Raw genomic sequence first — 51,717 nt, forward strand, 5'->3', positions numbered from 1 at the left:
TGAGCGATCATGAACGGCTTGAGTAGAATGCCCCATCGGATAAGGGGTTAGCATCGCTGCACGGTAATGAGCGATCATGAACGGCTTGAGTAGAATGCCCCATCGGATAAGGGGTTAGCATCACTGCACGGTAATGAGCTAACAATTTCTATTTCATCTAATGAACCCGCGAACGATTGATTTCAATACTGGGTTGTATTTATACGACTTAGGTGATTTGTCCGGATTTTATACCGGTTATATATTGGTCAGTCGTAAATATTTCAATGGCTTATGTATCGCTGTTTTTCCTGACCATCGCCCTCAACATTCTGAACTTGATATGACTGCACAGGCTGACTGTATTGAGTCCGTATTTGAAAATGATATGACTGTACGGCGTGATTATACCGTGTCAGTTTTTGAAAGTTACATGACTGCACGGCGTGACTATACCGTGTCAGTTTTTGAAAGTGACATGACTGCACGGCGTGACTATACCGAGTCAGTTTTTGAAAGTGACATGACTGCACGGCGTGACTATACCGAGTCAGTTTTTGAAACTGACATGACTGCACGGCGTGACTATACAATGTCATCATTTGAAAATGACATGACTGCACAGCGTGACTATATGGTGTCTCGATTTGAAATTAATATGACTGTACAGCGTGACTATACGAAGTCTTCAGTTGATACAGATATGAATCGTACTCAACTTAAATCTGATATCCATACCGATATAAGCGTCTCCCCCTTTCTTTTCAGTTAGATAGAAGCATGTGTTCAACAGTTTTGTGTTTACCAGTTGTTCTTTTGTGGTTCAACCATCTATGACTGTTCGCCCTGACTGCAAGGTCAACCAAAATGAAATTGATATGACTGTTCGCCTTGACTATTAGGTCAACCAAAATGAAATTGATATGACTGTTCGCCTTGACTATTAGGTCAACCAAATTGAAATTGATATGACTGTTTGCCTTGACTATTAGGTCAACCAAATTGAAATTGATCGAATCTTCACCACTTTAATTTTGTACTCCGATGTACATCGCTAAACAAAAAAAACTAACAGTCGTTACCGCCTCAAAGAAGCCATTACTTGCTGGCGTCAGCGGCACTCGATACCGAGTAGTGATCGGCCAAAAGAAATTGACGCCTGATTTGGTACAAGCATCCCCCACCAGGTGACCTATATAGCCAAATGTCAGCGAGTATGCCCAAGGAAACTCATACGTCGCACATAAGAACCAAAGCCCGAACGCGGCAAGTAAACTATGTAGCGCTCCTCGATGCCCGAGAATGCCTTCAATCGGTATACTCAAAAACGGAACAATGCGCCCTACCCTGCGATGTCTGGTGTCAATGTCAGGCAGTAATGCTCCTAACATCGCGAAACCCATACCTGCAAATGACATCCAATAGAATGTGTCTTGCATGGTATTCATGCAGATGTAATAGGCGCTTGCTGTTGTTATTTGATGATTGATGGCCTTCACACGGCACCACCCTACTCAACAGCGTTGCCGTTTGTTGCCTTATCTACACGACGCTCTAAGTCTTTAAAGGCAATGTCGCTTGCTGCTCGAACGTCACGGAATAAGTCATCATTGCCATCATTGTTCGAATCGTATGGCATGAATGACAATAAGTAGACGCGGTACTGAGTACCTTCACGGATAATTTCTGTATCCGTTACGTCATAGTCAGAGAGCTGTGCGTTCGCCACCAGCTTATCGATTGTCTTTTCGGTCAACGATACGACTTTGCTTTCCGTTGTTGCTGAATTGGTTGTTTCTGATGTGTACGCACGTTCACTGCCCGATACGATTTGGCGATATTTCTTGGCCAATTCGAACTCAGCGTTAATCTTCGCTTTGGTTACCGCCATGTCTAAGTCAGAACTCATTCCTGTTCCGGCTGCAAAAAAGCCTTCACCGTTAGACTTCGGTGGTTTCATGTACCAAGATGGAATGTTACTCAGTGTCTCATCCACACGGTCAACCGTTGCGTCATGCTTCGCCTTTTCTACTTCCAATTTGGTCATGTCGTTAGATGCACAACCGACTGCCATGATTGAAATCATGAACGCAGCTAATGTTTTCTTTTGAGTCATTTTCATTGGTCTAGTCTCTTTTTAATGAATTAACGCTTTTGTTATACATACGCGAACTCATCGTTGAGAAAATAAATTGAAGTAGCGTTATAGCGACTGGGACCGTTGCGATGATTGCCCCAACACTCATCAAACCTGCCATTTCTTCCAGATAGATATTGACGCTGCTTAGAACGGTTGTGGTGTGTGAAGCTGCGTAGATTAAGCCGACATAAGTAAACACCCCAATCCACAGTGAGCCAGCCATTGCGATTTTGATGTCAGTGAGAGATGGAAGCATGTGCAGTGTTACTGAAGATAAAACCCAGATGAGAAACCACTGTTGCCACCCTGCTTTATTCATGAACAACGTTAGGTCAATTGTGTTGTTATTAAAAAGATATGGTGTCACTTGTGGTGAGAGGAAATACAGTGCGACGATGCTTGTGAAAATTGGGCCAATACTGACTATTACTTTTCGAATTGAACCGGAGATGGTCATTGGGTATTCGTAATTTACGTAGCCGAGCACGGGATTATCTTGAGTCGGCATTTGAAACAGTTTCACTTCGGTTACCTTAAACCCAACCAATTTGCACATCAGGTAATGTCCGAGTTCATGTAAAGGTACACCAACTATTCCCGTGATAAACACGAGTACTCTGCTCTTTTGGAAGCGCTCCATCAGATACTTAAGTACCCAAATGGCGGCAGCAATAGTTAGGAAGTGGATCATAGAGTTACCAATAAACGTAAAGACGGTAATAAGGTAACGTTTCCCTCAAACGATGTTTTCAATTAAAGAGCCAATTTTCGGGCGTTAATTGGCAATATTTATTGTTGACCGTGCCGTGCGTCTATCTTTCGGACCTTTATTTGATACAACTCACACCAATGGAGAACTTGTTGAAGTCTTTCTGGTTTCGTAGATTCATCGATCAAAAGCGCAGCCGCATTAGAAAGCTGTAGCTGTTCAAAATTCAATAGCCGCCCAGCTACACGGCCATCATTGTCATAATCCGCGTTCAGCATCTTGGCTTGATATTGGCACTTTGGAAAGGTCGTATAAGGGGAGTCTGACAGTATCGCGACTTCTCCGGATACATTGCCCAGCAGCAGGCTGACTTTTTCCGTCACGGATAATTCACACTTCTGGCCACGAAGGTCGATAACAGAAAGTACAAACGGCGACTCGGGGGTAAGCGTTCTTGCCCAAACACCATTGAGCTTCACATTTGAGGGCAGAGGATGTCTCGCAAAGATATTGAGAAACAACTCATCAGGAACAGCCTTTGGTCCTAAGTTCAACCGGGTGATTATAAATTTCTTCGGTATCTTACCGAGCTCCACCAGCGTGCTCGTGAGCATTGATTCCATTTCGGCTTCTTTCAACCACACCCCGCCTTGCTTTATCGGCAAGTTAAAGCAATCACCATAAAGTCCTTCACCATTTGCGAGCCCTTTCGATTTCAATATCAACGGCACACCTGCGCCACTGCCAGTATTTGTTCTGTGTTTGGCGTATGGAATTACATAGTTCATACCTAGCATATTCGATGTCCATTTTTGATTCTGTCATCATTGGTTATACACCGATTTTGGACTGGTTTAGACAGTTAGGATTTCTTTCAAAGACATTGATATATAAGGGCTCAAGGAGAATTCGCTAATTTTCAAAGTGGGGGGAGATTACTACTAAAAAATGGATTTCGTGATGTATATTCATAACATCACAAACAAGTTTAAGAAGGCATATTATGATTACTGAAATGATTAGCTCGCTAAGAGATTCGGTTACTCCATTCAAATTTGATGGTAGTACTTGTGATGTGCTTAAGGCATACAACAAAGATGGGTCCCCGAGCTGGCTCGATGAAAAAGGTGAGCTCATCGAGGGGATTTACATTGGTATGGAGAACGAGGTTTACCATGCCCTACCCGCGTATTCATCATCTCAGTTGAAACTGCTTGTAAAGAAATCCCCTGCCCACTTTTACAGAAAATACATAAGCGATATTGACCGTGGTAGAACCGTGTCGAAGTCGCTGCAACGCACCTTTGATGCAGGCACTTATGGTCATGAGTTGGTCCTAGAGCCTCATGGGTTCTATGACCGCTATTACCGCGATATTGTGCCAGCTGATTACCCAAATGCCCTTAGAACGGTCGCAGAAATGCAAGCGCTTGTTGAGAAGCTTAACATCCCTAATGTGCCAAAAAGCGCCAATAAAGAGCGTTTGATGAAAGAGTTATTGGCAGTAGAACCGACCCTGCAATTTTGGGATACGGTTTTAGAAGAGCACAACAATAAGGCTATCCATAAAGGTAAAAAAGCGATTGATGCCATTGTCTGGGACGATGCACACCGCGTACACGAAACATGTCGAGATAATGTTGATGCAGATGCATTGATTCAAGATGGGTTACCAGAGATCTCCTTTATCGCTCACTGCCCAGAAACTGGCTTGTGGCTCAAGTGTCGCTTTGACTGGCTACGCTTCGACTGTATTGCTGTTGATGTAAAAACAACTGCGAGTACGGACCCTGATGCGTTTGCCAAGCAAGCGGGTAACTTGGGATATCACATTCAAGAAGCGTTCTATACCTACGTAGCAAGCTTGCTTGAGGTGAACTTGGGTGCCTTCTTGTTTGCATGCATTGAGTATGTCGATGCTGATTTATGTGAAGTCTATGACTTACAAAGAAAGGAAGAATCGATGATTAAGTTCAAAGATGGGCTACATACATTGGCGACTTGCCTTTCTACAGGCGTATGGACAAAACGCGTGAATCTATCAGGAATCACTTCTATCACTATTCCGAAGTACTGCCGTTAATTGGAGGGCGCTATCATGACTAATCAATCACTAGTATTACAAGCAGTCGAGGCTGCACGTCCTCATTTTTCGACTATCGTTGCTGAGAACCAATCGGGTCTTGATACAGACTTAGAGCTGGAATATGTGGCATACATTCTGGAAAGCTTTGGTGAGTCGATTACCTCTAATATGGATGCGAACTCAGTGTATTGGAGCATACTGAACCAAGCGACCATTGGTTTGTCTGTTGAGGAAGGCTTGAATCACGGCACCTTTTTGTATCGTCACGATTATGTATCGAATTTCTTCGTGTTGGAATTTATGCCGACATACCACGGACTGATTCACTTAGCGTTCGAGTCAGGTGAAATGGCGCAAGTTACAGCGGATCAAGTTTTTAGCAATGACCAATTTGTCTATCATGGCTCTCGTTCACTGCCTGAGCATACTTCTCAAGGTGCCTATGCCAGTGGGGACTTACTATGTGCTTATGCTGTTGGGGAGACACTGGGAGGGCATGTTTATTGTGAAGCACTATCCCGTGAAGAGTTGGATGAGATCGAGCTTATGGCGGCTATGAGTTTCAGTTCTAACCAGTCGGTTTGGAATACTGCATTTGTTGGTCAGATGCGTAAGAAATCTGCAATTCGTAGAATGATGCGCTTGTTGTTCAATCAACTCGGTTTCGATAAGCCTCATTACCGCAGTCGTATTAAAACGCTCATGAGCGTAGAAGATAATATGTGGACGAACATGAAATCCACCATGGACCACGAGATCGCTCGTGGAAAGAAAGAGAAGCAATTATTAAGTTCAAACCAAAACAACGTTCCTGTTAACACCTTTGGACAGCCAATCAAGAACACCAATACTGTGTGTACTTCGAAGGTAGTTACACACACAGGTGAGTCTGCTGCTGATTTGATTAAGCGTGCAGGTTCCACTGATGGACCAAAAATGGAATTTATTCCTCCGGTTCAAGATGCAACAGAACAACCGTCAACTGATAACCCATCGCCAACCACTCTTGGTTCTGATGGCTTTATGGGCGGGTGGGGGTACTAATGACGAACACTGAAACTTACAACGAACCTGAGCGACTGCCTACTGCGAATATCATCACGCAAGGGAAGAAGAATGTATTCCTCACTCATTCTGTAGTGAGTGGTCGCTCCAAAAAACTGATCTACAAAACTAAGCGCAGCGATACCGGCTCTGTCAAAGAAGTTGAGTGTACTCAAGAGCAGGCCGATGTGTATATCCACCAGCAAGTCGTGAAGAGTTTGCGAACACATCCTGATGACATTAACTTGCCACATATGTCTATGTTATGTCTTCCCAAGGAATATAAGGCAGTGCGTGAAAGAGATGTTCTGGTCCGTTTTCGAGTTCCCGAGGCGTCAATGTCTTGGATAGATAACGACATCCTCTCCGTTGACTCGACGACATGTTTCAATTCAGATTCCAGTTTTTTTCCTACTTCTGGCACAAGTAATTTTACCCTTGCTGTTCTGACAATTTACCCTGTGGATTCTGGATATTTTGCAACGTTGAAAACTGAACAAGGGTATACCGGTCTTCCTATGAGCCATTGGATGTCGTTAGTACCGATATGGCGAAAAACGGTGGTGAAGACAGAAATTGCGATTCTGATTGACAGTGAAGCTCAATCTGATTTACCTGGTCTTGCAAAGATGGCGAATAAACGCGGGTATACTTTCCTCGGAGCGATATCTGGTTTCTTCAATAAAGTAGAAGGCAGTTCTGAAGCTCTCCTTAGTCAGCTATCTGCCTGTAAGCTGTTTGCTGATGCTCGTGTCCCGGCTGAACCTACTATGGACGATGAATTTGGGTTTGCCTTTTCCATGGCCACCAATTCTGTGTATCGATTCGATGCAAGACGCTCAATTCTACTGACCATCATTGATTTCGATTCAAGCACCAATACATGGGTACTTGGCTTTACTGATACCGGTGAGCGATTAACACAGATCCCTTATTCTTATGACGACTTCTTTACGATGGGTTACCAAATTGCTGTTGTGGCGAGTTTTCGTGAGCAAGAATTAGTGAAAGTCTTTAGCTATCAATTCCACTCTAGTTGTCTCGATGAAGAGTCCTCTTCAAGCCAGCTAGAGACGAAAATTTAATATTCGGTGCTGCACCTCAAAGCCAATCTCCCCCCGTTTTCTATTCTCGGCCCCTGTTTATGCTTCCCTAACGCCAATATGGGGGGAGGGGGTGTTTTGTTGATTTAGTATCTACTCATCAAAGACAAGAAGGTGATAGATACATGAATACAACTAAAGTGCCGAGCACTCACTCTGATCACGACACACAACCTGTACCCAGTCAGTTAATTGAATCGATGGAACGCTTTGAATTTGATTCGATGACAGAAGCACAGGTAGAAACCGCTTTTGAATACCTAATGGAGCAAGTGTCGTAGAGTATATCTCCGGCATTTTACCCGTGTTCCAATCTGTCATCATGACAGAATAGTAAGAGATTTTGATTGTTTAGTGTGACTAGCTTCATTCTGGTTTGCTTTCATCTTGTTGGCATTTCCACATTCTCATCACACCTGTTTGGTCACTACTACAACAAAATTTCTTTCTCATACATTGAAGCCTAACATTCAGTCAGTTCCCGCGTTTATGTATCGCAGAGCTGACTTTTCGTATGTTAGTGGTGGCTTCAAACCCATTACTCCTTACTCACGTTCGTTTATGAATTGCACAACATGGCCGATAAGTACAATAGTAGGACGCGTCCTACTATTTTAAGTTGTTGTTTTTGTTGTGTTTTGTTTTTTCCTCTATCGTTCCCCTATCTTTTGCAGAAAAGTACATCATTAGTTTAAAACTTTATCGTAAGTCGAATTTCAATGAATTTATCCAAAATTGACTTATTATATCTTTTCTTACCTTTAATATTGGTTCATACTAGCTTTCAAACAGGCCACTGGTGGATATTGCTATGGGAACAATGACAGAGAAACAGCTCAAGACGCTTGAATTAGTTGACGAACTTGGGGACGGAGGTGCTAAATTCTTGGAATTGCGCCGCGAAACAAATGAAAAGCAACCTCGTTCTTTCACACAAGCTGAGGCATTGAAGTACCTCGAATGTTCTCAAAAGGTATTGACCGATTTAACGAAAGCGTTAGGTATCGATCCTAAACGCTATGCTGAGGTTGGTATTCAGTACTACCTGACTCTTGAAGAGCTGTACTTGATCCGCGATAACATGCCGAATACCACCGTTCTTAAGAAAAGACACAAACCATTCCAAAGAACAGCGAAACAAAAGACGCAGATTATTGCCGTTCAAAACCAAAAGGGCGGGGTATCTAAAACGTCACTGTCCAATACAATAGCAACAGGTTTGGCGATTAACTATCATGTTGGTTACAAGATCTGTCTTATTGACATGGATGGCCAGTCAACTCTGACAAGTTTCTACCCTCCAGTGCATAAACACGAAACCAAACACATTGAGCGAAATGGAGCTAAGTATATTTCTGACGCTCGCACCAGCATTGGCGACTTGATGACTATTGATCCTAATACAGAGACGTTTCAAGACGATGTGCGCAACGCCGTTTCAGATACGCTCATCCCCAATCTGAAAATTATCCCTGCGTCCCAGTCTGATAGAGACACGGAATCTTTGAGTACCAGCGACGATTTGAAGAAGCAGAATGTTGACCCTACAACGCGTTTGAAAAATATCTTAGATGCACTCGATGGTGAGTTTGACATCATATTGATTGATACTCCGCCTTCATTGGGTTTTGCAACGTTGAACAGTTACTTCGCTGCGACTAGCGTGCTGATTCCGTGTAAGGCGGAACATAATGATACCGATGCGACCTGCGCCTACTTTCAATATCTGGATAGCATCATTGGTAACTTCATTGCTAAAGGTCATCAAGGCTACGACTTTGCGAAGATTGTCATTTCCAATTGGAAGGGCAGTGACTCGGAACTGGACATTTTCAATGCTCTAGTCAGTCAGTTTGGTGATGCAGTGTTGTCGACCAAAATGAAACACAGTGAAGCTGTAAAACGTTGTGCGTCTGAGCATAGCAGTGTTTTCGAATTCTCTAGGTCAATGGACAGTAAGAAAGGCAAAGCGTTAGAAGCGGCACAGGCGAACTGTAAAGAAGTCGTGGCCGACATTCATAAGCTGATAACGGACGTTTGGAAACAACAGGACAAAGGTGAGGAGCAATAATCATGGCCAATAACCGTCTAAAGAAAATCGCTGCTGCCAACGCTGCTAAGGCCGCACAAGAATCACCTTCAATCACTGAACCTGAAGTGGAGAGTGTGTCGAGCTCACAACGCAAGCCCCAAGCCTTCATGGGTGGTAATGAGCGCGAAACCACTATGACCTTAGCACAGGGGAAGTTGGCTTCCATTGAAGCTTCACTAAAGGAGGGCGGCATTAGTCTCCAAGAGTTTTTAACTGAGACTAAGAAGCTGGACTTTGCGCAAACAGGTCGTGAGATTAAGTCCATTGATGGTACAAGCTACCGTGCTATCCAACGTACCTTGTCATACGATGAGATTATGACTTTGGTTAGGATTGACGTGGACAACGTTCGTGAACAGTCGAGCCGCAATACGATTCAACTCAACAAGATGAGTGATGAAATCGAGTTCGGTATGCAAATTTCACCTGTACTTGCTTACCAAGGTGAAGATGGCCTGATCTATGTCGTGGATGGCTCATGTCGTACTGATATTGCCATGGATAAAAAAGTGGGGCTGGACTTTGAAATATTAGATCAAATCCCAACACCTGAAACCATTACCTGGCTGGTGGCGTCGTCTGACATCAAAACGTCTTTCAATTACTACGAAAAGGGCAAGCTCTATTCTCGTTTGATGGAAGTGAATGATTGGTCGGCGTACAAATTAGAGAAAGAACGTCTATACGAAAAATCAGACATCTCACTCTCCCTCGCTATCTACTCGATGCCTGACAGTCTGAAGAGCCTGTTTTCAAACTATGCCTTTAGTAGCCGAGATGCCAAGTTCCTTCGTAAATTGATCGGCACGGTTTCAGAGAGTGAAGATAAGCAAAGTGCCTTCACGAAATGGATTGACGAAAACCGCTCAGAATTCGAAGCCATGAATGCAGAGGAAGTGAACAAAGAGCTTATTGCACGGTTGAAAGATTGGAGTCCTGTTTCTCCTAAATTGGGGGGCATTAATAAGGAACCTCAATCGTGGGCAAAGAATGGGAAGGTATCGGTATCATTCCAAGTCGTGAGTAAAACAAAGTCGAAAATTGAACTGAACAATGCAACGCCTGAGCAGATTGCTCAATTGGAAGAGTTCAGCAAAACTTTGTTTGGTTAGGGCGGTTTTTGGGTAGTAGGACGCGTCCTACTATAAACTCAGTGGCATAATTACCTCTTGATGCTGGTGGTCAAGCAGCCATGTAATGAAAGGGCTGTGCCATAACACGATACGAACTCGACTCTGCGGTCTATTGTGGATTCAAAAAAAAAGCTCCCATATGATGGGAGCTTCCGATAACGATAAGTTATTGATTAAGAGCGTCTTGTAACTGCCCTAATACAAATGCCTTATCTTCTTCACTCTTTAAGTCTAGGGCTTCAATAAACCCTACACTGTTAATGAGTTCCTGCAATTTAACTTTATCCAAAGTTGGGCCAATTAACTCAAGGATATTGTGTAACATATCGACTTGAGCGTAAGGACCATATCCCCGACCCAATTCATGAGAATGGTCGATGAGGGAGTCAGTAAATGAGTTCATAGTAACTCCATACTTGGTGTTCTACCGTACAAAGACAGGTAGGTTGGCGGGTTAGTGTGGTTACTTAGTTTCGGTAACTACAATGTCAGTTCCTGAAAACGAAATACTAAATTTCAGGTTATTGAGTGTGTTTTTCAATCCAGATCCCATGAACGCATCATCGAGAACTCTTTGGATCAGAACTTCAGGACTTTCCGCCCTTAATTTCATATACAATTTCTCAAGCAGATAAATGTCGCGGTCCATATCGCTTTCACAATAGCAATTCCACTCATCTTCGTAACTTCCATAAATACGCAAAGCCATTGACAGATCTTCTTTGGCGGGTATCACCAATGTTTGATCTGAGGCTACAGCTGCATCATCATTAATGATGACATCACCGTATTCGCCGGACAGCGTGTATTCATCACATAGAACGATAGAGATGGAGTAAAACCCATTTAGTATCTCTGTTGGGCTAGGGTTAGACAATTGGATATCGACCTTCAAATCTTCAACGTAACGGATAGTACAGTTGTGGATCCAATGGTCTTTATGCAATTTCTGAGTATCAACAAATACCACGTTGTCCAAACCCATTAGGTAGTTGATGTTGATGGTTTCATATTCTTCTTCACGTTCTGGAAATGCAAAGAGTAATGATGATTCCACATCAGTGCGAGAAATCGGCTGTTCAAGTTGGCTATGTGTTACGGCATCATGTCCAGCGAGTGCGAGCTCGTAAGTTGTGCTTTCTTCGATCTCAGACTCAGTTAAAAAATCAATATCGTTAAGAAGCTCAGGCGCATAATTTATCGCGCATTTCCAGAGTGTGGAATTTGCCGCGAATGCTTCAGAACCTAGCTCATTAAGCTTTTGTTGAAGTGAATTTTGCATTAGCTTTTTCATTTCAACGTGAATCGACTTTTTAATTTCTTCGGAGTCCAATAACTCAGCACGATCCGGCATTCTTGCCCTAACGCTATCATCCAAATGAACGATGTGATCTGGTTGTAAGGTGCGTGATTGCACAGAGTTATAGTTATTCGCTATAAAAGCACCTTGCAGATAAGCGATCCAACTCAGTTTGTCGATTTCGGGATTAAAATAAATAGTGCCGAAGCTGAACTTCGATTTAACTAAGTTACCTATGTCATCCAGAACGACTCTTGAGTGTGTTTTAGCGAGTATTTTCCCGTTGAGTACCACATCTATGTCATAACCTGCACCAACTTGGTCGATTTCTCGGTTATAAGCAGTCGATGTGAGATAGTTAAACAAAGCGTCAGTAACGCCTTCCATTTCAATTAATGTACCGTTACCGTGCAGGCTGTCTTCTATCTCGATAGATTCACCTGAAACGATGTCTTCAGTACTTGATGAAAGCATTTGATTCTGACTTTGGATTTTGATGTGTTCGCACGCGAAGAGAGTGCTTAAAAATCCCATTCCGTATGGATTACATTTGTCTACATCGCTTGACCAGCCTGACTCCGCGATAGAAAGAAGCTTTTGCATGTCTGCGATACCCGAACCATCGTCCAGAATCGTTAAGCAGGCACGGCCATTTTCGACTGATGTGGTAAACGATATGGTTGTAGCATTGGCGCGGGAAGCGTTTTGAATCAATTCATTGATCACTTTTCCGGTATTGGAAAAAATCGCACCAAGGTTCGAAAGAAAATTGTTTTCATTAATTTTGATTTGAACTGAGTTGTTTGAGTTAGTCATAGTCTTATCCTCGATATAGGGTAGGTAATGAATCTGCGAAGCGCTGGGTGAGCACATCACAAGGGGTTACAAGCCGGTTATAAGCGCATTCAACGAGACATAAATGCCTGAAGGGGAACGATTGACCGGGAAGTTTCATCCGATTGGATGAGGTTCGTTGTCATTGCTGGACAATGAGGTTTGTTAAGTGCTGGTGGAAGTACCAGGTTCTAACAGGGGGTTAAACTCTGTGTTTGTGAATCGTAAATGTTAGCCAAAGTGTTATGCCTGCCAAAGCCCAAGAGAGTAGGGTGATCAACAAAACATGACGCCATGTTTCACAGAATTCGACCACATTATGGAATGCAGAAGGGAAGTCTGTGCTACGAACGACAAGAACAGGGTGAATACAGAAATAAACCGTCGTTAAACCAAATAGTATGGTGAACAAAGTGCTTAATTTCATGGATAGTTCCTCACGGGTAGGTGATATCGCAGGTACATAAAAAACACCAAAGAGGTGTGTGTTTTGAACCGTTGATTGGGGTTAATTACGGGTAGTAATGCGAGTGGGTAACTCTTGTTGGTGTCAAAGTGCATTGACAGTAAGGACATGCATAGCATGGGAGAATTGGAAGCTCTCCAGCTTGGAGAAAACGATCACTAATACTAGTGATGATGTTTTCGGGTTGAACCGTATCAATCTAGCGTATGGGGCTGAAATAAATGGCAATTAACGAATCCAAAATACATGTTTCGAGCTCTCGTTCAGTGGGTTACGTACTAAGTGGGGGGAGATTGCTAGGCCAGGTATGGGAAACGTCGTATATTGAATTCAACGAATAGCCGGGGAGCAGCAATGGAGAATGAAGTAAAGCGGGTAATGTGGCATAGCCATGGATGTCGTGAGCTGATTGATGTGATGCGTTCATTGTCTCTCAGTGACATCCAATATCTGTGTGAGCAGCCAAGCCCAGTTACCACTGAATTTATTGACGAGTTCGCTCATTCAAAATGTTATGTCTTGTGCGAGGGTTTGATTGTGGCTGGAGAACGTAGCCGGTTCCCGATTCGAGGTGTGATTCTGTCTGAGTATGGCGTTGACCTTCATTACCTCAATGCTTTCGATATTGAAGGGAAAACGATATATATCGATGCCTATGGGCTATTTACACGTATTGAAGATATCTCAAGGCGCTATCAGATCGACGAAGCAAACATGACGGTTTTTGAGTTCGACTTCTATGGACTACAGTGCCGAAACCCTGACATGCCGGTCGTCGTCCTTCGGGAAACGTTAGATGCGCTTAGACATGGTATTGGTTCACCCGTGGACTACGTTCGCTTTAGAGACAATGCTTGTCGTCACTTGCTATTGAATATTCAAAATGAAATTAACTAGGAGGGAAGTATGTTAGCTCAGTATTTTGATCGTATAGATGAAAGCATCGACGCGTTGCTGGCCACCGACTTAACAGAGACTCAGAAAAAAGCGATCTTGGCGTTGGTGAAAGACTCTAGCGAAGAGGTGTTGGCCTCATATAACAGAGCGGTTCGAGCAGAAACCAAAGTCAATGTGATGAAGACGAAGTATGACACGATCTGTTTGAGTGCGATGGATGCCGCGAGTGGAGTGCATTAAAAAAGGCCACTGTGAAAGTGGCCAAGCTGTGTTGTTTGCTAGTTTTATTGGTTTTGTTACTCCGATTGTTGCGAAGCCAGCCTGTTCATTTCATCGACGGACATTAGCTTAACAACAAGAGAATCTGGTAACTGACCATGCACACTAGCTGCAGGTAGCACCACTTTCCCTTCAGAGTTCAATATCTGGATCATGTTGTTGTTATATTTTTCTATAGCAGCAAAATCATAACCCTGAGATTTAAGGGCCGAAAACGCTTTACCAAACGGGTAAAACACAATCGGGTGTTGTCTTAATGACGTTTCACTTTGTTTGTCGATCACCATCATGGCATAAGCCATTACCCCTGATAGGACCATTAACCACACTAAGATGATCTTCGGCAATAGATTTGACGTCTTACTTTCCGTTTGCGTTTGCGTTGCTTCAATCACGGTCGGTTCTTCGTCGCCTTTAGGTTCGTCGGGCATTGTTGGTTTTGATGCCTTCTCAATGAGTTGTTCAAGCTCCTGACTGGAATTCGACGCCTCAGTTGGTTGGTCATTTTTCTTTTCATTATCACCAGTGGCCATATTAGATCTCCTTAAACGTCAGTTTTAAAGGGGCTTGAAGTAGGAAGGTCACTTCTTGCATTGCTGGTACGTCAACGGTTGGCCAGATTTCTTCCAACATTTTTACGTAGTATTCCGAAATGCGGTCCAAAGATGAGGCGCCACCTTGGAGTACAGCCGAGGTGCCTAGTGTCCCTAGATCGGGTGTTTGAAAGCCTGTTCCGTCAGAGTTGATGTCGACACCCGGCACCCTTGATGGGGCAATACCTTGTGCCAGTCCAGAAAAGAAACCCGCCCACATGGAGCCTTTCAATACTTCACCGTTTCGAGCAACTAACGTGCCTGGAATCCCTGCCTGACCGTCAGAGCCAGTAGCAAAGCCTTGCGCCGCTGCTTCTGCCGTGAGTCCGTCCTCATCGATGCAGACCACTTTTTCTAGTCTCATGTAGGCTCTGCGGTCTGACAATTGACCAATGCCGGATAATAGTGCCTGACAGTCTCTTAGGTCAGCACGATAACCATTTGGCAACAGTGCATCTGTCTTGATGCGCATGACCGCCGGAAGGGGCTCTCTCGCTGAACCAATACTGGTTGGAGCTTGCATGCCTGATAGCAAAGTACCGGTTACAAGGCTGGTGGTTGGCAATGAAATTGAATACCCTTTTTGCTCAGGTTTTTGCTGATAGTTCTTCAAGGCTGCAGCCAACTCCATTTCTTTCTGATTCAATGCCTCACGTTTTTGCGCCTCTGACATTTCATCTTCATCGACCAGTTGGTTCGCTTCTACTAAGGTTTTTACACGCCCGTCTTGCAACAAAATCGCATCATTCCCTTCATCGACACTTCGAATGCCTGCAAGAGCTGGGGGAGGGGAGCTGCGCAACTGGCTCACTTGTTGGTTCGGCACGCCATTAGTGTCGACAGTGATTTCCGTTGCGTTCCCGTGTCGATCTACAACGACTTGGCGGCCTTGTCGGATTTGGTTCGGATCATAGTTGGTTCTTTCCAATTGTCGTTTGCCTGACTTCCATTCGGCAATCTCAGCATCTTGATCGGCCATTTTTTGACGAAGACCATCGACCTCTTGTCTTAACAGGTCGTACTGGTAATTGTCATTACGTGCCGACGACTTTTTATCGATAGCCGAAATTTCAACTAAGGCGTCACGAACTCCGTCAACGTCTTCCCTCTCTAGTTGGGTACGTGTGCTCGAAGGCATGAACACTTTTTCGATTTTATTCGCGTCTGCGTTCGGTCGTTGAATTTTGCCCGGATGAATAAATTGCATCGCTACATAGGCGGCAGGAACAATACAGACGCCAATCACCCCATATCGGAAATTTTTGTTGGTTTCCCAAAGCTCTTTAAAGTTAATCTTCATGGTTCACCTCGATTAATCCAGAAGTGATGGACGTTCATTGCGAGAATGCATACGTTGGTAGTACAGTCGGTCGCGCAATACGTATACTTCGGTTTTTTCTGATGGCTTTAAGGTCGCTTTGTTTAAGATACCCGTTGCGATCACGTCATCATCTACCCAGCAATCCTGCTCTCGCAAAACCACATTTCGATTCGTAACGTTTTTAACCAATACAACGTCCACGATTCGTCGAGACGATATTAAACGTTGTTTCGTCTCTGCATATGTTCCAAATCGACAAGGACGTAACGCGTCTCGTGGAATGTTGGTCTGTAAGTCAAAACCTGTAGGTGTTGCTTTTCCTGCCGTTTGCGCAAACAGTTTGTTGATACCCTCGACGTATGGAGATGACTTAACTTCAGGATCACTGGCAATGGCCAATTCAGATTCCATATCTTTAATGCGCTTTTCTTGCTCAATTTTATCCTGTTTTTTGGACGCCAATACGCGGTTCACTTTTGCTTGTAGTGCTTTGTTGTATAGGACATCGACTTGTACCATTGCAGGCATGACATCAAGTGGCCAAATCGTTAAGTTAACTTGGGTTTCAGGCACCCCTTTTTCGAACATAATGATATTAAAAGGGGCATCGTTGTTAGATGTGAAATAGATAAAGCTACCATCCACTTTCATGACAACATTGGGATCTGAACTGCGAATGTTAATTTCTTTGAAAGAGGTGCGAATACTGTTGAGAATGTACTTTGCTGCAGGCAACGTAATATTGTCTGAAGGGCGTAGTTTGTACTTCTGAACCGGCTTAAACTTTTTCGCCATTTGTCGCTGCATACGTTCGAATGCAGTCAGAGAAGGTTTCGGTGGTTGGGCCGTTGGTGGTGTTGCGACAATCACGTTCTTGTCTGATTGGGTGACTCTTCCAAATTCATCGACGGATTTTGTGCTGACAATAGGTTGCTTCGCAGCTGGGTCATTGACTGGAGTGAATTGACTTAATGACTCTTGCTTATCGGTCGGTAAAGATTTGACTACTTGGTCAACCATTGCTGCAACAGCAGCTTTATTTTCTGGTTGCGTTGTTTGTCGCTCCACTTTCGAGCCAACAGGTTCAATAGGGATGACGTTTTGGTTTGCCATTGCACCGAATGATAACGTGGCACAAAGCAAGATCGTATATCTAGCGAGGTGATGTAAATTTTTCATAACGGGACCTACTTGTCTTGCTTGCGTTCGATACGATTGCGTTCTATCTGCGGAGCGCCTTCGTATTGGTCAATGGACTTCATCTTTGGACTACCGTGTGCATTGGCAATCTTGAGTTCGTATGTCCAGCGTACTGCACGGCGTTCATCGTTTTTATTGCCGCGATTCTTCCGCTCAGTAAGCTTACGCTCGCCGTAAACAATCACTTTGTCGTATTTGTTATCGTAGAACACATCTAATACGTTGAACTCTTGCACTTGGTCCCTGATGTCTAAAGCTTTCACATGACTGATCACTTGCTCATTCAATGCATCGTAATCTCGTATGGAGAGCATTGGTTTGAGCGTATCTAAGACAATATCCACATTACGGACATTCACGTTACCAAGCATGCTGGCAATGAATATGCCCCATTGCTTCTTGTAACCTGAGTTGGCTTTGTTGCCTATCATGACAATTTCTTCAGAGAAATTAGGCGGGGTAACAACGGTGATGGGTTTCGCTGTCATTACCTTAAACGCTAGAAATGCGCAGATAATGATGGACAGCCCCATCATCTTCGTCATTTTGTTGCTGTGGTCGATGGCTGCTTGCCAAGAACGTTGGACATTCGAATCTGAATCATGCTCCAGTTCAGACTCATCCTGCCCCTTTTTTTTACGGTTAAATATATTCATAGCAAACCTCAAACTTTTGCTAAAACAACACATAGAATTTAAAAACGGATCGCTACAAAGAGTTAGCGAAAATAAGTACGGTTAAATGCTTCTGGAAACGATTTACGGGATTTAAAGTTAATGATTCCAGCCCACCACAACATGTGTTTGAGCCGACCTTTGGGATAGTTATCTTTGACCCATGAATAGGCGAGAGCGAAAAGAATGGCAATTCCACCGATAAGTAACAGGTTCTTGCTGATGTGTCCGATAGCGATACCGACAAGCAAAATCCCCGCTGTATCCGACTCCATTCCGATCACCGATTGTTTGTCGTTTACTCGAAGTGGCACATAGGTTTGATTGTTCGGTAGTTGAGGACGAGCATCATTATTGATGTCTAACTTACTCATATGACCCCCTTATGTACTTCTGGGCCTCTTCTATAAGGCCCAGAGACATCTGTTGCTTTATACCGGAAGACCGGCAGTTAGCATGGTAGTGATAATGGTTTGAAGTTGCGCCAGCACCAGCATGATGATGACAGAAACACCAAGACCGATAAGGTTTGGTCGAACCATTGAGAAGATGATGATCCCTGCGAAAGAACAGAACGCGATAATTTGTCCAGGAACACCTTCAGCAAAGCTCACTAGTTCATCAAATAGGCCTTGGAACGCATCACCACCTGAACCGGCAATGGCCGAGACGGTAAAAAACATAAGCGCGAATGTAATTAAGCCGAGGTATGTCGTCTTTGAATCTACTTTTTGTACATCATTGACGTTGATTGTATTTTGCATAGAAATATCTCCAATAATTCCGGTAAATACCTTTTAAGTAGGCCCTTGAATCATTGCAGGTAACCTAATTTTGAATTCCAAATAGTGAGCCGTTTTTTTAGGTTTATTTGTTTTTTTACATAAGCACCTGTTATTTATGCTTATTTTTATGTGGCAAAATCTTGATTTATCCAAAATTTCATTGTTGACAATCAATATGCTTTATTGAGTTCCATGCATCGACCATCTGTGACTTTCATATTTCAGGCGGATGACGGGTTCTGAGTACAGAGCTGCAGCCAGAATAGAAAGGGCTTCGATGGCGATGATTTCAACCACCAGCGATACCAAACGGGGGGAGGTTTCTAGGTACTCTGACGAGGGGACGTTACTATCAATAGACAGCGTTTCTGCCGAGGAGAAGAATCATGAATGAACGATATTTGGCTTTCAAACAATGGTGTCCAACTGGCACCAATTGGGAGTTCATGGCTTTTATTGCTAAACGAAAAGCGGAGTTTACGGGTCAACCGGCTTGCTCGGGGCATATCTCTGACCAGAGTGCATTTTCGGCGTATATCAAAGATTGGGTATCCGCGAATACCACCAGCAGCGCCCATTCTTAGATTCCATTATCTAATGGGTTTCTTCATGTGTATGCGGTTTGTAGATTTCCGCTAATGATTTGGGACCTTTCTTTTTGGTCTTTTTGGTGGTGGCAGGGGAGTGGCTGTCGGTTTGTTGGATGGCTTTTTCGTGTTCTTTGGCAGCATCCGAGAACGCATTGCTTTTCATTGCGTTTTTTCGAAGTTTATTCAAGCGGTCGAGTTTTGCTTCAAATTCAGGCGTCATACTATATCTCGCTAGTTATGCACTAACTTTGTTATACGACGAAAACCATGACAGTTTAGCAATTTACCAGTCCATTTTGTTGAGTTGGGTAATTTCGTCTTTTGCTCTCGCTATTTGTCAATCTGTAAACTCAGTTAGATACAATGATGAGGGTATGGAACAACCGAAGAGGGTAAACATGGATCGTGTTATTCAAGAGCAAATCCAACAATATGCATTCAAACGCTTTCCCATTTTGTCAGGAAAGCCTCTCAAACCTCTTGCCATCGGAGCTGGTGCCGCTTTGCAAGAAACGTTGTGTCAATCGTTCAGTCAGGCAGACGTTTCTTTTTTTCTGGACCGTTTTTTCACCAGCAGAGAGTACAAGCTGGCGCTGATTAATTGCTATCAAGCTTGCTATACCCGGTATAACCTTGATGGTTCGCCCTCATCAACGACAGTGAATGAACATGAGTTATTGGGACTCGCAAGGCATGGTATTTTCAAAAACAAAAAGGGACTCACGGATAAGGCCGCTCAATTGGTCAATGAACAAAAGCGCTACGTCTTTGATCGAAGGAAACAACTGAAGGACAAGGTTCTGAGATTGAAGCGGTCGGGTTTTAGTGACCAATTCTTGTTAGACCGATTGGGTAAGCGCATTCAACCATACCTGAAGGTCAACTCCAAGGCTGGGCAATTTTATTCGGATAGCATGGTCAGTGAAGCGCGAATGATGAGGGAACGCACAGCTTCAATGACAGTGAAAGAAGTCAAAGTGTTTCAAAAATCACTGTATGACCAAGGTGTTCCCGTCTATTTAATACTGATGGCCACAAACCATTATGAACCAATGCTTTATGAGTTGGTGAGAGATGGCGAACCGGAAAGGAAGTTCCCACAAGTCGCCTAACTGAAAAAGAGCACACAATGGTGATCTTTTTTACATGGGAACAACCAAACTAATGAAAGGTTGGCGTTGCTTCTGCACGCATGTTCAGTAGTCTGAGAACCAATTTGTCGATCGCTCGTTTTTTCGTAAAACTGAGTTTTTCATACGGCTCAGTGTCAAACAAATCGCACATTAGACCGGATTGTCCGTTTTGGTTTACATCGTGTGTTTCGGTGACAAAGCCAGAGCCATCTTCTTTTCTTTGAATCGGCCAGAATGTGCATGTCTCGTCTACACGGTCATTGATCAAAAACACCATATACTCTTGTCGTGTAGGCGACATCGAAGGTTTGATGTCTGGGTTGGTACTCATCCAAGCTTCTAGAACGAACGTGTATTTGAGCACGTTGAGTTTACCCATAAGAACGCGCAGCGCCATGGTCATCTTTTCTTTGCTGTCTTGGTCTGAGATTGGGAACGAATAAATGCGTACTTTGCCATCAGCACATTCCAATACGATTGATGGATCAGCAGTACTTCTTGCCTTGAGTAGATCGTTAGCGACGATTTTTTGATTATTCATGTCCATATTAGCCTCTCTTTGCCTTTCAGGAGTCTGTGTGATTTGTATCAGTCGTAAGTGATCTCGTAGTCACTGCCGTCTTGCCATGGCGTTTGAGTAATGATGTAGGCAACTCGGTTAACCCAATGGCATCCATTGACAATCACCCATTTACTGTCGATAGGCTCCCCCAGCTCATCCTCTTCTTCATCTACGTCAATCTCAATGATCGTCCAAACTCGACTGGCGTCGGTTTTTTTGATGGTTTCTAGGTCGTTGCCATAGGTTTCGAATGAGATGCATTTTTCATCAAGGAAGATGGCGCTACCCCCATTCTCATTGATGATTGGTTTAAAGGATTCCACCCAAGTTTCAAAAGTAAGGTTGTTCATGCTGCATCTCCGTGATTGCGGTTTAGAGATACTTTAGTGGATGAATGTAAGGGCTCCCCCCGTATTGGTTAGCACGGTAGATAGCGATTGACTTGCCACAGTGAGTGGGGGGAGGGGAGATAGGTCGAATCTATTCTTTAGCTGTCATCACACACAACAGATTGGAGAAATCTCATGGCAATGTTTTGGGGCAACAGTTGGTATCAAGTCATTCATGATGAGATCGCATATTGCGGCGTTCTAATGCTATCGAAGTACCCAAGTGCTGATGGTGGTTACGACAGTAAAGGCAATGAGGTTGTAGAAGTGATCATGCCTTCGTTACCTGAAAATTCAGGCTTTTCCTTCATTGAGCATAAAGACCAACGATCAGCGATGCTGGCCTGCAAAAGTCATATCTTAGATAAATCGAGATTGGATTTGCTTGCTCACTTATGGGTGGTCAATGACGCTCAATGTGATCTTGAAGAATATAAGGTTCAGCTGAAATCCGATCCTACCGAACTTCAGTATTGGGAATCGAAAATTGCCTCCAGCAAGGAAACCATTGAAGACTTGCAACTTAAAGCCAAGAACTTGAAGCAAATTCGTAAAAGTAAAATCAAGGAATTCCTCGAAAGCGAAATTGTGGACATCGCGACAAAGCACGCTCACGAACTGGCATAACCTAACTGGAACGGGACGTGGGCAGCACCCAGTCCCTAACGTTTTAAATTGGAGGTAGACATGAAACAACCGTACTTAGTCGTTACTCACGCAGAAGGTTTCGAACCAGAATCATACCTTGTTTATGCCACGGACGAAGACATGGCATGGGAAAGGCTCCTTCATTGGCTTGAAACCAAACAGTTACTTGATGGAACGACCGAGCAATACCTAGACCATTGCAAACTATTGGATGACATGCAAAGAACAGCAGTTGAAGCTCCGGATGAGGTGTGTCAGTTCGATGCTACATATGAAGCGCTGGATTTCGAGTTCTTAGAAGCATTCGCTCGTGATTCCCTGCCTGAAACGGAAGCCGCTGTTTTGTCGTCATTGATGGAAAAACTCAAAGCTGCTCATGAAGCTCGTTATTGCTAACGGACACCTTGTTCGATTCTTTCTCTTAACGCCTTGGAGATCATGACATGAAAGTTGATGTGTATCTGAACTTACATCGCTCCACCGATACGATGCGTGTGTATTCTATTCGGTCACGAGAGAAAGAGTCTTATGGAAAGGTGATTGGCTACTCTTCCTCAGTGTCATTGATTGACTGTGAGTTTGTCGTAAGCGAGAAGGGGCAAGCAAGGGTTAAACGCGAGCAATCGAAACTGGTGCATGCCGTTATCCGAGGTACGCTAATTGATTTTGAGCCTTTTGAAACAAACGCTGCGTCATATGTAGGCTATTGTCCCTATCAATCACAAGCTCCCCACTTTTATTGCATTGAAACGGCGAAATTCAGCTCATCTGAAAACAACACGCCGATCTATCGTGCTCTACGTGTTAACTGTTTGCCAAACTATGTGTTAGCCATTCAGTAACTACTGATGTTTGCTGGTGGCTTACATTCAAGGACTTAGGTAGTCGCATCGAAAGCGCAGGCATATGTCATTGGACTCCCCCCATTTTAATTCAACTCCCCCCGTCTTTTTTTGTCCATTCAGAGCGGCAGGTATAGACTCATTCCAAGCAACTAAGTGAATAACACAAGGGATTGAACATGGAACAAGTAATTGCAGCACCTCAAACGAATCAGACCGATAAAGCAGCGATATCAACAGTACCTAGCCAACAAGAACGTAATCAAAACCTAATCGCTCAGTTAGCCTTGGTTATTACCCTTAAAGGTCATGACTTTGATGGCATCCTTAATTTTGGTGCAGTAGAGGTCGTACCGAAAAATGGGAAGCCCTTTCTCTTGGATATCATCACGACTCATGGCTACAACGAGTTTAGTGAAGGTCAGCCGGTATTTAAGACTTACAGCACCTTTGAATCATTGACGGAAACCATATCGATGTTTTCAGACGACTATGACTACGACTTCGAACAACCACTCGCTGATATTTTGCCTCATGCGTTGCTGAGAACGAATCTAAACGGATATGACGCTGGACCGGACGATGAGGTGGCATGCTTGGTTAAAAATGTGGCGCGAGTCTGTGACATGCGTTTGGTGAACCTGACAACGGAGCAGACAATTGGAACTGTCGTACAAGACGATTCCTTGTAACACTTTAAGCAGAAATGAAGGCAGTCGATGTGGATAGTCACGTCGATTACCTTGGATTAGCGAAGTTTAATATCAGGAAATTAATATGAAAAAATCATCTGTAGAACGTCACTTAACAGATCAGCAGCGAGCTGAAGCTGATGTAAAAACGGTATATCCTAATGCGGTTAAGGCTGAAAAAGACAAACTTGAGGTAGGACACATTCTATGCAATGGCTCTCGTGTTCCTTGCCTGATTGTCACCGAGGAGATGTTGTCTAGGGATGCGTTGAACATCGACTTCTTTTTTATCGTTGGACACACCCATGCTTCATACATTTACGATGGTTTAGTTTAATTCTGCTAAGGACGAAATGGATAGGCTCATTTTTTGCGGGCGAATATCGATAGGAAATATTTTAAGCTGATCTTCCCGTTATCATCAATAAAGGGAAAAGGGCTAAACAAAATGGCAGCAAGAGGCACGAGAACAACGATTGCCGTTAGTATCCCAGTCACCAAAACGCTCATGAATGGGTCCATCTCAGGAGCCAGAGCCAGTATGTCCAAGTACAATTGCTTGATGAGCGTATCCCACGATTGCGTGATTGCTAATCCCATTGAAACAAGGCTAACTTCCACCAATCCCACTTTATCCATGATCACCGCTGCCCATGTACTTATGAAGCTAATGATGAGCAGGAAAAACACTAATCCTACTTCGTAATTTTCAACACTGTTCATACCGTTGGTGTCCTGTCAGGGCGAGATTTTGGTGAATCGAAATTGAACCTTAACCTAACTGTCCGGGCTGTAGTCTAAACTACGAGAGGAAAACGGCTTGCTAATTGACGGGGAACGCTCAAGCCTATCGCACAAGATGTCACAAAATCATTGAATTTAGGTGAAGGCGCTCAGGGCTGGTGGCTCATACCTGGAGTGGATGTCGAGCGTTGATTCGATGGCAGGCTGTGAGTCTTAAACTCTCTCTGTTGGCCAAGACTCACTTTATTTCTTCCACCATCATGCATCACGGGTACGTAATAGAGTTTATTTTCGCACGAAACGGGGAGCACTTGAGAGATTAGATAGCCATTCAGAGGCGTAATTGTTGGAGATGTACGGTTCCAGATCGTTGCTCGATACGCCATCAGACTTGCTTCCGTGATGGTAGTTCGATGAATACACGGTAATGGTTTGGCTCATGCTCTTCTCCCTGTTTTTGAATGACGGTTTATGTACCTGAACTTTTATTCTATGGCTGCACACTATTTTCCCCCCCTTTCGATCAATGTGTGTAGGGCATATATCACTCCAAACCCCAAATGGGGGGCGAGGGAAGTAAGGGGGTGGATACTGGAGATATCTAACGAACAGAGTGAGATATTTAATGCAAACATTTAAAGCGGAACTGCACTCGGCATTCACATCAAAGACCGTTGAATTTAAAACGGACAAAACAGGTCTAGCTCTAGTGAGGCTTGCTAAAAAAGAGCTCAATTGTACTGGCTATAAGCTTCAACTTGTTGTTCATTCCGGTGACTTCAAGCAATGGGTGGCACCTGATTTCAGTATGACGTTAACCCCCATTCATTGATTTGGTGGTCAAGGTCGCGTCGCGTTAATACAGAGCGCATCCAGAATATAAGGGCTTTACGATGAGCAAGAAAGAGTGGGCTATCTTCAAGACGTGCCGGAAGCGTGATCAAGGTATTCGCGGTTCAGGTAAACCTGAGTTTGTGAATGTCATTGAAAGAGATTTGGGTATCCATGTCAGTCGTGATGCGGCGGTGCGTGCCTTGGTTGTCAACTACTACCCGGAACTCAACGACTCGGATATCGAGCACATTAAGAGGGTATCAAAAGAATTTCTAAGAGGGACAATGGGGCATTACAAGATCATGACCTGTTAGATTGATGTCATTGATTGTCACTGAGGTGATACTGTCTGTGTGAGATGGCACTGCGCTCTCTAAACTCGGCATGCTAACAACGCTTACTCCCCCCAACTCCCCCCGTAAATGCCTCTGAAACCCTAAATTGCTGGCCATCGTCTCGTTCTGGGGGGAAGGCATATTTCATTACGCATAATGAACCTGTCCTCAACCAATAACAGGTTCATATCATGTCAATTAATACAGCAACGAATACAGAAGAAAACACAGCAACGATTTATGAAGTCCTTGATAAAGCCAATCAGTTCACAGGCTTCGGCGTAAGACTGAACGGTCATGCGGCAGATGTGTTCGGTATTGATACCGATGAAAGCTTTGGCCATTCAGAAGAGGCTCATGACTTTGCAGAGCAATGCAAATATGAAGCGGGAGCAACCATTGTTTGGGCCTGCAACAAACCGTGGTGGGCATAGTATGAGTATTCAAGCGAGTCCAGAAATGGCGAAAATGATCTGCGTTAATCCTGACCACATGGAGGGGGTCACGGTGACTGACCTTCCTGATGACAAATTGGCCGTCATAGAGCAAGTAACAATTCCGTCGTTTTGCTATGACAACAGCGCTCTGGCTTTGAATTTACTGAATGCAGACTGTGTGGTTTACGGGGTTGCGATGGTGAATTGTGGCGGCACTTGGCTACCGATAGAACACTGCTGGCTCAAACTGGCTGATGGCGACTATGTAGACCCTACCTATCAAGTATTGGCTAAACTTAACGAGCGAAAGTATGAAGTTATCTATTACAAACTCTTTGAAATAACATCAGATTTGATGAGTGAAATGAAACAGGCTTATGGTGAACTGAGTCGCTTTGTTGGCGTAGAGATGATGTGGTTCCGACGCTCGACGGCGTATCGACAATATTTTCTAGGTTGATTGTTGGTGACAGGGCTTTTTAGAGTGAATTATTAAGCAACTATATTCATATATTTGATTGTCATTCAGAGGATTTGGGGGTATAACCCCCGTGTATTTTTTAACCAATTCGGTGTGTAAGAAATCCAATTGCATAAACTGTGCATATTTTGACCTGCTATTTCCGCTTGATTACGTTCCCTCACTGTCTTTCCATGACAACACCGTTTCTTTGCATTGCTTCAAGTGAAGTTGTCATACCTTTCCTCTATCATCTGAATAGTATTCGCGCTCGTGTTCCCAATGTGGCTTAGGTTTAAGCGTTCTGTGTTTGGTTTGTGGTACTGAGAGCGGCTGTTGGGTCATACGGGAATGGATGTGCTGGTCTTTAAAAGTACCAATGAAATTCGTCCATGATAACGATGGGCTTTCCCGCACGTTTGTTCTTAAAGAAGGCACCTCGGGGGAGTTGGTCATTTGGGTGGAGTTTGTGCTGCCACTCTTTAAACGCTGCCGTTTTTAATCGATACGCTTTGTCTTGTTCGGCTTTTGCAATGATATGTTTTAGTTGTGCCGCAGTTGGGCTTGTTTGTGTATGTAACATGGCAAGTTCCTTATCGCTAGTTCGTTAGTGAGTCGTCCAGCAATGACAATGGCCAAGCATACGACTCGATTTGTTGGACGGCGACTTCAATGTTGTTATGCAGCTCTTCTAAACCCATCGATTTCGCACAGCGCTCTTTGGTGACAAGGAAATCTTCTAGTTTGGCCGCTGCTAAGGATTGTTCGAGGTTATCTCTGGTAACCTGTTTGCCATGATTTAAGCAATTCTCTCGATACTCGGCCACCAGTACGATATCAGCTGGGTGAGAGGTGATCCAATTTTCAATGACTGACATTTCAAGGTGGGTTTTACTCGCCATGAGTTGACCTAATTGACCGAATGATACGAGGATTATCGTTACAGAGAACGCGAGCACTGATTTTAGGGTAAAGCTCGTAATTTTCTTTAGCATTGTGATGTCTCCAATTTCTGACGATATCCATTTATAACAAGAAGGGCTCGGTGAAATTTCAATTAGCCGCAGAGATTCCTGCCTTTATTTGCAGTAAAGTTCGGTGACTTGTGCATCCTCGATGTCCTCCCAGGATCTTGAAACGGGTTTGGGCTCGGATAGGATATCGTAGGTGCCATCGTAACGTTGCTTGGCGGCGTAACCGATGTAGGGCTCACCGATACGTGGTTTGCTATGTGATTCACTGTATGGATTGACTGGCTTGTAAGGTCGGCTGTTGAATGGCATACCCAAAATATCTCCGTCTTGATCGATGAGTCCGAGAAATTGATTGTTATCGTAGTGGACAGATACCACTGAAACGGCCATTAAGCTTGTCGAGATTTTGATTTCGCATTGAAGCTGTGTTGCCATGTGAACTCCGTATGTCCGTGATGGTGTTACATTGTTTTGGCTTTCGGTGACTAGCGACCAACTAGGCCGCTAGTTCATGGGTACTGGAGACGACGGTATTAAGCGGCTATTGGTAAAGCGTAGTTCATCGGTATGTGCTTGATATTGGCCGAAACCAATGCTTTTGCCACGGGAGGACAAACAGAATTACCACAGCGTGCGACCTGTTTGGCTTTGCTGATTTTCTTTCCATTTTGGTCAAATTGAAATTGATAGTCTTTTGGAAAGCCTTGAGCCAAGAAGAGTTCATGGGGCTCTAGCATTCTCATACCGATATCGATCACTCGATAGATAGCACCGTGCATCTTAACCATCACTTCGCCCCGCACGACAACGAGCCCAAAGCGCTCTTTGGTGGTTAACGTGTGAACTGGCGTAGTGATGTCAGTGCCGAAATTAGAACCAAAATACTTAATGAGAAAGCTGTTGACGATCCCTAAGTGATTGCCACCAGCGCTCACTGTATGAGCCGGTTCACTCACTGTATGCCCAAGATTGGTGCCTCTCATCTTAATAACGTGACTGGTAGTAACTGTGTCCACGTCTTGACCAAACAGGCGTTCATATTCAGCGCGTGTCCCTCCCCATCTTTCAGTAGATTGAATCCATTCTTCATAGGTGGGAATAATCGATTTTTCGACGTTCGCTGTCACTAATGCGTTGTGGTCGACGCCTGTGATCGTCGCTAACGGATCATTGATATCGGCACCAGAACATCCTGAAAAATGTTTGGCCATGAACGCTAACAACTCTTGGTTGTTGTCCTTGACCGATGGCGAGTCATTATTTTGCTCATTGGGGAATGCTTGCTCTAAATCTGCTGACACAACAGCAAAATGCCCCCCTTTCACCTGAGCGCAAATGGTTCTTAACGGCTCATCGATTGGCATATTACGTTGACTGCTCGCATTGGCGTGTTCGGTAATGAATGGTCGTTGGTTTTTGTGCTCGACGATAAAAGGCGCATCAGAATCAAAAACGAATTTTTGTAACCCCTTGGAGATACGAGCCATGGTTTTCTCTACCAATGGCTTTTTACGATTGAATATGGATTTTACAGGGATAGTCCAATCAATCACGTCGGCAGCAACCTTTTGTGGGGCTAATTGATTATTGATTGCTGGATCACCGTGACTGACTTCTGGCCATTCAATCGGTTGTCCGTCATTTCTCATGACCATAAACAAACGCTTTCTAATCGTTGGTACGCCGTAGTCACTTGCCACTAGTTCACGGAAATCAACATCGTACTGGAGCCCTTTGAACAGTTTGAGCTTCTGCTTAATGTCGTATTGAATCCCACAAGCAAGTACGCATTCTTTCCACGACGGGTCACGAGGGGATAACCCTACCGTCAGCGCTTTGGTGAAATCTCTGAATGTCTCTCCCTTACGATCAGGATCTGGTCGCCAGTCGCCGTGCTCATCTTGTAATAAGGGACCCCAAGTGCTGAATTCTTTAATTTTCATAATATCGATATTGAGCGGTAAATATTGTCAGTTTGAGTCTTTGAATCTTGTGAGTGTGACCCGAGTTAGTGGAGCGCATCGCTTCAGATGCTAGAGGAACGATAAGTCATTAATTTATCAATTTAGTCGAGTCAGTAGCTATGTTATCCGTTCAATCTGGCGTCTTCATCTAACACCTCTAATGAGTGAATATGCACTTAATCATTAGGTGCAAGAATTAAGATGGAGAGAGATACTGCCAGCTAAGACAGTTATACTCAGAGCTGTGCTGACTGCACGGTTAACTAGGATCTGCCCCAAAGCTTGATAGAGAGGGAAAAGGGCTTGTAAGAAGTAACGAACAAAGAAAGGTAAGCAGTTATATCTGTTCTGATGAGATATAACTGCTTCTTATGTGAGAGGGTAAGGCTATTTTACTTCGTACCTAAGTAGAACTTCATTATCCAAAACAACGTTTGTTGACCAAATGAAGCTAGCTCCAGCACCACTGAATTTATCAATAAAGTTCATGTAAGATTTCTTGTTATTCACACCAATTTCATCTTCTGAGTATTCAGTCGCTTGCGGCCATGAAACTGCGTCAAAATCTTTTGCCATCCAGTTACTTGGGGTTTCCCAATGAGCTGCATAAGCATTTTCACCGTTATCTGTACCTTGTGTTGTACAGTTCTCCGATAGTCGCTTCCCATCAACTTCACTTAGGCAACTTAAATCATAGATTGGTGCAGTATAAAATGTCTGAGCTTGCCAGTCGGAACCTGTCACTGTGCCGTCACTAAAGCTTGCGATAAAGCCACCATCGCCTGGGTGGAATGCTTTCCCACGGTTATCTTCTGTACCTAAACCTAAGTTTTCTTCCCAATCAATTACTTTTACAGCAATCGTGTATGGCTTATTTACTTTAAACTTTACAATACTAGAGTTAAACGGTGTGAAAGGTACAGTGTCTACTGCTACGAGCTGACCATTAATATATAGCTCGAAATAGTTGTCAGCAAAGATGTAACCAGTGATCTCTTCACCATCTGAATCAATAACAGCCACAGGCACAGAGGCTTCATCCACATCGGCTATGCTTTCGGGTGTGATATTGGCGCACTCTTCATAAAGATCGACCGCTTTTGGCGCAGTTGTGAAATGGTTTTGAGCAGGGACTGTCCATACTTTTCCATCTGCGTCAGCAATTTCACCGATGCCTGCAACACGGCTTCGACCATTCGCACACTCAAAAAGGTCTGCTTCTACTGTTTTTGCAAGACCTTGGGTAATGCTAGCTGATCCTTTGTAATCACTAACTGTTCCAGTTACTGTTAGGTCGGAGGATGGAGAGCAGCCAGCTAACAGTAAGGCGATAGACGAAAGAGCGAACACTTGAGTGTTTGGAGTAATCATAAATAAAAATCCTGAAGAAAATATGAAGCTTAAGTGTAGTTTTAGTCTCAACAAATCACAATGTTGAGCTACATAAGTAATTGGCGCATATATTAAACGATGCACTGTAAATTACAGTAAACGATGTGCAATTTTCAGTAAATGGATTTCTACTCCGAGCTTTCATATCTAGTCGCTCGTAACTCAGAATTGTCCGTGCGACCTGAGGTCGTATGAAGCGTTGTTCACCGCTTAACGAGTGAACCATCTGTATCACCAGATGAACCTACGAGCCTGAATAAAGCAGCGGCTCGGACAATGTAACGAAACTTGGCCGTTGGGCTGAGTGGGAAAAGAATCGTGAGAGGACGTTCCTCCTGAAAACCACAATTCGGGTAAGTGCTAGGTAGTCAGTATGATGAACGTATGTGAATCCATTCAGTGCGACATGAAGTCGTATGAATCGTTGTTCGCCACGAAAAGAGCGAACCATTTGTATCACCAAATGACCCTACGGCTCTGAATAAAGAAGCGAGCCTGACAATGTAACAAAGTCTATCTGATGGACGGGAACTGAATCGCGAGAGGAAGCTCCTCCTGATAACCACATAAATCGGGTAAGTGCTAGGGAGTCAGTATGATGAACAGAAGTGAATCCACGTCAGATGCGTAATTTCACAAGCAGCGGAAGTGGTTTAGACGCTGTAGCTAAATAAGCAACGAGAGTAGGAAAGAAGTTTGTGTGTATTCTTTCGTGATCGAAATGCTCTCCGCATTATAGTGGGCATCTACCCTGACATTACGAGACATACGGAACATGGTAAGCCTGTATCACTCCCTCTGGGAAAGCTTATGTGGCCGATAGTGATGCAGGTAAAGGAGGTTGGAGAAAGCGAAAGCTGGATTGTAATGATGCAGATACAGGCACATGCCTGATCACGAAAGTGAGCCCACTTCCAACTGGTCTCCCGTTGCGAGAGAGTTTGAAGAACTTTATTAAGGAAGAAAAGCAAATGATGATTTCGAACGAGATTAGTGCATCTTCTGACAGTGCACAATGGCAATCCATTAACTGGAAGGCTGTGGAGGCGCATGTCTTAAAGCTCCAAATGCGTATCGCAAAGGCAACTAGAGAAGGTAATCACGGTAAAGCAAAAGCCTTACAGTGGATACTAACCCATTCTCGTTCAGCAAAACTTCTTGCTGTTAAGCGAGTATCTCAAAACAAAGGTAGTAAAACGCCTGGAATAGATGGCGTGCTCTGGAATACAGATGCACGTCGCATGAATGCAGTGAATCAATTGAGTCGAAAAGCTTATCAAGCTAAACCACTCAAGCGTATCTACATCCCTAAAAAGAACGGTAAGCTTCGACCACTTGGTATTCCTTGTATGGCAGATAGAGCGCAACAAGCGCTCCACCTCCTTGCTTTGGAGCCTATCTCGGAAACAATTTCAGACCCAAATAGTTACGGCTTCAGACCAAACCGAAGCACTACTGATGCAATAGCGCAGTCTTTCTTATGCTTGGCTCAAAAGAAGGCAGCTAAATGGGTTCTTGAAGGAGATATTAAATCCTGTTTTGATAAAATCGGGCACCAATGGCTTCTTGATAACATCGCTGTAGACAAGCGTATGTTGGAACAATGGTTGAAGTCTGGTTTTGTAGATAAAGGGTTGTTTTATCGTACGGAAGAAGGCACGCCACAAGGTGGCATAATTTCTCCAACATTAATGCTAATCACTCTCGCAGGGCTTGAACAACAAATAAAGTCCTTGGCTCTTAAGAAGAAAGCAAGAGCCAACTTTATTGGATACGCTGATGATTTTGTTGTCACTTGTACATCAAAGGATGTATTAGAGAACGACATAAAGCCATTGATTACTGAATTTCTACTAGAAAGAGGTCTAACACTTTCCGATGAAAAAACACGCACAACTCATATTGATGATGGATTCGATTTTCTAGGGTTTAACCACAGAAAATACAAAGGAAAGCTACTCATAAAACCGAGTAAAACCAATGTACTGTCATTCTTAAGTAACTTGCGTAGACTCATCAAAACTCACGCAACGATCCCCGTAAATAACCTTATCAAAATGATAAACCCCAAAATACGGGGATGGGCGAATTACTATCGCCATTGTGTTGCTAAACGAGTTTTCGGATACGTTGGACACCAACTATTCCAAGCATTATGGCTCTGGGCTATTAGGCGTCACCCAACTAAATCAAAAAGTTGGGTCACCCATAAGTACTTCATCAACCGAAAAGGCCAATGGCAATTTCACGGTTGGCAGAAGATAATGAATATGGATTGTCAGTTCAATCTATTTCAAATAGCCAAAGTATCAATAGAAAGACATGTGAAAATCCGAAGTGCCGCAACGCCATTTGACCCTCAGCACCAAGAATACTTGGCGAAGAGAAAATTCAAAAGGAAAGCTCGCAACTCTTGGAACGATCCTGTTTTAACTGCTTTATAAGTTGCTGGGTATCAAACGATGCCTTTGCGGAGGCTTGAGCCGTATGCAGTGAAAGTTGCACGTACGGTTCTTATATGGACTCTCGGCTGTCGTCAATCAAATCTTTCTAGTAAAACATGTTAGATGCGTTCTTATATACGGGCTACTATGAGGAGCTACCTCGCCCTAAAATGTAATCGCACCAATAGGTCAAAATCTTAGGGACGGTATTTTATTACCCTAGAACCGAGCTGACTTTTATTGGTTGGTCTTACCTGTTTTACTGTCGATCTTTGTTGACTGGACACCTTTTAAACTATGACTTCTGGCTCGTATTCTGAATCAGATTTCAAGATAGCAAAAGCGGTTCGAACAGTTTTGTTTGCTAGGGCTATTGCTGCTACTTTCTTTCCTCTTCTAGCTATCAAAGCCTTAAGCCATTGCTCTTTATGTGTTTTAGGTGGACGATTAACAACCAAACTAACAACAGAAAGCGCCCCTTGATATAACGTGGCTCGGAGTCGCTTGTCTGCACATTGTTTAGAAATATGCCCAATGTGTTCTTTCCCACCAGAACTATGCTGCTTTGGTGTTAATCCTATGCTAGCCGCTGCATTACGCCCATTAGAGTAGTGCTCGCCCTTGCCTAATCTCAAAGACAAACCTAAAGCACCAATAGGGCCTACACCTTCAAGTTTCATTAACTTTTGGCACACTTGATTTGATTCAATAGTCCCTTTCAAAGAAGATGTTATTGCATCGGCATGTTCTATCTGCACTTCTAAATGCTCCCATAGACTCATAACAATTTGTCTAAAACTATCAGGCAAATCATTTTCAGCGTCTTCTAAAATCATAGGAAGGTTTAGACGTAAAGAATTAATGCCTTGTGGAATAACAATTCCAAACTCTAATAACAAACCACGTATCTGGTTACTTTGAGCAATCACATGAGTAAGCGCTAAACTTCTTGCTCGTTCTGTTGATTGCATTGCCTGCTCTTCCACCGATTGAATACGTACACTTTGGATGTGTTCTAGGGGCGCAGCTGTTGCTATCGCAATGGCATCATTTTTATCGGTTTTCTGTTTTGTCTGAAATCCCTTAACAATTCTAGCATTGATGACCTTTACTTGATGGCCAGCACGTTCAGCATAACGAGCCCAATAATGTGCAGTAGCGCAGGCTTCCATCGCAACCAAAGACTTCGTTTCCTTTACTAAAAGCTCTTTTAATCGTTTTCTTGATACTTCCCTGTTATAAATGATTTTACCTCTAGGGCTAACCTTACAAACTTGGAAAACACTTTTGGCTAGGTCAATCGCAATAATATTGTCTTTTTCCATAATATGAACCCTGACTGTCACTGCTGGTATGAAATTTCAATGTAGCTCCCCGAAGGGAGAGAGTCCATACATCTTAGGGAGACGGCACTTGGTAACAAGTGTCGTCCACCCGACAGGTGCGTTATATGATGAAGCAGCGGAAGTGGTTAATACGCTGTGGCCAAAAGGCAATGAGAGTTGGAAAGAGGTTGGACAGTACTTTTTCGTGGTCGCCGTACTCTCCGCACTATAGTGGGCATCTTATGTGGACTCCCCATTGTCAACAGTAATCGTCAGTAAATCAGAAATAAATGCGCACTTATGTACGAGCTCAACAAGAGCAGCTAACTCAGGCTCTACGATATTTACGCGAGTTAGTAGCAAATCTAAGCTACGAGTTCAAGACTCTCAGATGCCCGCTGCTTTGACTAACTGATTTTCATCCAATTTATGCATTTTACTGTTAAGACAATTTACTAAGATACTAACGGTTCAGCTTTATATTCCGTACCTTGAGTTAAAATAGCAAATGCTGTTCTGACATTTTTATTTGCCAACGCTACCGCAGCACACTTCTTACCTCTACGTTCAATTAAATTTTTTAGCCACTCTTCTTTTTTTGTTTTCGGTGGGCGATTGGCAACCTTGCTTACGATCGACATCGCACCAGTAATCAATTGGCTTCGAAACAGAGTATTTTTAAAACCTCTTCCTATCGAACCGATTTTAGCTATCCCCCCATTTCTTTGTTCGCTGGGGATTGGATAATGGCTTGTGCGGTTTTAGGGGGGGGGGGAGGGGCATAGTTCAGTATCTGCACTACTCAGTGTGGTGTACTCATTCTTAAAGCCGTACTGTCAACTGGCTATGGCCGTAGGCGGTTTTGCGGGAGGCAAGAGGTAGGGGTCACATTGCAAATCCTGAACGCAGCCCTGAGTTCTAATCGATCGTGAAAAAGCGATATTTATAGTGGGAACGCATGTGCGGGTAGTGCGACCCCACTATAAATAAATCAATCGCTGTGCTCACAACGCCGTATGTCAAAATACTTCAACACTGCCACTCTTTACTAGACGATGAACGTCAGTTCGGTTTCAGTGATTTTCACTTTAAGATTCTTCCAAGAGTTGTCAGCTAAGGTCTTCTCAATCGTGCCTAAAGGGAGGTGTTCGCCAAAATCGTCGCCACCTGCGATGTCCCTTGAATTATCCCACCACTCATCATCATCCAACTTAGGATCACACCCGTTGGCATATTGAATGTTGTTCTCAAAGTCATTGTTTTTTTGACTGCCAACGGTTTGACCAATGTACAAGCCTTGGTCTTTGGCAAGGAAAAACTGGGTTTTATTGTGCTTCTTACAGAATTGGACAAGTTCTTCCACTTGCTGACGAGTAAAGATTGCGATTCCCATAATGAGTTCCTTTTTTTGTGGATGTCCTATCAAACTACGCGAGCAAATTGGGGGGAGCAAATCAGCACCAGGCGGAAACGGGGGGAGAAATGAACCGAGCAGAAATTATGTGGGGAAACAGTTGGCACCATAAATAGCCTTATTCATTCGTATTGCCATTAAATCAACTTCGTTAATTATCTCTCCCCCGTTTCATTCACTATCCATTGTCATGATTGCCCTGCCAGCCAGTTCGGGGGGAGTGGCATTCAGCTCTCCCTATGATGGGCCATACCTTATGTACCCACATCACTTGGAGATTGACGATGATTAACTCTATCCAAACCGATATCCAAAAGTTCGCTGAAACAAGCAGCATGGAACTCTATCTCTCACTGGCATTATCGACTAGCAATCTTACGAAAGATGACTCCGAACGCTTGAGCGTTTTGGTTCAACAACACAGTAACACCCACACACACGTTCTAGAGCGAGAGTATGGCTACTTTATTAAGCTGCAAGCCGCTGACCCCGATGACTCAATGAGCAGTGAAGGTCTAACCCTCAATACGATGGATGGTATGAGTGACACATTTAATCAAATCATGGCTTGGGCAACGTCCAACCACATCGGCTTAATTGAATTCGACCGAGACGCCAATCAAATCCCTTTGTTTGAGACTTTCGATTGGTAACTGCGGGTACGTTTAACCGCTTGTTCACTGCCAATTCGTTTCATTCCACATCCAGTATCACAACCAACACTAAGGTGATGACCATGACAGACACAATTCAAATGCAAGATATCGACGCGACTCCACAGACCCAAGATCTATTAACGCTCGGTGAGCTTAAGGAATTCATCGACCAGTCACTGGCGAACGGGAGTACAGAGGAATCCATTGTTTACAACACTGGCATTCAGGTGTTTCAGTGAGGCTCAATGACGCTGGTGGTCTGTGTCTCGACGAATACGGGTATGAGCCCGAATAAAGCCGAGGTGATTTATGAGCATTATTTTGTTTAGCAGCATTAGTCATGGGGTCTTGCGTACCTCATTGTCGAAACAGAGCTACCGAAGTCGTGCAATTTACATGAGCATCGATGGCAAGCCACCTCGGTTTGTCATCAATCACAACGTGTCGTTGGACAACGGTCATGTCATCCCTATCGATAACCTTGAAGCTGTGAAGCGAATGACTCAACAGTTAGTCGAGACACAAGGGAGGTTCTTCGCGATACATGGCCAGTTCGATGATCCGTTTGCACTGTTAGCGTATATGGATAAGTACCAACTTAGTTTCTCTGAAGATTCCAGACACCTCAAGGTGTCGGTGTCGAGTGAAGGGTTTACCGACATTCGTGGCAACTTAGAGCAGCAGTCTTGTGCATTCAGTTTTCGTTTTTATTGCGATGATGCGCTTGGAGAGTGGCTAGACATGGCGCTGTGCGTTGACCCAAATACGATGAAATATTGGGAGAGAACCGCATGAGTAAGGATCTGAAGAAGCAATTGAATAATGTCATTGAAAGTATGCGGTATCAATTTGGGACCCATTCATTTCTCGATATGTTCATCGACTATTGGTGTTTCTTACATACCGAGATGTACCCACCGAGCGAGACGGTTATTGAACAGTTGTCCGTCCCTGATATCCAGAAGGATTGTCAGCTGATGACGCACTTGATATGCAAGTTGGCCATAGAAGAAGGCGAGACGGATGTTCTTGGGGACTTGTTATCCAAATACTCCAGCTTGGCGCACACCAACGATTTTTTCCCAACACCAATCGCGCTGGCAAAGCTCTTAGCTGGCTTGAATCGCGCAGGTATGAATGAAGATAGTGGGGCAATATCGTTATATGAACCTTGTGTGGGTTCTGGGGCTGTCACCCTGTCGTTCATCGAAAATGAATACTTTGATCACCTCGATAAATCGAGCCCTTTGGACCACTTAACGGTGTGTGTCGAAGAGATATCTGAACTGTTATGCAAGGCATTTTTAATTCAATTGCTTTTGAAGTTACAGCATCTTGAGTATGTAGGGGGAAAACCTGCGCTTCCGGCCAGCGTCGTCATTCAGCAGATCGATGTCATTTCAAGAAAACAAAGAAAGGTCTGTTTTAATATGGAATCACCGGAGGGTTAGAAAGAAACCATGTATATGACATGAAATCGGGTAGGGACAGGCAAAGAAAAAGCCCAAATATCGGTGAGATGTTTGGGCTTTTACGCGTTCAGTTAATGCAGCGTGACCAATTGGTTAGATTCCGTTGGCGCGTATTTCATTAACCAATTTTTATAAATGAAGTAAGAAGAAACGGTCGACACATATTCGTCGTTCTTTGACGCCCATTCTTGATACGTTAAGTTTAAAGAAGCGGTTTTCTTTGCCGCACAATACTCTGCTTTCAAAAAGGATTTCAACGACTCAAAACTGAAATCGAGGATCTGATAATGTTCCAAAAACATAATGATGTTTTCATCAAATGTTTCAAATGGATTCGATGTGGTGTTTAACTCGTGCGTATGATGTAGTTGCATAATATTAACTTAGTATTCTTATCTTTAGTTAAACCAAACTTTCGAATGGCTATAAATGTTTAGGAAATGCGTAGACGTACACTCCTTTACTTTTGATATATCTACTGTTTGCAACGTTTGACGTAGTTAGTTTTTTCTTTTCTTAAAACCTTCGGTAAAACAAGGCTTTAAAACAACCACATTCGCTATAAAAATGTGAGTGCTCTTATTATTATTTTTGTTATCAAATTATAGCATTTTTTAGTTTTTGGACTTGTTGCTACTGTCGTACAGTGTCCGTCCATGTAAAACAGTATGCAGATGAGTGTGGTACAATATGTCAATTAACGGAAAGAATTTTAAGACTTAGTATAAAATTTTGAATAAAGGTAACAATATACTAAACCATTAAAGTTTCCGTTAACTCGAAACAAAACCATTCTGTCAATTATTAACGCCTTGCTAAGTGGCAAATGAAAATGCACTCAATTGCATTAATATCTGTTTACCAAGATCCCCTGAATTCTTCAACAAAATTTGGTATGTTTTGGATTGATTCTCATAATGGAGACTTTATTACATTTTCATTTGGAATCTTCATTCAAGTAAATTGTGCAACGGTGAAATCTAATGAGTCATGTTTCATGGCTTTTTGACTTGAACGGGTTTCTATTTTACCCCCCGTTTACCCACTGAACCCTTTTGAACTATCGTACGATTCAACTATCGGGGGGATACGAAGAAACGGACTTACATAATACTCCCATCCCCACAATGAGAGAGATGATTATGGAACGTTTAAATGTTATGGATTCAGTTGTAGCATCATTAAAAGACGGTGAGGCAACGTTCATTATGACGGCAAGCCCAAAGGGTGAAGAGTATGTGTACTCCGTTGGCGTGTCGGTCAGTACAGATAACGCATTCGAGATCGCCATTACCGGCTTAAGTCCAGAACAAATGCACTTCTTCGGAAACCATTTTGCTCAACACATCAAAGAACGCGTGATTGAGTTAGATGAACCTATCACTTATGTTGAAGAGGTATTCAATGTGCCGGTTGCATTGGTTAAAGTATCTCAAGAGCATATGCATGATGGTACGTTCACCGTTGCTGAAACCACGCTGGACATGACCGACAAGCAAATTCCGATGTTTCAACTGGTTTTACCCGACCCAAATGGCCGCTTTCCGTGGCAAGAGCACGTCGACTCAAAATGGAAAAAGTATCAAAGCATCTTCTTTGATGTGCAACAGATCGAAAACTTATACAACTAGATAGAAGAACATCCATTTCTCCATATTACGACTGTTATTTGACCAAGGATGGACAATTTCAACCCATGAATAGCTATGTATTTCCATGCAGTAAACGGGCGGGATCTTACTTTATTCAGATCCCGACTGTTTGGTCTGAAAAGGCCACTGACAGTGAGTATTTCTCTACCTCTCGTTATCAATCCCCTAAAGCAGTGCAGAAACATACGTTAAAGCGCAACTCGCGTATATTTATGGCGACATGCGAGCTGCATTAATTCTCGCGTACCCACGATGGGTAAAGAAGCTTAAGTATGGGTGCCAAGTGTCAGTGAGAGAAACACAACGAGTCAGTAGAGGAAAGCCATACCCAGTATTCGACGTATCTTGGACTGAGTTTACATCTGATGAATTTGGAGTAAGGACGTCGAAGCGGAAGAGAACATCACGGTCTTATAATGTCGAGAATAAAACAGAAGTTGCACACAACGTAACTTTATTTGTGGCCAGTCTTCGCGCAGAGACAACGGCCAGTGTCCTACACCACTCGGCTCTGAACTTTGAATACGACCTGAGTGAGTTAACGCGCTCTTAGATTAACGAAGATAGGGGATGGGTATTTACATGCGCTGACGATGAACAGTCTCATCAGCTCATGGTTATTGCTCATCTCGGTTATCGTCTACGCAAAAGAACCCTGCTCTTAACTGCGAACACGCTTCCAAGAAAGATTCTGTCTCTTGTCGACTGACATTGTAATCCAGTCTATGGAGTGCCTTGAAGTGGATCTCGCTAATCACATCACAATGCTTAAGAACCCAATCGGGTAACTTGTATTTAATCGAACGCTTCATCGTACTAATACCACCACCCTTTGCGCCGAGTTCTTTCATGCGACTTTCTAGGTATTTACCTTCTGCAACAATCGCAAGAATCCGATCATTGAGTGTGTCAATTGGGTACTCAGGCGGTGAGGCATTCGGCTGGTGGTTTGATGATTGGCACTGAGCGCTACATAAAAGCTCATCTTCTGCTTGGCCTTCTAAATAGCGCTGCAGCTCCACTTCAGGAGAAAAATCCACGATTTGCTTATGATGCTCAGTTAAGTCACCGCTAATGATCCCTCTTGACGCATAGAGGTGCGTCAATTTATCCGCTACCTTCTTGCAGCATTCAGCGTCAAATTTATTGGTTTCATGCTCAGGACATGACATTTTGTGGAAAATCGCATTTACTTCGTCGCGAACATCATTACCGTTAGGTGTAGGAAGCAGATGCGTCAAATTGAGTTCATCAGTGCTTGCTTTGTTGTCACGTCCCTGTTTTTTGTTACTCATAAGCCACCTAACTGCAATAAGATTGGAGTGATAATTTTCTAATAGTTTTGAATATAGTAATTAAGGGATCTGCTATTGGCAAATAGGCATCTTTAATAAACGTCTTACCGGATCATGTGCATAATCCCGTGTAATTAAAGGGCTTACAGCTATCTAATGAGTGAATGCTTTTGTTTATAGAGATATCAATGGCTTATGCAATTGCTCTAGCCAAGTTGATAATTTCATTGACTCAAATCATTCGTTGTTTTGAATCCGGTCACATTTATTGGCACAAGATCAATCTTTGTAGCATTTGCCATTGCGAATAAAAGAAACACAACATACATCACCCCCTTCGATTACGTGCTTGTTGGTACTCCACGAACTGAAACGCATCCAGTATATGAAGATACTTCAGTTACCCTGCTCAAATATTATTCAACAATAACATTTTATGTTATCGCATATAGGGGTAGGCTCCTTTGCCATCACTCCACCACCTGCGTGAATATTGTCTTTGAACGACATTGAAAGCACGCTCTTCGCAATCATGTCATCCATTTCACTTGATATTCAGGGAGAGTGACATCACAGAAGCAATCCTGATGTCACTTTCCCTGACAAGTGCCAGCTTTTAACCAGCATGACGTCTATTTCAATTCCAGCTCGGTATCTGCACGCAGCTTGATGGCGGTTTTAACCAGAACTTCTGCCCAAAAGTCCGAGCTCAGAATCTTCATCATGCTGAATTTAGCTTTGGTGTAGTTCTGTATGTCCGTGACTTGGTATTCATCTCTTAGTCCTTCACGGATCTCGAAATGCGTTTTCACTTCGTCTGCAAAGCCTATATCGACAGCTTCAGCCCCGGTCCAGATGTAACCGGTAAAGATGTCCGGGTTATCCGTCATCAATTTCTCGCCTCTACCTTCAATCAAGGCATCTTTAAATTCTTCGAACAGCGGCTGGAGGACATGCGTCTCAATGTGCTTTGTTGCTTCTGGGTTTTCAGGTAAAAATGGGTCCAAAAGCGCTTTGTTTCTACCCGCCGTGTACGTTCGTCTTTGAACTTGAACTTGTTCAATGAGTTTGTCGAACCCCCATGTATCCATTCGTACCCCGACACTGCCAATCAATGAATTTCTATGTGCATACACCTTGTCAGCGGAAGAGCTGATGTATAAACACGCAGAAGCACACATTTCTCCTATCGAAAAATAGACCGGCTTATTTGTCGTTTCTCTCATGGACATTAAGGTGCGATGTAAAATCTCTGCCTGCACGGGACTCCCACCAGGTGAATTGGCTTCGATTAAAATCGCGTGCGCGAGAGGGTCTTTCATTGCTTTCCTGATGCTTTCTGAAAGTATGGTGCCGTCAGCGGTAGGGCTGCCTCTTTCTACCGCTCCCTCTAATTGGATTAAGGCGATATGTGGCACTGGCATATTGAAGTAATGGCTTCTATATATGGTTTGACCAACGGCAAACAGTACACCAAAGACAATGAAACCAACCTTAATCCGATTTAGGTTGTGAATAGACCGGTATCGCTGCGTAAACTCTTTGAGGTTTTCTCTCAATGACTTTGGTTCTTGATTCTTCTTTTTAAATATCCGCATGTTATTGATTACCTATGTCTGTTTAAAAGCGTTGGAATTCACGCATGATCGTGGTGGTTAATAGGATGCATAAACCAATGAAAAATAGGGGTAAATATCGCCAGAATCCGCCATCAATGATGGGGACAACAAGGAAGACCCATAGTGAAAAGAGAATGATGAATATCATGCGAAAGGCCAGTGCCGCTATTTTCACGTTGTGCTGTGTAAAGGCGTAGATTCGCTTACGATATTCGTAGTAAGAATCACTCATGAACGCGAAGATAAGCACCCCGCCTAAAAGAAGCCATTCCATGAGTACGTTCAGTCGAAGTATGCTGCGATACCACCACATCTTTGTGTTATCCACCAGCCGCTCTGATATGCCTGCAATAAAGACCCCGGACCCATTTGTTTTTTCAGGTTTGATATAAAATCTATCAATGACATTGGAGATGCCCGTATCGACCATCGTCGTCTGGTATTGACCGTTTACACGGTCGAACACTATTTCTGATTGCTCTTCGGTCATTGTCGACTGAACAATGGACACCTCATCGATGACGTCGGCTCTAAATTGCTCCGCTGACATACCAAACCAGCAATACAACAAAGAAAAGAACCAGATCATAAACCCCAGTCTTACCCACGGGTTTAGTATCGAGACACCATCACCGAGTAGGGCTTTGTTACCTTCGTCGATAAAAGATTGGGTATCATGCGCCATGAGCAGCCTCCAATATCTTTTCAGGTTTGAGTAACAGGTCTAACAAATTCACCGAGCGAGGATCTTCGAAGGCGTAGGGTGCGATACCCATTGTATTGAGTTCAGGACGACCGAAGAGTTGAGGGAGCAGTAACAGGCTCAGTTGGCGACAATGTTTCTCGCTCTCTGAGGTTAGTTTTCTGTCAATGACTTCCATGCAACATACGCGGCTGGACGTAGCAAAGTCTGAAAATGAACAGCGAATCGGGTCCCAGATTAGGTCGCAGCCTGCCTTTGTGTCTTCTGATGTGACCATGACTTTGAACAGTTCTGAGGTTCGGTCAAACACTTTCAAAAAGATGTGCTTGAAGGCGACTTCCTTGCCGTGTGTCTCATAATGCTCATCCCATGTATCGGCCATCTCTCGCAATACCACGTCAAGTAAGAGTTCTTCTTCTCCTTCATTGAAAGAAGCTGGCACAACGTCACCGAATAACCTCACTACTCGCATTTGAACCTCACCAAGAGACGGCCAAATAAACGCTTGATAATTCAATCGCTCGCTCAACTCTTTATCGATCGTTCGATTCAGATAAACGCTGGCAGTAATTTTTTTGAATTTGGTCGATACTTTCATAATATTTCCTTAACGTGGCTCTACAGGCAGGCGGAGGAGGGGTTTATTTCCATTTTAGAAGCTGCATATAGCTTGCAAATTGGGTAAGGCCGATACCATGAACGGTGGAAATAAACTGCGCTCTTCTGATGACTCACGTACACCAGAACCTGAATTGAATGAAGAGACGGAATCTTGTGTTGAGGCGCTGTTTGAAATCATCTTTTGATGCTTTCTTAGATCGGCAGCCCCCATCTTTTCTGATACATATTCACGAGTTACTTTGCCTTCACATCGCATGGCGATGGTATTGGCACACAGCTCGGTTATCCTATCGGCGGTCGCTTGCGAGGTTTTTTCTACGATGTCGGGCATGGACTGGGTACTTAAGTACAGTTCGTATTTGGATTGACGACCGACGGCGAGTAAATTTAGTATTGGATCATTAAGCGCGTTATGGGCTTCATCAACCATAAAGCAAACCTCTGGCTCTTCTCCTGTACCAAAGTTATAACGTTCAGCTGACGATGCCGCTGCAGCTGCCGACACAAGCTTCGATAAGGTGCCTGAAATCACTGGGTCTGTTAAACCGTCTGTGGCGCAGTACAGCACTCCACCTGTGTTTGATAACTCGCGTAAATTGACGACGTTCGGTTGGTTGTCCGACAAATTATTTAAATCAGGGGACAACAAAGTATCTAGAGGCGCCGAACAAAGTTGTTCCAGAATTGCATTCAATGAGCCAGTTTTGGTGCTCACTTCAGATGATTTTTTATGGAAGGCGTCAATGATCCCTGAAAGTTGAGAGCAAGGTTTGTCTTTGGCCATGACATCGGAATAATACATGATCATATTTTCAAGCCAGTCTTGCGAGCCCATGGCCTTGATGCGACCGTTCATTTGGGCTTTCCAGTCCACACCTATTTCTTGACTGAAGTACGTTTCACACGTTTTCTCTACCAGACGAACTAGACCTTCACGCAGGTAGTAATGAAGGGTACGAAGTGTGAGTCGTTCACCGATGTATTCCGCTGCCTGAGTAATTTGGTTTACACGTTCCCAACAGAATTGTTTAAATACTTCCCCAGAAGAGCCGCCCGTTGGAATACATTCAACGACACGGGTTGCCAGTTCCGATGTTCGGTTATAGTTGGCTAGGCAATCAACAACGACAGACTCTGATGGCCGTGCGGGGGCAAAATAGTAGAACTGGTCCCCTTTACCCTGACGAACCATCTCTGCTTTCAACCCATTTCGCATTTCCGGCGTATTTTTTGGGTCGATGATGATGAGCAAGCATTTTCGCTTTGACCACAGTTTGTTTAATGCGATTAACTTTAACAACGTTGTTTTGCCAGAGCCCGGAACGCCGTAGATGATTGTGTGTGCGCGGCCTACATCATAATGCACAGTCACAGCTTTCTCGTTGCCCAAGGCCATGAGGAATGGCTCCCCACCTAATGCTTCGTTCAGGTCAGGGTTATAGGGGATAAACTTCCTTAAATATAAAGGCACTTTTTGGTCGCGGCGTGCAGAAGGGAGGGCGTTGATTTTATACATATTGATGGCGTGCTCAGGCCCCCAATTAAAGCCGGTCCCTAAGTACATGCGGTCTTTGTATTTTTCTGCCTTCTTTCGAGTGTCTTCCAAAGACTCTATATCCAGTTTGTTTGAACACAATCGAGCTTGCATCTTTAGAATTGGCCATGCTTCAGAAGATCGTTTTGCGGCCATGACAAAGCTGGTGGCCATACCTAGCCCTGTCAGCATCACCGTATCGGGAGCCGGTGTCTCAGTGAATAGGTTGTACAATGCTTGATATCCACCAGCGACACTGAAAAAAGCACCCGAAGCCAGCCATGCGCGAGCTTGTTGTATCTCAAACACTTCACGGAAGTAGTCTTGAATATCGTCATACAGGGGTTTTGTCTTTGACTTAAACATCAGAAGCGACTCCATTAGCAATTAAGTTCAATTCTTTGGCGAGGTTTGAATCTAAAATTAACTTCTCTTGCTCGCTGTTAATGGTGAGCTTTCCTGCAAAGAAATCGAGGTTATCCATACGCTCCGGCCTACCATAGTCATTGAAATTTTTAATTTGATCTAAGAACAGCTTTTCGCCCACACCGAACAGCTCTGCGAAGGCTTTGACGCAACTGCTGTCCAACTTGATGTGCTCTGTCGCGTCAATGCCCAATACTTTCCCTGGCTCTATGTCATCTCCGAAGCGGTCAAAAAAGGCCGTTGTATTCATTTCCATGTTGGTCATCTCTACAAGACAAAGAACCCACGTTTTGTGCGCGTAGATCGCATTTCTTGAGCTGTAGCTGACAATGGAATCACCATCGGTCCTACCATTGGATAGCGCCCATGCCATCACATAACACAAGGTTCTTAGGTCTTTATCAGACACATTTTTTAAAGCGGAAGCTCTTTGCGGTGCTTTCTGTGTTTGGGACTTACGCCCTTTAGCTGCGGTGGCTAGAGGTTTGGACGACGGTGCCTGAACCGGTTTGTCGTCAGCTGCGTTGATGTTCATGCCATCCCATACACTAGGTGCCGCATTGTTTTCTTCCACCGACTGATTTGTTTCATTTTCGAACACGATTGTTGGCCCCCTTGTCTTTGACGGTGAGTTTGCCTTTGTGGTGTTCGTCTTAGTCGCTGCTTTTTTCGTTGCTGGCTTTTTCGTTGCTTGTGGTTTGGGTGCTGGTTTCTGCGCAGGCACGTTGTTTTGAGCAGGTGTCGCTGTTGCTGGCTTCCCATCGTTGCTCGTGTTGGCCGGTGCTGGTGCATTGATCTGCTGCGGGGTCGTTGTCGGTGATTGATTTTCAGCAGCTTGCATGAGTTCTTCAGGTGGTTTTGGTAGCCCCGGCAAATTCAACGAACGAGCCTTATTACGATTCACTTGGGAGCCTTGCTCTGGGTCCAAGTTATAAAGGGTCTGAAATGGGTTATCTTTTGGCTCGGTATAATCCAAGCTGCCTTTGGCGTCGATTGTTAAGCGTTCGCCCATGCTAGAAAATTCGATGTAACAGTCTTTAAGGTTAGGTGGGCGTAATTCACCTTCGAATACCAAATCTGGATAACTGATACGAACGATATCAACTTGTCGCATCTTCCCTTGCTTCGCTGTAAATGTGAGCCTCACAAAGTCTGACTCTTCGTGCATCGGCTCCACAATACCTAGCTCTTCCATCTCCTGAACCACGATACCAATGTTGGATTCAATTCTGGCTAGGTGACCCGAGTTGCTAGAATTGGCGTTCATGTGGCTGATGATGTCTTGCATGCCATTTCGGTAATCGAGATATACCTCCCCATCAATGACATACATGCGAGCACCGATTTCATTGACTTTGTTCCAACGGTTTTTTCGTAAATCACGGATGGCCGAGATAATGCCGTGACTCTTACCGGCTTTACGCTGTCCGATGAGTTTGTGGAATTGGGTTCTACGATCTCGTTCGGCACTGAGCGCATCGGCACGGCGCAATGGTTTCTCGATATACCCTTCCTTACGGGCATAATTCTGCAGCGCGTCAATGATTGGTCCTGAAAGGTTATCGTTAGATTGATATAACCAGCGCTTTGCTGTGTCACTCAGAACTCTGTCTAATAACAGCACTGACAGCTTCTCATGGTAATGATTAGCACGGCGTGGATTCCAGCTAACGGTGTAGCGGTCAATACCGTATTTTTCACTGAATTCGTAAATGGTTTCAATTTGTGGGTTCCAGGTAGTATCCAGCTCTTTCCCCGAAACCCTCATGTCAGAAATGACTTTCCCTGCATCATGCAACAAACCTGTTAACCATGCGGCAAAGCGCCATCGCGGTTCTCGTAGCATCTCCTCATCTTGGAATCCGATAGCCAAAGGCCGAGAGCCCTTCGACATTCTTAAGGTCATTAAGGCAACATCTAATGAATGACGAAGTAGGCCGCCAACTTCATTGTGATGATGGTACTCACTAGCAGGCAGTAGGTGGAAAAATGAAATCACAGAACGGATCGCGTGCATGTACGTGTTCATAAAGCATGGCGTCAGGTTTTTATCTGTACCTTCGAGCATGCCTACGGCAAGGAAGGTTTCCTTAATAATGCCTCTATAAGCGAATAAAATGTCCCCCTCCGTTAAGACAGGGACACCATCTGGCGTCGGCGGGTATTTGATCATGCTTGCGACTTCTTTCTGCAAGCGTGTGATCTCCTGCTGCTGCTTCAAAATAGTTTCACTGGCGAACTCCTCATGCAGCTCACCAGTTTTCAAGCGCAATTTCTCTTTTACGATAATTGCATTTTGAGTTAATTTTGATCTGACGCCATCAAACATTCGCATTAAGCTGATTCCTGTAGTGACTCATCGGATTTTTGAGTTATTACGGTTTGAATTTCTTCCGCACTCAGTGGGTCTTCGTCTTCGCCTAATATCTCAGCGCCACCAGCATGAATATCCACCGGTTCTGCTTCTTGCTCAGTTTCAGCTTCATTCAATGGAGCCGACACGTTATCTGGCTGCTCATCGGTGACCTCTTCAACCACCTCTACTGGTTTCAACTTTTGATTGATTTGTTGATTAACGCGTTGGTGTGTTGTGCCGCGACCAGTGTCTAGCGAGCGAAGTTGGTTGGTAATACGGAACACGTCGTTAGAGAAGCGCGACATCGTAGAAGCGAGTTTGATTTTCGCGTACTTGTAACGTTCTTCGTCGACATCGCCTACCATCCAAAGTACTTCCATGACCGCCATCGAGTTGTCGAACTTTCGAATGACCTGCAACACACGTTGGAAGACAGGGTGGGTCACATCGATGACGACTTTGTGGTTATCTGGTACTTCGATTTCAGGAAAAGGTACATTGCGATTTTGTTTGCGGTATTTACGCTTCACTGCATCAGCCTGTCTTGCAAACTCACCTTGACCTTCTTCCAAATGTTCAAAGTTGGTTTCAAAGATAGACACTACCGCATCACGGTTTTCATCGTTGTCTTCGGTGGACTCGTACAGCGTCGCAATACGTTGTGTTGCGCCAACCAATTGACCGCCTTTTTGACCTAAGTAGCGGTACATTGTCTCGCTTCGACACACGATTGAAACGGGGATGTGGCGTCGCATTTGCTTAAATTCAGCCATGGTGATTCTCCTTAGAGATTGATGAGTTCTGGGTAATGGTCAGCGATGACCTTTTCTAGCTCGCCTATTTTTCGGTTGTATTCCCTGCTTAGTGGGAGCCCTCTATCTGCAATGAAAATGCTGAGTAATACGCGTCGTTCCTCTCGAAGCGTTTTATAGCGCTCCCTTAATCCGAGGTAACGTCGTGTGGGTGGACTGATGATTTTCTTAAATGCTAGGAACAGCTTTAATTCCCAATCCCTCATGTATTTTTTACATTGTGATTTGGAAAAAGGGTGGGTCAGCACTTTGTAGGGAATCTTGTTCTCTGACTTGTTCTCGTACTTCGTCGCGAACTTAGGAATTTCATAGTATTTCTCTGAATTCGGAATCTTCTTATCGGGATCAAAGTGATACGCCTTCTTTTTTGTTGTTTTGTTTAAGCGGCTCATGTCACGCATTCGAAGTTCAAAACACATCACCATCTCCCAACCGTCTCTGTCTTTGGTGTAATACTTAGTCCCAATCAGTACATGGCCTGTATTGGCGAACGTGCTTCTACGGTTGTAAGAATTGTCTTTGATAATTACATGGTTCTGTTCGAGCTGAGGTTTTCGGTAATACTTGTCAGCCAAGTCTTCCATTTCGGCTATAAGTTCACCGGCTTCGGCATAGACCGCCTTCAGTTCCATTGCATTACGTTTTAGGTTCTTGGTGATCAAACCCAATTTTAAATCTGCATGGATATCGTCTTTTTTAACCTGAACATCAGCCTCAATGTCCTCAGTAAGAACATCAAGTTCGTCTGTTTGAACGTCAAGGACATCCGCCTGTTCATGCATAAACCCTGTCTCCTTCCCAAATGGGGTATTGGTTGATACTGCATGAAATAAATCGACGTTTTTTCAAATAAGGGACGAATTTTCGCTAATAGATTTCAGAATTGCTTTCCGAATAGGGCAGGTCTGCGGGTGTTTACGTTGGTATGAACAATGGTTCAATCATGAAAGTCGTATCCACGAATTTGAATTTGTTCAGCCTAACACTTTGTCTCGCTATGACAGGGAAGGGGGACTAGACATGACCAGCGTTCGTGGAATTTAGCTGGTGACCAACGATTCGAGCTCGTGCAGTCGCTCAACTCAATTTCTCTGAATGACATTGGAACTAATGACTTTCCACCAGCTCCTCGGCTGGGAACCGGCGGATGACCAGCACCCAAGAATTTCTTCCGGCGCAGATGTCGATTCCCATGTCTTGCACTGACACGGGATGATGTGTCCCGGCACCAGCGCCGGTTTATCACCCGAGAACCTGCTGGTCACGAGTATCACCAGGGCCTCGCTGGAAACAAATATCCAAGCTCAATATCTCTGACCGACACTGAATGTTATGACCCGGCACCGGCTCCTCGGCTGGGAACCGGGCGATGGGACTCGGCGGATGACCAGTACCCAGGCGCTCGCTCCGGCGTAAGTATCATTTCCCCATGTCTCGCACTGACACGGGATGTTATGACGCAGCACCAGCGCCGGTCTTTCACCCGAGTGCCTGCTGGTCACCAGGCGACGCTGGTATCAGATATCTAAGTTCAAAGTCTGTGACTGACACTGAATGTTATGACCAGACACCAGCTCCTCGGCTGGGACCCCGGCGGCTGGCCAGAACCCCTTGTATTCGTTCCCGCACAGATATCAATTCCCATGTCTCGCACTGGCACTGGGAGATGAACACTCATAGGCTTTGGTGAACGAACGGACCTTTTGCTCGGGCAGTGCGGCGCCAATTAGCTTAGGGCCTAAAACAGTCGGGCTATTCAAACTAATCAAAATCAACACGAATGACTTAAAGCTCGACCAAATCTCAAGCCTATTGAATCAACTTGGTACGACGGATTGTTAATACCAAGCTCAATATCTCTGACCGACACGGGATGTTATGACCCAGTACCAGCGCCGGTCTTTCTCCCGAGAACCTGCTGGTCGTGATTATCACCAGGGCCTCGCTGGAAACAAATATCCAAGCTCAATATCTCTGACCGACACTGAATGTTATGACCCGGCACCGGCTCCTCGGCTGGGAACCGGGCGATGGGACTCGGCGGATGACCAGTACCCAGGCGCTCGCTCCGGCGTAAGTATCATTTCCCCATGTCTCGCACTGACACGGGATGTTATGACGCAGCACCAGCGTCGGTTTATCACCCGATTACCTGCTGGAGATGAATGCACGGACCGGGGCTCGCTGGTAACTAATATCCAAGTTCAATATCTCTGACCGACACTGGACGTTATGACCTGCCACCAGCTCCCTGCCTTGGAACCGGCCGATGACTAGTACCCAGGCGCTCGCTCTGGCGTGGGAATTAATCCCGCATGTCTCGCACTGACACGGGATGGCATGACGCGGCACCAGCGCCGGTCTTTTAACCGAGAATCCGCTGGTCATCGTGAGTTGAGAATCCGTCAAAGACAATTGGCTTGAACACCATTTTCTAGATTGTTTAGTAATTAATTCATATTCATTGTCACCCCGAGAAATTGAACCGTCTCGGGCAACGACTCAATCTTGGGTAGTACCGTTCGGCTTGAGATGATTTTTGGAAATTTATATTTATTTTTTTTGTTTTTAAGAAGGGCTGTACCGCTCAGGATTCCATTTCAATGTCTTGGTTAGACTCTTTACGGTTAGCCAGTGGTCATTGATTCACTCTCGGGCAGGGTCAATTCTGATTCTTAGGATGTCACGGTCGATGATTGATGCTCGGGCAGGGTCAATTCTGATTCTTAGGATGTCACGGTCGATGATTGATGCTCG

At 44.1% G+C, this 51,717-nt stretch carries 61 protein-coding genes and 1 pseudogene; 27 read left to right on the forward strand and 35 right to left on the reverse strand.

The features are described 5' to 3' along the window. Positions 1-217: 217 nt before the first annotated feature. A complete protein-coding gene (locus AB6D58_RS13105; protein ID WP_372157494.1) occupies positions 218-751 on the forward strand; it encodes a hypothetical protein in 534 nt (177 codons plus the stop codon). 256 nt (positions 752-1,007) lie between these two features. Here the strand turns inward: AB6D58_RS13105 and AB6D58_RS13110 are convergent, their stop codons facing one another. From AB6D58_RS13110 to AB6D58_RS13125, 4 genes are all read right to left on the reverse strand, one after another. Beyond that, positions 1,008-1,478: a metal-dependent hydrolase gene (locus tag AB6D58_RS13110; protein WP_372157496.1), complete on the reverse strand. Its 471-nt coding sequence runs from the start codon at positions 1,476-1,478 to the stop codon at positions 1,008-1,010. Between the two features lie 11 nt (positions 1,479-1,489). Then, the gene (locus AB6D58_RS13115) at positions 1,490-2,101 is read right to left on the reverse strand and encodes an LPP20 family lipoprotein (RefSeq protein ID WP_081230257.1); all 612 of its coding nucleotides are present in this window, start codon (positions 2,099-2,101) and stop codon (positions 1,490-1,492) included. A 4-nt stretch (positions 2,102-2,105) separates the two neighbouring features. Continuing rightward, complete coding sequence (locus tag AB6D58_RS13120; protein ID WP_372157498.1) at positions 2,106-2,810, reverse strand: hypothetical protein; 705 nt, start codon at positions 2,808-2,810, stop codon at positions 2,106-2,108. A gap of 98 nt (positions 2,811-2,908) precedes the next feature. Beyond that, on the reverse strand, positions 2,909-3,625 hold the full coding sequence (locus tag AB6D58_RS13125) for a hypothetical protein (protein WP_372128025.1): 717 nt from the start codon (positions 3,623-3,625) through the stop codon (positions 2,909-2,911). A gap of 206 nt (positions 3,626-3,831) precedes the next feature. Between AB6D58_RS13125 and AB6D58_RS13130 the strand changes: the two genes are divergently transcribed. The 6 genes from AB6D58_RS13130 (at position 3,832) to AB6D58_RS13155 (ending at position 10,265) form a co-directional block, all read left to right on the forward strand. Continuing rightward, entirely contained in the window at positions 3,832-4,911 is a 1,080-nt protein-coding gene (locus AB6D58_RS13130) for a PD-(D/E)XK nuclease-like domain-containing protein (RefSeq protein WP_372157500.1), read from the forward strand. 15 nt (positions 4,912-4,926) lie between these two features. Beyond that, positions 4,927-5,958, forward strand: a complete 1,032-nt coding sequence (locus AB6D58_RS13135; RefSeq protein WP_081230253.1) for a recombinase RecT — start codon at positions 4,927-4,929, stop codon at positions 5,956-5,958. After that, positions 5,958-7,043, forward strand: coding sequence for a hypothetical protein (locus AB6D58_RS13140; protein ID WP_372128027.1), 1,086 nt, complete (start codon positions 5,958-5,960; stop codon positions 7,041-7,043). Before AB6D58_RS13135 ends, AB6D58_RS13140 begins: the two co-directional genes overlap by 1 nt. Before the next feature lie 143 nt (positions 7,044-7,186). Beyond that, positions 7,187-7,342 (forward strand): hypothetical protein, encoded by a 156-nt coding sequence (locus tag AB6D58_RS13145; RefSeq protein ID WP_154724030.1) that lies wholly within the window; start codon positions 7,187-7,189, stop codon positions 7,340-7,342. Between the two features lie 530 nt (positions 7,343-7,872). Then, a complete protein-coding gene (locus tag AB6D58_RS13150) occupies positions 7,873-9,132 on the forward strand; it encodes a ParA family protein (RefSeq protein WP_086714994.1) in 1,260 nt (419 codons plus the stop codon). Between the two features lie 2 nt (positions 9,133-9,134). Further along, positions 9,135-10,265 (forward strand): hypothetical protein, encoded by a 1,131-nt coding sequence (locus AB6D58_RS13155; RefSeq protein ID WP_136987026.1) that lies wholly within the window; start codon positions 9,135-9,137, stop codon positions 10,263-10,265. Between the two features lie 187 nt (positions 10,266-10,452). On the opposite strand, the gene AB6D58_RS13160 is transcribed toward AB6D58_RS13155, so the two are convergent. The 3 genes from AB6D58_RS13160 to AB6D58_RS13170 form a co-directional block, all read right to left on the reverse strand. Continuing rightward, on the reverse strand, positions 10,453-10,689 hold the full coding sequence (locus tag AB6D58_RS13160) for a hypothetical protein (protein ID WP_086714996.1): 237 nt from the start codon (positions 10,687-10,689) through the stop codon (positions 10,453-10,455). A 60-nt stretch (positions 10,690-10,749) separates the two neighbouring features. Then, positions 10,750-12,402 (reverse strand): ATP-binding protein, encoded by a 1,653-nt coding sequence (locus AB6D58_RS13165; RefSeq protein ID WP_372069112.1) that lies wholly within the window; start codon positions 12,400-12,402, stop codon positions 10,750-10,752. A 220-nt stretch (positions 12,403-12,622) separates the two neighbouring features. Next, positions 12,623-12,847 (reverse strand): hypothetical protein, encoded by a 225-nt coding sequence (locus AB6D58_RS13170; protein WP_133150982.1) that lies wholly within the window; start codon positions 12,845-12,847, stop codon positions 12,623-12,625. A 393-nt stretch (positions 12,848-13,240) separates the two neighbouring features. Here AB6D58_RS13170 and AB6D58_RS13175 point away from each other — a divergent pair, with 393 nt between their 5' ends. Continuing rightward, on the forward strand, positions 13,241-13,783 hold the full coding sequence (locus AB6D58_RS13175) for a hypothetical protein (protein WP_154724033.1): 543 nt from the start codon (positions 13,241-13,243) through the stop codon (positions 13,781-13,783). Between the two features lie 9 nt (positions 13,784-13,792). Next, entirely contained in the window at positions 13,793-14,023 is a 231-nt protein-coding gene (locus AB6D58_RS13180; protein WP_086714999.1) for a hypothetical protein, read from the forward strand. Positions 14,024-14,079: 56 nt separating this feature from the next. Here the strand turns inward: AB6D58_RS13180 and AB6D58_RS13185 are convergent, their stop codons facing one another. The 6 genes from AB6D58_RS13185 to AB6D58_RS13210 all read right to left on the reverse strand — a co-directional run bounded on the left by AB6D58_RS13185 (position 14,080) and on the right by AB6D58_RS13210 (position 18,614). After that, a complete protein-coding gene (locus AB6D58_RS13185; RefSeq protein ID WP_372069111.1) occupies positions 14,080-14,595 on the reverse strand; it encodes a hypothetical protein in 516 nt (171 codons plus the stop codon). 1 nt (position 14,596) lies between these two features. Beyond that, positions 14,597-15,955, reverse strand: a complete 1,359-nt coding sequence (locus tag AB6D58_RS13190; RefSeq protein WP_136987022.1) for a TraB/VirB10 family protein — start codon at positions 15,953-15,955, stop codon at positions 14,597-14,599. Positions 15,956-15,967: 12 nt separating this feature from the next. Then, positions 15,968-17,155: a hypothetical protein gene (locus tag AB6D58_RS13195; RefSeq protein ID WP_372128031.1), complete on the reverse strand. Its 1,188-nt coding sequence runs from the start codon at positions 17,153-17,155 to the stop codon at positions 15,968-15,970. A gap of 8 nt (positions 17,156-17,163) precedes the next feature. After that, complete coding sequence (locus tag AB6D58_RS13200; RefSeq protein ID WP_372128033.1) at positions 17,164-17,832, reverse strand: TraE/TraK family type IV conjugative transfer system protein; 669 nt, start codon at positions 17,830-17,832, stop codon at positions 17,164-17,166. Positions 17,833-17,894: 62 nt separating this feature from the next. After that, positions 17,895-18,224, reverse strand: a complete 330-nt coding sequence (locus AB6D58_RS13205) for a type IV conjugative transfer system protein TraL (RefSeq protein WP_136987019.1) — start codon at positions 18,222-18,224, stop codon at positions 17,895-17,897. A gap of 57 nt (positions 18,225-18,281) precedes the next feature. Continuing rightward, entirely contained in the window at positions 18,282-18,614 is a 333-nt protein-coding gene (locus AB6D58_RS13210) for a hypothetical protein (RefSeq protein ID WP_081230238.1), read from the reverse strand. 407 nt (positions 18,615-19,021) lie between these two features. On the opposite strand from AB6D58_RS13210, the gene AB6D58_RS13215 reads away from it, so the two are divergent. Next, a complete protein-coding gene (locus AB6D58_RS13215; protein WP_081230237.1) occupies positions 19,022-19,219 on the forward strand; it encodes a hypothetical protein in 198 nt (65 codons plus the stop codon). Positions 19,220-19,229: 10 nt separating this feature from the next. Here AB6D58_RS13215 and AB6D58_RS13220 read toward each other — a convergent pair whose 3' ends face one another. Then, complete coding sequence (locus tag AB6D58_RS13220; RefSeq protein ID WP_081230236.1) at positions 19,230-19,445, reverse strand: hypothetical protein; 216 nt, start codon at positions 19,443-19,445, stop codon at positions 19,230-19,232. Positions 19,446-19,623: 178 nt separating this feature from the next. Here AB6D58_RS13220 and AB6D58_RS13225 point away from each other — a divergent pair, with 178 nt between their 5' ends. Further along, positions 19,624-20,337, forward strand: a complete 714-nt coding sequence (locus AB6D58_RS13225) for a hypothetical protein (RefSeq protein ID WP_372157504.1) — start codon at positions 19,624-19,626, stop codon at positions 20,335-20,337. A 49-nt stretch (positions 20,338-20,386) separates the two neighbouring features. On the opposite strand, the gene AB6D58_RS13230 is transcribed toward AB6D58_RS13225, so the two are convergent. Continuing rightward, positions 20,387-20,905 (reverse strand): hypothetical protein, encoded by a 519-nt coding sequence (locus AB6D58_RS13230; RefSeq protein ID WP_136987017.1) that lies wholly within the window; start codon positions 20,903-20,905, stop codon positions 20,387-20,389. A 41-nt stretch (positions 20,906-20,946) separates the two neighbouring features. Beyond that, positions 20,947-21,270 carry a hypothetical protein gene (locus AB6D58_RS13235; protein ID WP_154724134.1) on the reverse strand — a complete coding sequence of 108 codons (324 nt, stop codon included), beginning with the start codon at positions 21,268-21,270 and terminating at the stop codon, positions 20,947-20,949. A 174-nt stretch (positions 21,271-21,444) separates the two neighbouring features. Between AB6D58_RS13235 and AB6D58_RS13240 the strand changes: the two genes are divergently transcribed. The 5 genes from AB6D58_RS13240 (at position 21,445) to AB6D58_RS13260 (ending at position 23,828) form a co-directional block, all read left to right on the forward strand. Beyond that, positions 21,445-21,936 carry a hypothetical protein gene (locus AB6D58_RS13240; RefSeq protein ID WP_372157506.1) on the forward strand — a complete coding sequence of 164 codons (492 nt, stop codon included), beginning with the start codon at positions 21,445-21,447 and terminating at the stop codon, positions 21,934-21,936. Positions 21,937-21,996: 60 nt separating this feature from the next. After that, complete coding sequence (locus tag AB6D58_RS13245) at positions 21,997-22,353, forward strand: hypothetical protein (protein WP_372069106.1); 357 nt, start codon at positions 21,997-21,999, stop codon at positions 22,351-22,353. 47 nt (positions 22,354-22,400) lie between these two features. Further along, positions 22,401-22,799 (forward strand): hypothetical protein, encoded by a 399-nt coding sequence (locus AB6D58_RS13250; RefSeq protein WP_372069105.1) that lies wholly within the window; start codon positions 22,401-22,403, stop codon positions 22,797-22,799. Between the two features lie 179 nt (positions 22,800-22,978). After that, positions 22,979-23,491: a hypothetical protein gene (locus AB6D58_RS13255; protein ID WP_372069104.1), complete on the forward strand. Its 513-nt coding sequence runs from the start codon at positions 22,979-22,981 to the stop codon at positions 23,489-23,491. Positions 23,492-23,576: 85 nt separating this feature from the next. Further along, on the forward strand, positions 23,577-23,828 hold the full coding sequence (locus tag AB6D58_RS13260; RefSeq protein ID WP_372069103.1) for a hypothetical protein: 252 nt from the start codon (positions 23,577-23,579) through the stop codon (positions 23,826-23,828). 26 nt (positions 23,829-23,854) lie between these two features. On the opposite strand, the gene AB6D58_RS13265 is transcribed toward AB6D58_RS13260, so the two are convergent. Then, a complete protein-coding gene (locus AB6D58_RS13265) occupies positions 23,855-24,214 on the reverse strand; it encodes a hypothetical protein (protein ID WP_372105006.1) in 360 nt (119 codons plus the stop codon). A 306-nt stretch (positions 24,215-24,520) separates the two neighbouring features. Continuing rightward, entirely contained in the window at positions 24,521-24,676 is a 156-nt protein-coding gene (locus tag AB6D58_RS13270) for a hypothetical protein (RefSeq protein WP_372134445.1), read from the reverse strand. Between the two features lie 184 nt (positions 24,677-24,860). On the opposite strand from AB6D58_RS13270, the gene AB6D58_RS13275 reads away from it, so the two are divergent. The 4 genes from AB6D58_RS13275 (at position 24,861) to AB6D58_RS13290 (ending at position 26,301) form a co-directional block, all read left to right on the forward strand. After that, positions 24,861-25,067: a hypothetical protein gene (locus AB6D58_RS13275; protein WP_081230226.1), complete on the forward strand. Its 207-nt coding sequence runs from the start codon at positions 24,861-24,863 to the stop codon at positions 25,065-25,067. 61 nt (positions 25,068-25,128) lie between these two features. Beyond that, entirely contained in the window at positions 25,129-25,383 is a 255-nt protein-coding gene (locus tag AB6D58_RS13280; protein WP_102305693.1) for a hypothetical protein, read from the forward strand. A 212-nt stretch (positions 25,384-25,595) separates the two neighbouring features. Then, positions 25,596-25,838 (forward strand): hypothetical protein, encoded by a 243-nt coding sequence (locus tag AB6D58_RS13285; protein WP_102305692.1) that lies wholly within the window; start codon positions 25,596-25,598, stop codon positions 25,836-25,838. A gap of 1 nt (position 25,839) precedes the next feature. After that, positions 25,840-26,301, forward strand: coding sequence for a hypothetical protein (locus AB6D58_RS13290; RefSeq protein ID WP_372042082.1), 462 nt, complete (start codon positions 25,840-25,842; stop codon positions 26,299-26,301). Positions 26,302-26,668: 367 nt separating this feature from the next. On the opposite strand, the gene AB6D58_RS13295 is transcribed toward AB6D58_RS13290, so the two are convergent. The 5 genes from AB6D58_RS13295 to AB6D58_RS13315 all read right to left on the reverse strand — a co-directional run bounded on the left by AB6D58_RS13295 (position 26,669) and on the right by AB6D58_RS13315 (position 30,610). After that, entirely contained in the window at positions 26,669-26,884 is a 216-nt protein-coding gene (locus AB6D58_RS13295; protein WP_372050540.1) for a hypothetical protein, read from the reverse strand. Positions 26,885-26,900: 16 nt separating this feature from the next. Next, entirely contained in the window at positions 26,901-27,296 is a 396-nt protein-coding gene (locus AB6D58_RS13300; protein WP_154723879.1) for a hypothetical protein, read from the reverse strand. Positions 27,297-27,380: 84 nt separating this feature from the next. After that, positions 27,381-27,710: a hypothetical protein gene (locus tag AB6D58_RS13305; protein WP_372050541.1), complete on the reverse strand. Its 330-nt coding sequence runs from the start codon at positions 27,708-27,710 to the stop codon at positions 27,381-27,383. Positions 27,711-27,808: 98 nt separating this feature from the next. Continuing rightward, on the reverse strand, positions 27,809-29,218 hold the full coding sequence (locus AB6D58_RS13310; RefSeq protein WP_372157508.1) for a DNA cytosine methyltransferase: 1,410 nt from the start codon (positions 29,216-29,218) through the stop codon (positions 27,809-27,811). 408 nt (positions 29,219-29,626) lie between these two features. After that, positions 29,627-30,610: a hypothetical protein gene (locus tag AB6D58_RS13315; RefSeq protein WP_372105001.1), complete on the reverse strand. Its 984-nt coding sequence runs from the start codon at positions 30,608-30,610 to the stop codon at positions 29,627-29,629. Between the two features lie 992 nt (positions 30,611-31,602). Here AB6D58_RS13315 and ltrA point away from each other — a divergent pair. Next, positions 31,603-33,075, forward strand: a complete 1,473-nt coding sequence (ltrA, locus tag AB6D58_RS13320; RefSeq protein WP_182796477.1) for a group II intron reverse transcriptase/maturase — start codon at positions 31,603-31,605, stop codon at positions 33,073-33,075. A 290-nt stretch (positions 33,076-33,365) separates the two neighbouring features. Here the strand turns inward: ltrA and AB6D58_RS13325 are convergent, their stop codons facing one another. Beyond that, positions 33,366-34,400: an IS110 family transposase gene (locus AB6D58_RS13325; RefSeq protein ID WP_008222359.1), complete on the reverse strand. Its 1,035-nt coding sequence runs from the start codon at positions 34,398-34,400 to the stop codon at positions 33,366-33,368. An 88-nt stretch (positions 34,401-34,488) separates the two neighbouring features. On the opposite strand from AB6D58_RS13325, the gene AB6D58_RS13330 reads away from it, so the two are divergent. Next, positions 34,489-34,632, forward strand: coding sequence for a hypothetical protein (locus AB6D58_RS13330; protein WP_198598752.1), 144 nt, complete (start codon positions 34,489-34,491; stop codon positions 34,630-34,632). Between the two features lie 223 nt (positions 34,633-34,855). Here the strand turns inward: AB6D58_RS13330 and AB6D58_RS13335 are convergent. Together AB6D58_RS13335 and AB6D58_RS13340 are read right to left on the reverse strand one after the other, a co-directional pair. After that, a pseudogene (locus AB6D58_RS13335) lies at positions 34,856-35,137 on the reverse strand (IS110 family transposase); the annotation flags it as partial. 311 nt (positions 35,138-35,448) lie between these two features. Beyond that, on the reverse strand, positions 35,449-35,793 hold the full coding sequence (locus AB6D58_RS13340) for a DUF3085 domain-containing protein (protein WP_136987140.1): 345 nt from the start codon (positions 35,791-35,793) through the stop codon (positions 35,449-35,451). Positions 35,794-36,098: 305 nt separating this feature from the next. On the opposite strand from AB6D58_RS13340, the gene AB6D58_RS13345 reads away from it, so the two are divergent. The 4 genes from AB6D58_RS13345 (at position 36,099) to AB6D58_RS13360 (ending at position 37,921) form a co-directional block, all read left to right on the forward strand. Further along, on the forward strand, positions 36,099-36,467 hold the full coding sequence (locus tag AB6D58_RS13345) for a hypothetical protein (protein WP_372157510.1): 369 nt from the start codon (positions 36,099-36,101) through the stop codon (positions 36,465-36,467). Positions 36,468-36,550: 83 nt separating this feature from the next. Further along, a complete protein-coding gene (locus tag AB6D58_RS13350; protein WP_372134443.1) occupies positions 36,551-36,709 on the forward strand; it encodes a hypothetical protein in 159 nt (52 codons plus the stop codon). A 70-nt stretch (positions 36,710-36,779) separates the two neighbouring features. Next, positions 36,780-37,265 (forward strand): hypothetical protein, encoded by a 486-nt coding sequence (locus tag AB6D58_RS13355; RefSeq protein ID WP_372134442.1) that lies wholly within the window; start codon positions 36,780-36,782, stop codon positions 37,263-37,265. Then, on the forward strand, positions 37,262-37,921 hold the full coding sequence (locus AB6D58_RS13360; protein WP_154723881.1) for a hypothetical protein: 660 nt from the start codon (positions 37,262-37,264) through the stop codon (positions 37,919-37,921). The genes AB6D58_RS13355 and AB6D58_RS13360 overlap by 4 nt, the downstream gene beginning before the upstream one ends. Before the next feature lie 92 nt (positions 37,922-38,013). Here AB6D58_RS13360 and AB6D58_RS13365 read toward each other — a convergent pair whose 3' ends face one another. Beyond that, positions 38,014-38,316: a hypothetical protein gene (locus AB6D58_RS13365; protein ID WP_102305682.1), complete on the reverse strand. Its 303-nt coding sequence runs from the start codon at positions 38,314-38,316 to the stop codon at positions 38,014-38,016. Between the two features lie 768 nt (positions 38,317-39,084). On the opposite strand from AB6D58_RS13365, the gene AB6D58_RS13370 reads away from it, so the two are divergent. Then, the gene (locus AB6D58_RS13370; RefSeq protein WP_162299039.1) at positions 39,085-39,573 is read left to right on the forward strand and encodes a DUF4262 domain-containing protein; all 489 of its coding nucleotides are present in this window, start codon (positions 39,085-39,087) and stop codon (positions 39,571-39,573) included. 638 nt (positions 39,574-40,211) lie between these two features. Here the strand turns inward: AB6D58_RS13370 and AB6D58_RS13375 are convergent. From AB6D58_RS13375 to AB6D58_RS13410, 8 genes are all read right to left on the reverse strand, one after another. Next, positions 40,212-40,889, reverse strand: coding sequence for a hypothetical protein (locus AB6D58_RS13375; RefSeq protein ID WP_372157512.1), 678 nt, complete (start codon positions 40,887-40,889; stop codon positions 40,212-40,214). A 632-nt stretch (positions 40,890-41,521) separates the two neighbouring features. After that, on the reverse strand, positions 41,522-42,487 hold the full coding sequence (locus tag AB6D58_RS13380; RefSeq protein ID WP_154723885.1) for a S49 family peptidase: 966 nt from the start codon (positions 42,485-42,487) through the stop codon (positions 41,522-41,524). 22 nt (positions 42,488-42,509) lie between these two features. Next, positions 42,510-43,193 carry a DUF4400 domain-containing protein gene (locus tag AB6D58_RS13385; RefSeq protein ID WP_372069091.1) on the reverse strand — a complete coding sequence of 228 codons (684 nt, stop codon included), beginning with the start codon at positions 43,191-43,193 and terminating at the stop codon, positions 42,510-42,512. Next, positions 43,183-43,809 carry a hypothetical protein gene (locus AB6D58_RS13390; RefSeq protein WP_086715022.1) on the reverse strand — a complete coding sequence of 209 codons (627 nt, stop codon included), beginning with the start codon at positions 43,807-43,809 and terminating at the stop codon, positions 43,183-43,185. The genes AB6D58_RS13385 and AB6D58_RS13390 overlap by 11 nt, the downstream gene beginning before the upstream one ends. 54 nt (positions 43,810-43,863) lie before the next feature. After that, positions 43,864-45,732 (reverse strand): conjugative transfer system coupling protein TraD, encoded by a 1,869-nt coding sequence (traD, locus tag AB6D58_RS13395; RefSeq protein ID WP_372157514.1) that lies wholly within the window; start codon positions 45,730-45,732, stop codon positions 43,864-43,866. Then, complete coding sequence (gene mobH, locus AB6D58_RS13400; protein ID WP_372157516.1) at positions 45,725-48,127, reverse strand: MobH family relaxase; 2,403 nt, start codon at positions 48,125-48,127, stop codon at positions 45,725-45,727. Before mobH ends, traD begins: the two co-directional genes overlap by 8 nt. After that, positions 48,127-48,921, reverse strand: coding sequence for a hypothetical protein (locus tag AB6D58_RS13405; protein ID WP_136987113.1), 795 nt, complete (start codon positions 48,919-48,921; stop codon positions 48,127-48,129). Before AB6D58_RS13405 ends, mobH begins: the two co-directional genes overlap by 1 nt. 11 nt (positions 48,922-48,932) lie before the next feature. Beyond that, on the reverse strand, positions 48,933-49,742 hold the full coding sequence (locus AB6D58_RS13410; protein ID WP_136987112.1) for a hypothetical protein: 810 nt from the start codon (positions 49,740-49,742) through the stop codon (positions 48,933-48,935). Between the last annotated feature and the right edge of the window lie 1,975 nt (positions 49,743-51,717).

It is taken from the genome of Vibrio sp. 10N.239.312.D08 (assembly GCF_041466145.1).
Lineage (GTDB): Bacteria > Pseudomonadota > Gammaproteobacteria > Enterobacterales > Vibrionaceae > Vibrio > Vibrio crassostreae_C.

What these genes read in the sequence shown, in the direction of transcription:
- AB6D58_RS13380 (WP_154723885.1), bottom strand. Translation starts at nt 42,487, where the DNA reads ATGCGGATATTTAAAAAGAAGAATCAAGAACCAAAGTCATTGAGAGAA.
- AB6D58_RS13405 (WP_136987113.1), bottom strand. Translation starts at nt 48,921, where the DNA reads ATGGCTGAATTTAAGCAAATGCGACGCCACATCCCCGTTTCAATCGTG.
- AB6D58_RS13385 (WP_372069091.1), bottom strand. Translation starts at nt 43,193, where the DNA reads ATGGCGCATGATACCCAATCTTTTATCGACGAAGGTAACAAAGCCCTA.
- AB6D58_RS13215 (WP_081230237.1), top strand. Translation starts at nt 19,022, where the DNA reads ATGAATGAACGATATTTGGCTTTCAAACAATGGTGTCCAACTGGCACC.
- AB6D58_RS13155 (WP_136987026.1), top strand. Translation starts at nt 9,135, where the DNA reads ATGGCCAATAACCGTCTAAAGAAAATCGCTGCTGCCAACGCTGCTAAG.
- AB6D58_RS13305 (WP_372050541.1), bottom strand. Translation starts at nt 27,710, where the DNA reads ATGGCAACACAGCTTCAATGCGAAATCAAAATCTCGACAAGCTTAATG.
- AB6D58_RS13220 (WP_081230236.1), bottom strand. Translation starts at nt 19,445, where the DNA reads ATGACGCCTGAATTTGAAGCAAAACTCGACCGCTTGAATAAACTTCGA.
- AB6D58_RS13120 (WP_372157498.1), bottom strand. Translation starts at nt 2,810, where the DNA reads ATGATCCACTTCCTAACTATTGCTGCCGCCATTTGGGTACTTAAGTAT.
- AB6D58_RS13125 (WP_372128025.1), bottom strand. Translation starts at nt 3,625, where the DNA reads ATGCTAGGTATGAACTATGTAATTCCATACGCCAAACACAGAACAAAT.
- AB6D58_RS13165 (WP_372069112.1), bottom strand. Translation starts at nt 12,402, where the DNA reads ATGACTAACTCAAACAACTCAGTTCAAATCAAAATTAATGAAAACAAT.
- AB6D58_RS13410 (WP_136987112.1), bottom strand. Translation starts at nt 49,742, where the DNA reads ATGCATGAACAGGCGGATGTCCTTGACGTTCAAACAGACGAACTTGAT.
- AB6D58_RS13265 (WP_372105006.1), bottom strand. Translation starts at nt 24,214, where the DNA reads ATGAACAGTGTTGAAAATTACGAAGTAGGATTAGTGTTTTTCCTGCTC.
- AB6D58_RS13250 (WP_372069105.1), top strand. Translation starts at nt 22,401, where the DNA reads ATGAAAGTTGATGTGTATCTGAACTTACATCGCTCCACCGATACGATG.
- AB6D58_RS13270 (WP_372134445.1), bottom strand. Translation starts at nt 24,676, where the DNA reads ATGAGCCAAACCATTACCGTGTATTCATCGAACTACCATCACGGAAGC.
- AB6D58_RS13205 (WP_136987019.1), bottom strand. Translation starts at nt 18,224, where the DNA reads ATGAGTAAGTTAGACATCAATAATGATGCTCGTCCTCAACTACCGAAC.
- AB6D58_RS13325 (WP_008222359.1), bottom strand. Translation starts at nt 34,400, where the DNA reads ATGGAAAAAGACAATATTATTGCGATTGACCTAGCCAAAAGTGTTTTC.
- AB6D58_RS13390 (WP_086715022.1), bottom strand. Translation starts at nt 43,809, where the DNA reads ATGAAAGTATCGACCAAATTCAAAAAAATTACTGCCAGCGTTTATCTG.
- AB6D58_RS13245 (WP_372069106.1), top strand. Translation starts at nt 21,997, where the DNA reads ATGAAACAACCGTACTTAGTCGTTACTCACGCAGAAGGTTTCGAACCA.
- AB6D58_RS13130 (WP_372157500.1), top strand. Translation starts at nt 3,832, where the DNA reads ATGATTACTGAAATGATTAGCTCGCTAAGAGATTCGGTTACTCCATTC.
- AB6D58_RS13145 (WP_154724030.1), top strand. Translation starts at nt 7,187, where the DNA reads ATGAATACAACTAAAGTGCCGAGCACTCACTCTGATCACGACACACAA.
- ltrA (WP_182796477.1), top strand. Translation starts at nt 31,603, where the DNA reads ATGATGATTTCGAACGAGATTAGTGCATCTTCTGACAGTGCACAATGG.
- AB6D58_RS13365 (WP_102305682.1), bottom strand. Translation starts at nt 38,316, where the DNA reads ATGCAACTACATCATACGCACGAGTTAAACACCACATCGAATCCATTT.
- AB6D58_RS13240 (WP_372157506.1), top strand. Translation starts at nt 21,445, where the DNA reads ATGGCAATGTTTTGGGGCAACAGTTGGTATCAAGTCATTCATGATGAG.
- AB6D58_RS13180 (WP_086714999.1), top strand. Translation starts at nt 13,793, where the DNA reads ATGTTAGCTCAGTATTTTGATCGTATAGATGAAAGCATCGACGCGTTG.
- AB6D58_RS13370 (WP_162299039.1), top strand. Translation starts at nt 39,085, where the DNA reads ATGGAACGTTTAAATGTTATGGATTCAGTTGTAGCATCATTAAAAGAC.
- AB6D58_RS13255 (WP_372069104.1), top strand. Translation starts at nt 22,979, where the DNA reads ATGGAACAAGTAATTGCAGCACCTCAAACGAATCAGACCGATAAAGCA.
- traD (WP_372157514.1), bottom strand. Translation starts at nt 45,732, where the DNA reads ATGTTTAAGTCAAAGACAAAACCCCTGTATGACGATATTCAAGACTAC.
- AB6D58_RS13350 (WP_372134443.1), top strand. Translation starts at nt 36,551, where the DNA reads ATGACAGACACAATTCAAATGCAAGATATCGACGCGACTCCACAGACC.
- AB6D58_RS13280 (WP_102305693.1), top strand. Translation starts at nt 25,129, where the DNA reads ATGAGCAAGAAAGAGTGGGCTATCTTCAAGACGTGCCGGAAGCGTGAT.
- AB6D58_RS13170 (WP_133150982.1), bottom strand. Translation starts at nt 12,847, where the DNA reads ATGAAATTAAGCACTTTGTTCACCATACTATTTGGTTTAACGACGGTT.
- AB6D58_RS13235 (WP_154724134.1), bottom strand. Translation starts at nt 21,270, where the DNA reads ATGAACAACCTTACTTTTGAAACTTGGGTGGAATCCTTTAAACCAATC.
- AB6D58_RS13275 (WP_081230226.1), top strand. Translation starts at nt 24,861, where the DNA reads ATGCAAACATTTAAAGCGGAACTGCACTCGGCATTCACATCAAAGACC.
- AB6D58_RS13160 (WP_086714996.1), bottom strand. Translation starts at nt 10,689, where the DNA reads ATGAACTCATTTACTGACTCCCTCATCGACCATTCTCATGAATTGGGT.
- AB6D58_RS13185 (WP_372069111.1), bottom strand. Translation starts at nt 14,595, where the DNA reads ATGGCCACTGGTGATAATGAAAAGAAAAATGACCAACCAACTGAGGCG.
- mobH (WP_372157516.1), bottom strand. Translation starts at nt 48,127, where the DNA reads ATGCGAATGTTTGATGGCGTCAGATCAAAATTAACTCAAAATGCAATT.
- AB6D58_RS13225 (WP_372157504.1), top strand. Translation starts at nt 19,624, where the DNA reads ATGGATCGTGTTATTCAAGAGCAAATCCAACAATATGCATTCAAACGC.
- AB6D58_RS13360 (WP_154723881.1), top strand. Translation starts at nt 37,262, where the DNA reads ATGAGTAAGGATCTGAAGAAGCAATTGAATAATGTCATTGAAAGTATG.
- AB6D58_RS13115 (WP_081230257.1), bottom strand. Translation starts at nt 2,101, where the DNA reads ATGAAAATGACTCAAAAGAAAACATTAGCTGCGTTCATGATTTCAATC.
- AB6D58_RS13300 (WP_154723879.1), bottom strand. Translation starts at nt 27,296, where the DNA reads ATGCTAAAGAAAATTACGAGCTTTACCCTAAAATCAGTGCTCGCGTTC.
- AB6D58_RS13140 (WP_372128027.1), top strand. Translation starts at nt 5,958, where the DNA reads ATGACGAACACTGAAACTTACAACGAACCTGAGCGACTGCCTACTGCG.
- AB6D58_RS13150 (WP_086714994.1), top strand. Translation starts at nt 7,873, where the DNA reads ATGGGAACAATGACAGAGAAACAGCTCAAGACGCTTGAATTAGTTGAC.
- AB6D58_RS13135 (WP_081230253.1), top strand. Translation starts at nt 4,927, where the DNA reads ATGACTAATCAATCACTAGTATTACAAGCAGTCGAGGCTGCACGTCCT.
- AB6D58_RS13315 (WP_372105001.1), bottom strand. Translation starts at nt 30,610, where the DNA reads ATGATTACTCCAAACACTCAAGTGTTCGCTCTTTCGTCTATCGCCTTA.
- AB6D58_RS13210 (WP_081230238.1), bottom strand. Translation starts at nt 18,614, where the DNA reads ATGCAAAATACAATCAACGTCAATGATGTACAAAAAGTAGATTCAAAG.
- AB6D58_RS13375 (WP_372157512.1), bottom strand. Translation starts at nt 40,889, where the DNA reads ATGAGTAACAAAAAACAGGGACGTGACAACAAAGCAAGCACTGATGAA.
- AB6D58_RS13195 (WP_372128031.1), bottom strand. Translation starts at nt 17,155, where the DNA reads ATGAAAAATTTACATCACCTCGCTAGATATACGATCTTGCTTTGTGCC.
- AB6D58_RS13260 (WP_372069103.1), top strand. Translation starts at nt 23,577, where the DNA reads ATGAAAAAATCATCTGTAGAACGTCACTTAACAGATCAGCAGCGAGCT.
- AB6D58_RS13285 (WP_102305692.1), top strand. Translation starts at nt 25,596, where the DNA reads ATGTCAATTAATACAGCAACGAATACAGAAGAAAACACAGCAACGATT.
- AB6D58_RS13340 (WP_136987140.1), bottom strand. Translation starts at nt 35,793, where the DNA reads ATGGGAATCGCAATCTTTACTCGTCAGCAAGTGGAAGAACTTGTCCAA.
- AB6D58_RS13200 (WP_372128033.1), bottom strand. Translation starts at nt 17,832, where the DNA reads ATGAATATATTTAACCGTAAAAAAAAGGGGCAGGATGAGTCTGAACTG.
- AB6D58_RS13190 (WP_136987022.1), bottom strand. Translation starts at nt 15,955, where the DNA reads ATGAAGATTAACTTTAAAGAGCTTTGGGAAACCAACAAAAATTTCCGA.
- AB6D58_RS13230 (WP_136987017.1), bottom strand. Translation starts at nt 20,905, where the DNA reads ATGGACATGAATAATCAAAAAATCGTCGCTAACGATCTACTCAAGGCA.
- AB6D58_RS13310 (WP_372157508.1), bottom strand. Translation starts at nt 29,218, where the DNA reads ATGAAAATTAAAGAATTCAGCACTTGGGGTCCCTTATTACAAGATGAG.
- AB6D58_RS13355 (WP_372134442.1), top strand. Translation starts at nt 36,780, where the DNA reads ATGAGCATTATTTTGTTTAGCAGCATTAGTCATGGGGTCTTGCGTACC.
- AB6D58_RS13295 (WP_372050540.1), bottom strand. Translation starts at nt 26,884, where the DNA reads ATGTTACATACACAAACAAGCCCAACTGCGGCACAACTAAAACATATC.
- AB6D58_RS13175 (WP_154724033.1), top strand. Translation starts at nt 13,241, where the DNA reads ATGGAGAATGAAGTAAAGCGGGTAATGTGGCATAGCCATGGATGTCGT.
- AB6D58_RS13290 (WP_372042082.1), top strand. Translation starts at nt 25,840, where the DNA reads ATGAGTATTCAAGCGAGTCCAGAAATGGCGAAAATGATCTGCGTTAAT.
- AB6D58_RS13345 (WP_372157510.1), top strand. Translation starts at nt 36,099, where the DNA reads ATGATTAACTCTATCCAAACCGATATCCAAAAGTTCGCTGAAACAAGC.